Annotated in this window: 51 protein-coding genes and 1 pseudogene; 23 read left to right on the top strand and 29 right to left on the bottom strand. The window is 72.0% G+C overall.

All coding sequences use genetic code 11. From position 1 onward, the window contains the following. Positions 1–140: 140 nt before the first annotated feature. From ACIHIX_RS31810 to ACIHIX_RS31795, 4 genes are all read left to right on the top strand, one after another. Positions 141–1,247 carry a serine hydrolase domain-containing protein gene (locus tag ACIHIX_RS31810; RefSeq protein WP_399962207.1) on the top strand — a complete coding sequence of 369 codons (1,107 nt, stop codon included), beginning with the start codon at positions 141–143 and terminating at the stop codon, positions 1,245–1,247. A 109-nt stretch (positions 1,248–1,356) separates the two neighbouring features. Beyond that, complete coding sequence (locus ACIHIX_RS31805; protein WP_399962205.1) at positions 1,357–3,855, top strand: SpoIIE family protein phosphatase; 2,499 nt, start codon at positions 1,357–1,359, stop codon at positions 3,853–3,855. 129 nt (positions 3,856–3,984) lie between these two features. Next, on the top strand, positions 3,985–6,660 hold the full coding sequence (locus tag ACIHIX_RS31800; protein WP_399962203.1) for a SpoIIE family protein phosphatase: 2,676 nt from the start codon (positions 3,985–3,987) through the stop codon (positions 6,658–6,660). A gap of 131 nt (positions 6,661–6,791) precedes the next feature. Then, positions 6,792–7,601, top strand: a complete 810-nt coding sequence (locus ACIHIX_RS31795; RefSeq protein WP_399962201.1) for a chitosanase — start codon at positions 6,792–6,794, stop codon at positions 7,599–7,601. Positions 7,602–7,619: 18 nt separating this feature from the next. Here the strand turns inward: ACIHIX_RS31795 and ACIHIX_RS31790 are convergent, their stop codons facing one another. Beyond that, positions 7,620–8,543 (bottom strand): CU044_5270 family protein, encoded by a 924-nt coding sequence (locus ACIHIX_RS31790; RefSeq protein ID WP_399962199.1) that lies wholly within the window; start codon positions 8,541–8,543, stop codon positions 7,620–7,622. Beyond that, positions 8,536–9,189, bottom strand: coding sequence for an RNA polymerase sigma factor (locus ACIHIX_RS31785; protein ID WP_399962197.1), 654 nt, complete (start codon positions 9,187–9,189; stop codon positions 8,536–8,538). The genes ACIHIX_RS31790 and ACIHIX_RS31785 overlap by 8 nt, the downstream gene beginning before the upstream one ends. Positions 9,190–9,403: 214 nt before the next feature. Between ACIHIX_RS31785 and ACIHIX_RS31780 the strand changes: the two genes are divergently transcribed. After that, positions 9,404–10,768: an FAD-dependent oxidoreductase gene (locus tag ACIHIX_RS31780; RefSeq protein ID WP_399962195.1), complete on the top strand. Its 1,365-nt coding sequence runs from the start codon at positions 9,404–9,406 to the stop codon at positions 10,766–10,768. A gap of 61 nt (positions 10,769–10,829) precedes the next feature. Here ACIHIX_RS31780 and ACIHIX_RS31775 read toward each other — a convergent pair whose 3' ends face one another. Continuing rightward, complete coding sequence (locus tag ACIHIX_RS31775; protein ID WP_399962193.1) at positions 10,830–11,831, bottom strand: zinc-dependent alcohol dehydrogenase family protein; 1,002 nt, start codon at positions 11,829–11,831, stop codon at positions 10,830–10,832. A 78-nt stretch (positions 11,832–11,909) separates the two neighbouring features. Continuing rightward, the gene (locus tag ACIHIX_RS31770; RefSeq protein ID WP_399962191.1) at positions 11,910–12,542 is read right to left on the bottom strand and encodes a GNAT family N-acetyltransferase; all 633 of its coding nucleotides are present in this window, start codon (positions 12,540–12,542) and stop codon (positions 11,910–11,912) included. A gap of 91 nt (positions 12,543–12,633) precedes the next feature. Between ACIHIX_RS31770 and ACIHIX_RS31765 the strand changes: the two genes are divergently transcribed. Continuing rightward, positions 12,634–13,599, top strand: coding sequence for a DUF1152 domain-containing protein (locus ACIHIX_RS31765; protein ID WP_399962189.1), 966 nt, complete (start codon positions 12,634–12,636; stop codon positions 13,597–13,599). Between the two features lie 95 nt (positions 13,600–13,694). Then, positions 13,695–14,101, top strand: a pseudogene (locus ACIHIX_RS31760) (lamin tail domain-containing protein). A gap of 18 nt (positions 14,102–14,119) precedes the next feature. Here the strand turns inward: ACIHIX_RS31760 and ACIHIX_RS31755 are convergent. Further along, positions 14,120–15,121, bottom strand: a complete 1,002-nt coding sequence (locus tag ACIHIX_RS31755) for a hypothetical protein (RefSeq protein ID WP_399962187.1) — start codon at positions 15,119–15,121, stop codon at positions 14,120–14,122. After that, the gene (locus ACIHIX_RS31750; RefSeq protein ID WP_399962537.1) at positions 15,118–15,480 is read right to left on the bottom strand and encodes a PadR family transcriptional regulator; all 363 of its coding nucleotides are present in this window, start codon (positions 15,478–15,480) and stop codon (positions 15,118–15,120) included. The genes ACIHIX_RS31755 and ACIHIX_RS31750 overlap by 4 nt, the downstream gene beginning before the upstream one ends. Positions 15,481–15,661: 181 nt before the next feature. Between ACIHIX_RS31750 and ACIHIX_RS31745 the strand changes: the two genes are divergently transcribed. Together ACIHIX_RS31745 and ACIHIX_RS31740 are read left to right on the top strand one after the other, a co-directional pair. After that, positions 15,662–18,049 carry an ATP-binding cassette domain-containing protein gene (locus tag ACIHIX_RS31745; RefSeq protein ID WP_399962185.1) on the top strand — a complete coding sequence of 796 codons (2,388 nt, stop codon included), beginning with the start codon at positions 15,662–15,664 and terminating at the stop codon, positions 18,047–18,049. Between the two features lie 73 nt (positions 18,050–18,122). Further along, positions 18,123–18,476 carry an ArsR/SmtB family transcription factor gene (locus ACIHIX_RS31740; RefSeq protein ID WP_399962183.1) on the top strand — a complete coding sequence of 118 codons (354 nt, stop codon included), beginning with the start codon at positions 18,123–18,125 and terminating at the stop codon, positions 18,474–18,476. An 8-nt stretch (positions 18,477–18,484) separates the two neighbouring features. Here the strand turns inward: ACIHIX_RS31740 and ACIHIX_RS31735 are convergent, their stop codons facing one another. Further along, positions 18,485–19,150, bottom strand: coding sequence for an SDR family NAD(P)-dependent oxidoreductase (locus ACIHIX_RS31735; RefSeq protein ID WP_399962179.1), 666 nt, complete (start codon positions 19,148–19,150; stop codon positions 18,485–18,487). Between the two features lie 285 nt (positions 19,151–19,435). On the opposite strand from ACIHIX_RS31735, the gene ACIHIX_RS31730 reads away from it, so the two are divergent. Beyond that, positions 19,436–20,509 (top strand): hypothetical protein, encoded by a 1,074-nt coding sequence (locus tag ACIHIX_RS31730; protein ID WP_399962178.1) that lies wholly within the window; start codon positions 19,436–19,438, stop codon positions 20,507–20,509. On the opposite strand, the gene ACIHIX_RS31725 is transcribed toward ACIHIX_RS31730, so the two are convergent. Both ACIHIX_RS31725 and ACIHIX_RS31720 read right to left on the bottom strand, forming a co-directional pair. Then, a complete protein-coding gene (locus ACIHIX_RS31725) occupies positions 20,502–21,188 on the bottom strand; it encodes a maleylpyruvate isomerase N-terminal domain-containing protein (protein ID WP_399962176.1) in 687 nt (228 codons plus the stop codon). The two genes, ACIHIX_RS31730 and ACIHIX_RS31725, sit on opposite strands and share 8 nt — an antisense overlap. Before the next feature lie 50 nt (positions 21,189–21,238). Continuing rightward, complete coding sequence (locus tag ACIHIX_RS31720; protein WP_399962175.1) at positions 21,239–22,288, bottom strand: hypothetical protein; 1,050 nt, start codon at positions 22,286–22,288, stop codon at positions 21,239–21,241. A 275-nt stretch (positions 22,289–22,563) separates the two neighbouring features. Here ACIHIX_RS31720 and ACIHIX_RS31715 point away from each other — a divergent pair, with 275 nt between their 5' ends. The 3 genes from ACIHIX_RS31715 to tgmB all read left to right on the top strand — a co-directional run bounded on the left by ACIHIX_RS31715 (position 22,564) and on the right by tgmB (position 24,227). Continuing rightward, a complete protein-coding gene (locus ACIHIX_RS31715) occupies positions 22,564–22,851 on the top strand; it encodes a YkvA family protein (RefSeq protein WP_399962173.1) in 288 nt (95 codons plus the stop codon). Positions 22,852–23,041: 190 nt separating this feature from the next. Further along, the gene (tgmA, locus tag ACIHIX_RS31710) at positions 23,042–23,233 is read left to right on the top strand and encodes a putative ATP-grasp-modified RiPP (protein WP_329342691.1); all 192 of its coding nucleotides are present in this window, start codon (positions 23,042–23,044) and stop codon (positions 23,231–23,233) included. A 16-nt stretch (positions 23,234–23,249) separates the two neighbouring features. Continuing rightward, a complete protein-coding gene (tgmB, locus tag ACIHIX_RS31705; RefSeq protein WP_399962171.1) occupies positions 23,250–24,227 on the top strand; it encodes an ATP-grasp ribosomal peptide maturase in 978 nt (325 codons plus the stop codon). A 3-nt stretch (positions 24,228–24,230) separates the two neighbouring features. Here the strand turns inward: tgmB and ACIHIX_RS31700 are convergent, their stop codons facing one another. Together ACIHIX_RS31700 and ACIHIX_RS31695 are read right to left on the bottom strand one after the other, a co-directional pair. After that, positions 24,231–24,449, bottom strand: coding sequence for a hypothetical protein (locus ACIHIX_RS31700; protein ID WP_329342688.1), 219 nt, complete (start codon positions 24,447–24,449; stop codon positions 24,231–24,233). Between the two features lie 102 nt (positions 24,450–24,551). Then, positions 24,552–25,007, bottom strand: coding sequence for a hypothetical protein (locus ACIHIX_RS31695; RefSeq protein WP_399962169.1), 456 nt, complete (start codon positions 25,005–25,007; stop codon positions 24,552–24,554). Positions 25,008–25,186: 179 nt separating this feature from the next. Here ACIHIX_RS31695 and ACIHIX_RS31690 point away from each other — a divergent pair, with 179 nt between their 5' ends. Further along, positions 25,187–26,155 (top strand): GlxA family transcriptional regulator, encoded by a 969-nt coding sequence (locus tag ACIHIX_RS31690; RefSeq protein WP_399962167.1) that lies wholly within the window; start codon positions 25,187–25,189, stop codon positions 26,153–26,155. Between the two features lie 7 nt (positions 26,156–26,162). Here the strand turns inward: ACIHIX_RS31690 and ACIHIX_RS31685 are convergent, their stop codons facing one another. Then, positions 26,163–26,351: a DUF5133 domain-containing protein gene (locus ACIHIX_RS31685; protein WP_399962165.1), complete on the bottom strand. Its 189-nt coding sequence runs from the start codon at positions 26,349–26,351 to the stop codon at positions 26,163–26,165. A 236-nt stretch (positions 26,352–26,587) separates the two neighbouring features. Here ACIHIX_RS31685 and ACIHIX_RS31680 point away from each other — a divergent pair, with 236 nt between their 5' ends. After that, positions 26,588–26,932 carry a hypothetical protein gene (locus ACIHIX_RS31680; RefSeq protein ID WP_399962163.1) on the top strand — a complete coding sequence of 115 codons (345 nt, stop codon included), beginning with the start codon at positions 26,588–26,590 and terminating at the stop codon, positions 26,930–26,932. Positions 26,933–27,079: 147 nt separating this feature from the next. Here ACIHIX_RS31680 and ACIHIX_RS31675 read toward each other — a convergent pair whose 3' ends face one another. Both ACIHIX_RS31675 and ACIHIX_RS31670 read right to left on the bottom strand, forming a co-directional pair. Beyond that, the gene (locus ACIHIX_RS31675; protein ID WP_399962161.1) at positions 27,080–28,852 is read right to left on the bottom strand and encodes an ABC transporter ATP-binding protein; all 1,773 of its coding nucleotides are present in this window, start codon (positions 28,850–28,852) and stop codon (positions 27,080–27,082) included. A 95-nt stretch (positions 28,853–28,947) separates the two neighbouring features. Continuing rightward, positions 28,948–29,805, bottom strand: a complete 858-nt coding sequence (locus ACIHIX_RS31670; RefSeq protein ID WP_399962159.1) for an aldo/keto reductase — start codon at positions 29,803–29,805, stop codon at positions 28,948–28,950. Between the two features lie 207 nt (positions 29,806–30,012). Between ACIHIX_RS31670 and ACIHIX_RS31665 the strand changes: the two genes are divergently transcribed. Further along, on the top strand, positions 30,013–30,900 hold the full coding sequence (locus ACIHIX_RS31665; RefSeq protein ID WP_399962157.1) for a Gfo/Idh/MocA family protein: 888 nt from the start codon (positions 30,013–30,015) through the stop codon (positions 30,898–30,900). An 18-nt stretch (positions 30,901–30,918) separates the two neighbouring features. Here the strand turns inward: ACIHIX_RS31665 and ACIHIX_RS31660 are convergent, their stop codons facing one another. The 3 genes from ACIHIX_RS31660 to ACIHIX_RS31650 all read right to left on the bottom strand — a co-directional run bounded on the left by ACIHIX_RS31660 (position 30,919) and on the right by ACIHIX_RS31650 (position 33,368). Next, entirely contained in the window at positions 30,919–31,881 is a 963-nt protein-coding gene (locus tag ACIHIX_RS31660) for a phosphotransferase enzyme family protein (RefSeq protein ID WP_399962155.1), read from the bottom strand. Positions 31,882–32,120: 239 nt separating this feature from the next. Further along, positions 32,121–32,444 (bottom strand): hypothetical protein, encoded by a 324-nt coding sequence (locus ACIHIX_RS31655; protein WP_399962153.1) that lies wholly within the window; start codon positions 32,442–32,444, stop codon positions 32,121–32,123. 33 nt (positions 32,445–32,477) lie between these two features. Then, a complete protein-coding gene (locus ACIHIX_RS31650) occupies positions 32,478–33,368 on the bottom strand; it encodes a GNAT family N-acetyltransferase (RefSeq protein ID WP_399962151.1) in 891 nt (296 codons plus the stop codon). Between the two features lie 238 nt (positions 33,369–33,606). Between ACIHIX_RS31650 and ACIHIX_RS31645 the strand changes: the two genes are divergently transcribed. After that, the gene (locus tag ACIHIX_RS31645) at positions 33,607–34,683 is read left to right on the top strand and encodes a PP2C family protein-serine/threonine phosphatase (RefSeq protein WP_399962149.1); all 1,077 of its coding nucleotides are present in this window, start codon (positions 33,607–33,609) and stop codon (positions 34,681–34,683) included. Here the strand turns inward: ACIHIX_RS31645 and ACIHIX_RS31640 are convergent. Continuing rightward, positions 34,670–36,919, bottom strand: a complete 2,250-nt coding sequence (locus tag ACIHIX_RS31640; protein ID WP_399962148.1) for an MMPL family transporter — start codon at positions 36,917–36,919, stop codon at positions 34,670–34,672. The two genes, ACIHIX_RS31645 and ACIHIX_RS31640, sit on opposite strands and share 14 nt — an antisense overlap. A gap of 141 nt (positions 36,920–37,060) precedes the next feature. Between ACIHIX_RS31640 and ACIHIX_RS31635 the strand changes: the two genes are divergently transcribed. Continuing rightward, complete coding sequence (locus tag ACIHIX_RS31635; protein ID WP_399962146.1) at positions 37,061–37,267, top strand: hypothetical protein; 207 nt, start codon at positions 37,061–37,063, stop codon at positions 37,265–37,267. Positions 37,268–37,304: 37 nt separating this feature from the next. On the opposite strand, the gene ACIHIX_RS31630 is transcribed toward ACIHIX_RS31635, so the two are convergent. After that, positions 37,305–38,441: a sulfite oxidase gene (locus ACIHIX_RS31630; protein WP_399962144.1), complete on the bottom strand. Its 1,137-nt coding sequence runs from the start codon at positions 38,439–38,441 to the stop codon at positions 37,305–37,307. A gap of 136 nt (positions 38,442–38,577) precedes the next feature. Between ACIHIX_RS31630 and sthA the strand changes: the two genes are divergently transcribed. From sthA to ACIHIX_RS31615, 3 genes are all read left to right on the top strand, one after another. After that, on the top strand, positions 38,578–39,987 hold the full coding sequence (gene sthA / locus ACIHIX_RS31625) for a Si-specific NAD(P)(+) transhydrogenase (RefSeq protein ID WP_399962141.1): 1,410 nt from the start codon (positions 38,578–38,580) through the stop codon (positions 39,985–39,987). Between the two features lie 288 nt (positions 39,988–40,275). Continuing rightward, complete coding sequence (locus ACIHIX_RS31620) at positions 40,276–41,748, top strand: APC family permease (RefSeq protein ID WP_399962139.1); 1,473 nt, start codon at positions 40,276–40,278, stop codon at positions 41,746–41,748. 11 nt (positions 41,749–41,759) lie between these two features. After that, entirely contained in the window at positions 41,760–42,713 is a 954-nt protein-coding gene (locus ACIHIX_RS31615; RefSeq protein WP_399962137.1) for a hypothetical protein, read from the top strand. A gap of 6 nt (positions 42,714–42,719) precedes the next feature. On the opposite strand, the gene ACIHIX_RS31610 is transcribed toward ACIHIX_RS31615, so the two are convergent. The 5 genes from ACIHIX_RS31610 to ACIHIX_RS31590 all read right to left on the bottom strand — a co-directional run bounded on the left by ACIHIX_RS31610 (position 42,720) and on the right by ACIHIX_RS31590 (position 47,901). Then, entirely contained in the window at positions 42,720–43,859 is a 1,140-nt protein-coding gene (locus ACIHIX_RS31610; protein ID WP_399962135.1) for a HoxN/HupN/NixA family nickel/cobalt transporter, read from the bottom strand. A gap of 124 nt (positions 43,860–43,983) precedes the next feature. After that, complete coding sequence (gene prcB, locus ACIHIX_RS31605; RefSeq protein ID WP_399962133.1) at positions 43,984–44,838, bottom strand: proteasome subunit beta; 855 nt, start codon at positions 44,836–44,838, stop codon at positions 43,984–43,986. 75 nt (positions 44,839–44,913) lie between these two features. Further along, entirely contained in the window at positions 44,914–45,849 is a 936-nt protein-coding gene (locus ACIHIX_RS31600; RefSeq protein WP_399962132.1) for a YbhN family protein, read from the bottom strand. Further along, on the bottom strand, positions 45,846–47,318 hold the full coding sequence (locus tag ACIHIX_RS31595) for a hypothetical protein (RefSeq protein ID WP_399962130.1): 1,473 nt from the start codon (positions 47,316–47,318) through the stop codon (positions 45,846–45,848). Before ACIHIX_RS31595 ends, ACIHIX_RS31600 begins: the two co-directional genes overlap by 4 nt. 166 nt (positions 47,319–47,484) lie before the next feature. Beyond that, positions 47,485–47,901, bottom strand: coding sequence for a YybH family protein (locus tag ACIHIX_RS31590; protein WP_399962128.1), 417 nt, complete (start codon positions 47,899–47,901; stop codon positions 47,485–47,487). Positions 47,902–47,960: 59 nt separating this feature from the next. Between ACIHIX_RS31590 and ACIHIX_RS31585 the strand changes: the two genes are divergently transcribed. Continuing rightward, the gene (locus tag ACIHIX_RS31585) at positions 47,961–48,632 is read left to right on the top strand and encodes a nucleoside/nucleotide kinase family protein (RefSeq protein ID WP_399962127.1); all 672 of its coding nucleotides are present in this window, start codon (positions 47,961–47,963) and stop codon (positions 48,630–48,632) included. A 24-nt stretch (positions 48,633–48,656) separates the two neighbouring features. Here the strand turns inward: ACIHIX_RS31585 and ACIHIX_RS31580 are convergent, their stop codons facing one another. Next, a complete protein-coding gene (locus ACIHIX_RS31580) occupies positions 48,657–49,025 on the bottom strand; it encodes a winged helix-turn-helix transcriptional regulator (RefSeq protein ID WP_399962125.1) in 369 nt (122 codons plus the stop codon). A 103-nt stretch (positions 49,026–49,128) separates the two neighbouring features. Here ACIHIX_RS31580 and ACIHIX_RS31575 point away from each other — a divergent pair, with 103 nt between their 5' ends. Continuing rightward, a complete protein-coding gene (locus ACIHIX_RS31575) occupies positions 49,129–49,974 on the top strand; it encodes an NAD(P)H-binding protein (RefSeq protein WP_399962123.1) in 846 nt (281 codons plus the stop codon). Positions 49,975–49,977: 3 nt separating this feature from the next. On the opposite strand, the gene ACIHIX_RS31570 is transcribed toward ACIHIX_RS31575, so the two are convergent. From ACIHIX_RS31570 to ACIHIX_RS31555, 4 genes are read right to left on the bottom strand one after another with little or no spacing between them, the layout of a single operon-like run. Then, entirely contained in the window at positions 49,978–51,810 is a 1,833-nt protein-coding gene (locus ACIHIX_RS31570; RefSeq protein ID WP_399962122.1) for a hypothetical protein, read from the bottom strand. A 5-nt stretch (positions 51,811–51,815) separates the two neighbouring features. Continuing rightward, positions 51,816–53,537, bottom strand: a complete 1,722-nt coding sequence (locus ACIHIX_RS31565) for a hypothetical protein (RefSeq protein ID WP_399962120.1) — start codon at positions 53,535–53,537, stop codon at positions 51,816–51,818. Positions 53,538–53,539: 2 nt separating this feature from the next. Further along, positions 53,540–54,442, bottom strand: coding sequence for a carbohydrate ABC transporter permease (locus ACIHIX_RS31560; RefSeq protein ID WP_399962118.1), 903 nt, complete (start codon positions 54,440–54,442; stop codon positions 53,540–53,542). Further along, the gene (locus ACIHIX_RS31555) at positions 54,439–55,350 is read right to left on the bottom strand and encodes a carbohydrate ABC transporter permease (RefSeq protein WP_399962117.1); all 912 of its coding nucleotides are present in this window, start codon (positions 55,348–55,350) and stop codon (positions 54,439–54,441) included. The genes ACIHIX_RS31560 and ACIHIX_RS31555 overlap by 4 nt, the downstream gene beginning before the upstream one ends. Between the last annotated feature and the right edge of the window lie 202 nt (positions 55,351–55,552).

Genomic DNA, 55,552 nt, shown 5'->3' with positions numbered 1-55,552 from the left:
TGCCGCCTCACTGCCGATATCGCCTCACTTCCCACGATATGAGCCACGGCCGCCGTTTCCCCGCCGACCGCTCGCTCCGCCCCGCCTTCGCCCGGAAATTCGGTTGCCCGCGGCCCCTCGTCCGGCGCTAGATTCCGCCCATGGCAGACATCCAGGGCTCGTACGACGATCTGTTCACGGCCGTGCCCAATGCGCTGGCCGCTTTCCTCGACGAGGGGGACACCGGCGGCTCGGCCGCGGTCTTCGTGGACGGCGAGGCCGTGCTGGACGTGTGGGGCGGATACGCGGACGCCGCCCGGACCAGGCCCTGGGAGCGCGACACGGTCGTGAACGTCTTCTCGGTGACCAAGACGATGACGGCCCTCGCCGCCCTGGTCCTGGTGGACCGGGACGAGCTCGACCTGGACGCGCCCGTGGCCCGGTACTGGCCGGAGTTCGCCGCCGCGGGCAAGGACAAGGTGCTCGTACGGCATCTGCTGTCGCACACCGCGGGCCTGCCCGACTACGACGGCCCCCTCGCCGAGATCTACGACTGGCCCGCCGTCACCGCCCGGCTCGCGGCGCTGGCCCCGCAGTGGGAGCCGGGAACCGCGGCCGGCTACCACTCCCTCACCCAGGGCTTCCTGGTGGGCGAGGTGGTCCGCCGGATCACGGGCCGCACCCTGGGCACGTTCTTCGCCGAGGAGGTGGCCGGGCCCCTCGGCGCCGACTTCCGGATCGGTCTGGGCCCGCGGGACGACCACCGCGTGGCGCTCGCCGTCCCGCCGCCGTCGCACGACGAGGACTACACGGCGAGCGCCCCGAACGCGGACCCGAAGCCCGCCACCGCGACCGCGCTGCGGGTCCGGGACGCCAACAGCCTGGCCTGGCGCCGGGCCGAGATCCCGGCGGCGAACGGCTACGGCAACGCCCGGTCCGTCGCCCTCGTGCAGTCGGCGATGGCGTGCGGGGGCACGGTCGGCGGGGTGCGGCTGCTGTCCCCTGCGGGGTGCGCACGGGCGTGGGAGGAGCAGTTCGACGGCGCGGACCGCACCCTCGGCATGCCGATGCGCTGGGGCCTGGGCTACGGCCTGTTCGGCACGACGTACGGCTGGGGCGGGTGGGGCGGCTCCCTCGTCATGGTCGATCCCGAGGCCCGGCTGGCGGTGGCGTACGTGACCCACCAGATGCGGGAGCCCGCGGACGACCAGCGGGGCCTGGAGATCGTGTCGGCGGCCTACGAGGGGCTCCAGGGGCTGCGCGCCTGACACCGCGTGCCACTCTCGTCCCTGGTCGCCGTCCGGGTGCGCCGCACGCCTTCCGTGGCGCATTCTTGCTGTGTCGCCCGAGCGGCGGCACAGCGACGAGGCAGGGCCGATGACTGGGAGCGGCGAGGACACGCACCGGACGCCGGGACCGCTGGCCGCACTGCTGATCGACGCCTCGACGGAGGCGATCGGCGCGGCCGGGGGACACGCCGGCGGTATCTACCTGCGCTCGCACACCCCGGGGATGCTGCGGCTGGCCGTGGTCGCCGGACTGCCGGGGCCGCTGTTCCGGCCCTGGTGGCGGCTGCACGCCGACCGGCCGTTCCCCGTCGCCGACGCCTACCGGCTCGGGGTGCACGTGGTGCTGCCGAACGCCACGGAGACGATGCGCCGCTATCCGCAGTTCGCGGCGGGGCTGCCGTTCCAGTTCGGTTCGCTGTACGTGCCGGTCGTGGGCGCGTCGTCGACGTACGGCGTGCTGACCGTGCTGCGGCCCGCGGCGGCCGACGCGACCGAGGTGCTGACCGCGCGGGAGCGGCTGACGCGGGTCGCCGAGGAACTGGCCGCCCACCTGGATGGCCACCCGGGACCGGTCGCCTGGGACGGCGAGCCCCTGTGCGTGCGGCCGCCGGCCGTGCACCCGTCCGTGGGGCGGCTCGGCCGGTTCGCCTGGGACCCGGCGACCGGCGTGGTCACCGCCGACGCGCCGCTGCACGCCCTGCTGGGGGTGGCGCCGACGGAGTTCGCCGGCACCGTCCGGGCACTCGCGGACGCGGTCTCCCCCGTGGACGCGGAGCGGGTGCTGGCCGCGCTCCAGGAGACCGCCGCGAACCGGCCGCCTCCGTCGCTGCCACTGTATGTGCGGGCCCCGGACGGCGGACTGCGGCTGATGGAGTTCTGGACCCCGGACGCCTCGGCCGCCGGGTCCGGCGCACGGCACGTACGCGGGTTCGTCCTCGACCCCGGCCCCTCGGCGGCGGGCGACGCCGCCGCCGACCTGCTGCCGGAGGGTGTGTTCTGCCTGGACCGGCTCGGGCTCGTCGCCTACGCCAATCCGCGCGCCGCCCAGCTGCTGCACCAGCCGCGCGACCTGCTCCTCGGGCGCCCGCTGTGGGACAGCGTGCCGTGGCTGAGCCAGCCCGACTTCGAGGACCATCTGCGCGGTGCCCTGCTCTCCCCCGCCCCGGTGCATCTGCATGTGCGGCGGCCTCCCGACCCCGCGCAGGAATCCTTCGAGGGCGACTGGCTGGCGCTGTCGGTCTATCCCGGCCCGGACGTGCTGACCTGCACCGTCCAGCCGAGCAGCCGGATGTCCGACGCGACCGCGGCAGAGGCGGCGGCCGCCGGCGGGGGTGAGGGCGGTACGTCCGGCGCGTCCTCGCTGGCCCCGCTGTACCGGCCGATCGTCCTCGCCATCGCCCTGACCGAGGCCGTCACCGCCCGCCAGGTCTCCGCCGTGGTCATGCGGGAGCTCCTCCCGGCGTTCGGCGGCCGGCGGCTCGCCCTCTACCTCCTCCAGGACCGGCATCTCTTCCTGGCCTGGGAGTCCGGCTTCCCGCCGGGGTTCCTCGCCCCGTTCGACGGCGTGGGCCTCGACGCGCAGCTGCCCGGCGTCGAGACGCTCACCACCGGCCGGCCGCTCTTCTTCGACTCCATGGAGCAGCTCTCGGCGGCCTACCCCGGCATCGCGCTGGACGCCACGGAGGGCGCGCGCGCCTTCCTGCCGCTGATCGCCTCGGGGCGCCCGGTCGGCTCCTGCATCCTCGGCTTCGACCGGCCGCACAGCTTCAGCGGCGAGGAGCGCTCGGTGCTGACCGCGCTCGCCGGGCTGATCGCGCACGCCATGGAGAAGGCCCAGCGCTACGAGAGCGAGGCCGCGCTCGCCCGCGGGCTCCAGCAGGCGCTGCTGCCCCGGCGGCTGACGGACCATCCGCTGGTGGAGACCGCCGGGCGCTATCTGCCGGGCACCCAGGGCATGGAGGTGGGCGGCGACTGGTACGACGTCGTCGAGTCCGGGGACGGCCTGGCCCTGGTGATCGGGGATGTCCAGGGACACGGTGTGCAGGCCGCCGCGACCATGGGGCAACTGCGCAGCGCGGTCCGGGCGTTCGCGCTCGGCGACCGGCCGCCGGACGAGGTCATGAGCGGGACGAACCATCTGCTCATCGACCTCGATCCCGGTCAGTTCGCCAGTTGCTGCTACATCCGGCTCGACCCGGCCACCGGGCTCGCCCGCGCGGCCAGGGCCGGCCATCCCCCACCCCTGCTGCGCAACCCCGACGGCTCCACCCGCGTCCTCGACCTGCCCGGCGGTGTCGTCCTCGGCGTCGACGCCGGGGCCCGCTACCCGGTCACCGAGTTGCAGGTGGAGCCCGGCGCCGTCCTCGCGCTCTACACCGACGGTCTCGTCGAGCGGCCCGGTGTCGACATCGACGACGGCATCAGCGCCCTGCGGCTGGCCCTGACCCGGGCCGGGAACCCCTCGACCCGCCTCGCGGACCTGGCCGACCGTCTCACCACGGCGGCCCGGCACACCGCGGAGCGGCCGGACGACATCGCCCTGCTGCTGGCGACGCGGCGACCGGAGCGACGGCGGCGGCAGCGATGAGCCGCCGTCACCGGCCTGCCACACACGGGGCGCCGGGAAGTGCGAGGGCCATGCCGAGGTGTCGTGCAGGACGTGTCACGGTGCGTGACGCCTCTCGCCTCCTGGGGCCGTGCAGTGTAGACATGGCACATGGCCCGACTCTCGCAGCGTGACGCAGGCCGGTCGCGGCGCGGGCGGGCGGAGGCGCGGTCGGCGCTGGGCGGACGCAGTGTCGCCTGGCAGGTGTTCGTGCTCCAGGTCGTGATCGTGCTGCTGCTGGTCGTGGCCGCGGTGGTGGCCCTGGTGCTCCAGGTACGGCACGACAGCACGACCGAGGCCCGCAACCGCTCGGTCGCCGTCGCCGAGGCCTTCGCCAACGCGCCGGGCACCCGCGAGGCCCTGGACGACCCCGATCCGACCGCGGTGCTCCAGCCCCGGGCCGAGGCCGCGCGCAAGGCGACCGGCGTGGACTTCATCGTCGTGCTCAACACCGACGGCATCCGCTACACGCACCCCAAACCGGACCGCATCGGGAAGAAGTTCGTCGGCAATCTCGAGCCCGCGCTGGCCGGGCAGGTGGTGATCGAGCAGATCAACGGGACCATCGGGCAGCTGGTGCAGGCGATCGTGCCGATCAAGGACCCGGACGGGAAGGTCGTCGGCGCGGTGTCGGCCGGCATCACCACGGCACACGTGGGCGGGACGGCGGACCAGCAGCTGCCGCTGCTGATCGCGATGGCGGCCGGCGGTCTCGCGGTGGCCACGGCGGGCACGGCACTGGTCAGCAAACGGTTGCAGCGCCAGACGCACGGCCTGGGGCCGCACGAGATGACCCGCATGTACGAACACCACGACGCGGTGCTGCACGCCGTGCGCGAGGGTGTGCTCATCGCGGACGGGGAGGGCAGGCTCCTGCTCGCCAACGACGAGGCGCAGCGGCTGCTGCATCTGCCGGCGGACGCCGAGGGGCGGCTCGTCCTCGACCTGGGTCTGCCGCCGGACACGGCCGATCTGCTGGCCTCCGGGCGGGTCGCGACGGACGAGGTGCACCTGGTCGGCGACCGGCTGCTGGCGGTCAACCAGCGCGCCACCGAGCTGGAGGGCGGCCCGGCGGGCACGGTGGCGACCCTGCGCGACTCCACTGAGCTGCGGGCCCTGTCGGGCCGGGCGGAGACGGCGCGGGAGCGGCTGAACATGCTCTACGACGCCGGGGTGGGCATCGGCACCAGCCTGGACGTGACGCGGACCGCCGAGGAGCTGGCGGAGCTGGTCGTGCCGCGGTTCGCGGACTTCGCCACCGTGGACCTGTTCGACGCGGTACTCGGCGGCGGGCAACCGGAGGCGGGGACCGAACTGCGGCGCACGGCGTTCAGCGGGATCCGCAAGGACGCGCCGCTGTATCCGGTGGGCGAGCGGATGCGGCTGGTGGCGTCGGCCCCGCAGGCCCGCGCCCTGCGTTCCGGTCAGGCGGTCCTGGAGGCCCGGCTGGCCGAGTCGCCGGGGTGGCGGGCCCAGGATCTGGAACGTACCGCGCAGGTCCTGGAGTTCGGCATCCACTCGCTGATCACCGTGCCGCTGCGGGCCGGGGCCCTGGTCCTCGGCGTGGTCAACTTCTGGCGTTCGCAGAAGCCGGAGCCCTTCGACACCGACGAACTCGCCCTGGCGGAGGAGCTGGTGACCCGGGCGGCGGTCTCCATCGACAACGCCCGCCGCTACACCCGCGAGCACACTATGGCGGTCACACTCCAGCGCAGCCTGCTGCCGCGCAACCTGCCCGAGCAGAACGCCCTGGACATCGCCTACCGCTATCTGCCCGCGCAGGCGGGCGTCGGCGGCGACTGGTTCGACGTACTGCCCCTGTCCGGCGCCCGGGTGGCCCTGGTGGTCGGCGACGTCGTCGGTCACGGTCTGTACGCGGCGGCGACGATGGGGCGGCTGCGCACCGCGGTCCACAACTTCTCCGCCCTCGACCTGCCGCCCGACGAACTGCTGGCGCTGCTGGACGAGTTGGTCGGTCGCATCGACCAGGACGAGACCCAGGAGGGCGCCAGCGCCCCCGTCACCGGCGCGACCTGTCTGTACGCCGTCTACGACCCCGTGTCCGGGCGCTGCACGGTCGCCCGCGCCGGACATCCGCCGCCCGCGCTGATCCGCCCCGACGGCAGTGTGGAGTTCCCGGACGTGCCCGCCGGTCCGCCGCTGGGTCTTGGCGGCCTGCCGTTCGAGACCGCCGACCTCGAACTCGCCGAGGGCAGCAGGCTGGTGCTCTACACGGACGGACTGGTCGAGGACCGGGAGCGGGACATCGACGTGGGTCTGGAGCTGCTGGCCGCCGCCCTGGAGCGGGCCGGCGATTCGCCCGAGGAGACCTGCCAGGTCGTGCTCGACTCCAAGCTCACGGCCCGCCCCAGCGACGACATCGCCCTGATCGTGGCCCGCACCCGCGCGCTCGACCCCGGCCGGGTGGCCGAGTGGCAGGTGCCGTCCGAGGCGGCGGAGGTCGGGCGGGTACGGGCCGAGGTCACCCGGCGGTTGACCCAATGGGGCCTGGAGGAGCTGGAGTTCACCACCGAGCTGATCCTGAGCGAGCTCGTGACGAACGCGATCCGCTACGGCGGTGAGCCCATCCGCGTCCGGGTGCTGTACGACCGCACCCTGATCTGCGAGGTCTTCGACAGCAGCAGCACGTCGCCGCATCTGCGCTACGCGGCGATGACGGACGAGGGCGGTCGTGGACTGTTCCTGGTCGCCCAGCTCGCCGAGCGCTGGGGTACGCGGTACACGCCCGAGGGCAAGGTCATCTGGGCGGAGCAGCCGCTGCCGTAACCGGCCGCGTTGTTCATAGGTACGAACCTTTGACGCGATGGGTGTTCCTTGCGCCCCAACTCTGATAGTAAACCTTCCTATCAGTTCACGTACGGCCAACTCGCCACCCCCCACCTCCACTTGGAGCCGCCGTGAAACACCTGTCCCGTCGCGCCCTGCTCGGTCTGATCGGCGCGTCCGCGGTCACCGTCCCCCTGCGCACCTCCGAGGCGACCGCGGCCTGCGCCACCGCGGTCGGACTCGACGACCCGGCGAAGAAGGAGATCGCCATGCAGCTGGTGTCGAGCGCGGAGAACTCCTCGCTCGACTGGAAGGCGCAGTACAAGTACATCGAGGACATCGGCGACGGCCGCGGCTACACCGCGGGCATCATCGGCTTCTGCTCCGGCACCGGCGACATGCTCGACCTCGTCGAGCTGTACACCGACCGCAAGCCCGGCAACGTCCTCGCCCGTTACCTCCCGGCGCTGCGCCAGGTCGACGGCAGCGACTCGCACGCCGGCCTGGACCCGAACTTCCCCGGGGACTGGCGCCGGGCCGCGCAGGACGCGGAGTTCAGGCGGGCCCAGGACGACGAGCGCGACCGCGTGTACTTCAACCCGGCCGTGCGGCAGGGCAAGACCGACGGGCTGCGCGTGCTCGGGCAGTTCGCGTACTACGACGCCATCGTCATGCACGGCGACGGCGGCGACCCGACCAGCTTCCGCAACATCCGGGGGCGGGCGCTGAACCGGGCCCGGCCGCCGGCCCAGGGCGGCGACGAGGTCACCTACCTCAACGCCTTCCTGGACGCCCGGGTGTGGGCCATGAAGCAGGAGGAGGCCCACAGCGACACCAGCCGCGTCGACACGGCCCAGCGGGTGTTCCTGCGCAAGGGCAACCTGAACCTCGACCCGCCGCTGGACTGGAAGGTGTACGGCGACAGTTACCACATCGGCTGACCGGCGGCAGGAGGCTGTCTACGGGCGTTGTCCGACGCGATCGACAACGCCCGTCGCCTCCCTGGCGCGCAGCTCGTGAAAGCGGTCGTGCAGCTTCATCCGGCCGTCCACCATCTCCCCGGTGCCGCCGTCCACGTTCAGCCCGAGGTAGGCGTAGGTCTTCGTGTCGAAGAGGAACGCGAAGTCGAACTCCGGGTAGGAGACCGCGATCCCCTGACGGCCGAGCGCGTCGACGACCCCGCGGTCGATCCGGATGCCGGGAATCCGCGCGACCGCCTCGAAGGAGGCGGCCTCAAGTCCGGGCGGCATGACGCGCGGCACCACGAAGAACTGGATGGCGTTCACGAACGCCGTCCGGTCGTCCCCCTCCTGGCCCATCCGCAACCGTTCGAGAAGGTCGTCCGGGTCCGTCGGCCACTTCGCCAGGGCGGCGTACTCGGTCGGCGGCCACATCACCTCGTGCTCGCCCAGCGGGGGGTCGTTGTGGATCCTGCCGTACTCCTGGCGCCTGGAGGGCTTGGAGCCGTCCACGGAGGTCCAGCTCTCGTCCGTCCAGGTCTTCGTCCGCCCGTCCTTCACGTAGGTCCGGCTGATGTACGTCCTGGTGTACAGGTACTGGTCGTCGCGCGGGACCGGCGTCCCCGCGCCGTCGGCCCGTGTCCGCGCCGCGGCCCGGTGCAACAGTTCCGCCGCGCTCAGCGTGGCCATCCGCGGGCTGTCGGCGTCCCGTTCGCGCCTGGTGGCGACTACCACCCCGCCGGCGACCGCCGCGGCGGCCGTTCCGGCGACGGCGACGCGCAGCATCAGCCGCCGCGGCAGTGCGCCAGGGCGGCCCTCCTGGACGACGGCGCGCCGCAGCCGGGCGCGGGCGGCGAAGCGGGCCTCGTCGGTGAGCGGGGCCACGTCGGCCTCCAGTTCACGTACGGCGGTGAGGTCATCCACGTCCGGTCTCCTCTGTCTCCTCGTGCAGGGCTGTGGGATCCGACCCGCCCAGTGCCGCGCGCAGCCTGGTCCGCGCACGGTGCAGCCGGGAGCGCACGGTGCCCACGGGGATGCCGAGCGCCTCCGCCGCCTCCGCGTAGTCGAGGTCGCCCCAGGCGATCACCAGCAGTACGTCGCGGTGCCGGGCGGGCAGCTTCGCCAGCGCGCCCGCCAGTTCGGCGCGCGCCCGCTCGGCGCTCACTCGCGCCGCCACCCGGTCCGCGAGCGCCTCACCGTCGTCACCGCTCCCTGTCGCGGCGACCCGTGAGAGCGCTCTGAGCCGCCGCGCCTCGGCACGCCGGTGCTGACCGACGAGGTTGGAGACGATCCCGTACAACCACGGGCGGGCGTGCGGGCGCGTCAGGTCGTAGCGGCGGCGCTGCTGGAACGCGACGACGAAGGTCTCGGCCATGAGGTCGTCGGCGGCCTCGGTGCCGAGCCGCCGGGCGACGTACCGGTGGATGTCGTCGGCGTACCGGTGGAAGAGGAGCTCGAAGGCGTCGGGCTCCACCCAGGACCGCTCGACGACCGAGGCGTCGGACGGGACGTCGTCGTGGCGGGCGACGGCGGGGCGGTCTCCGACGCACGGATCGCCGGTGGATTTCATGCGGTTCCCTCGAAGTCACGGGCATGGTCGACCACTGTTGGCCGATCCCCGCGATCGGGTTCCCGATGGCTCGTGAGAAGGTGCTCGCGCGGCCCGCGCCCGCTCATAAAGTAGCCTTATGAGCCCATAGATCGGACCCGCGTACCGGGTTAGGCTTGCCTTAGCTTAGGCTTCCCGTCGAGATCGCTTGTCGCCTCTCGAAGGGAACCTGATCATGCCCCGCCCCCTGCGGGTAGCCATCGTCGGCGCCGGCCCGGCCGGCATCTACGCCGCCGACGCTCTGCTCAAGTCCGACGTGGCCACCGAGCCCGGTGTGTCCATCGACATCTTCGAGCGGATGCCCGCCCCGTTCGGGCTGATCCGGTACGGCGTCGCTCCCGACCACCCCCGCATCAAGGGCATCGTCAAGGCCCTCCACCAGGTCCTCGACAAGCCGCAGGTGCGCCTCTTCGGCAACGTGGACTACGGCACCGACGTCCACCTGGACGACCTGCGCGCCTTCTACGACGGTGTGATCTTCTCGACCGGCGCGATGGCCGACCGCGAGCTGCGCATACCGGGCGTCGAGCTCGACGGCTCCTACGGCGCCGCCGACTTCGCGTCCTGGTACGACGGCCACCCCGACGTGCCGCGCACCTGGCCGCTGGAGGCGGAGAAGGTCGCCGTCCTGGGCGTGGGCAACGTGGCCCTGGACATCTCCCGCATCCTCGCCAAGACGGCGGACGAGCTGCTGCCGACCGAGATCCCGCCGAACGTCTACGAGGGCCTGAAGGCCAACAAGGCCGTCGAGATCCACGTCTTCGGCCGCCGCGGCCCGGCGCAGGCGAAGTTCAGCCCGATGGAGCTGCGCGAGCTGGACCACTCCCCCAACATCGAGGTCATCGTCAACCCTGAGGACATCGACTACGACGAGGGCTCGATCGCCGAGCGCCGGGGCAACAAGCAGGTCGACATGGTCGCCAAGACCCTGGAGAACTGGGCGATCCGCGACATCGGCGAGCGCCCGCACAAGCTGTTCCTGCACTTCTTCGAGTCGCCGACCGAGATCCTCGGCGAGGACGGCAAGGTCGTCGGCCTGCGCACCGAGCGCACCGAGCTGGACGGCACCGGAAACGTCAAGGGCACCGGCCAGTTCACCGACTGGGACGTCGACGCGGTCTACCGCGCGGTCGGTTACCTCTCCGACAAGCTGCCCAAGCTGCCCTGGGACATCGACTCGGGCACCGTCCCGGACGCCGGCGGCCGGGTCCTCCAGGAGGGCGGCGAGCACCTGACGTCCACGTACGTCACCGGCTGGATCCGGCGCGGCCCGGTGGGTCTCATCGGCCACACCAAGGGCGACGCCAACGAGACGGTCGCCAACCTGCTGGACGACTACGCGAACGACCGTCTCCAGACGCCGGCTTCGCCCGCTCCCGAGGCCGTGGAGGAGTTCCTCGCCGAGCGCGAGATCCGCTTCACCACCTGGGAGGGCTGGTACAAGCTGGACGCCGCCGAGCAGGCGCTGGGTGCGCCGGAGGGCCGTGAGCGCGTGAAGATCGTCGAGCGCGAGGACATGCTCAAGGCGAGCGGCGCGTAGGCGAGTTGCCGTAGGCAGCGCGAAGGGGCCGGGGGTCGCACTCCCCGGCCCCTTCGCGCGTTCAGTGGTGCTCCACGGTGACGACGATCTTCCCGACCTGTGCGCCCGCCTCCAGGTAGCGGTGCGCCTCGGCGATGTCCGCCAGGGCGAAGGTCCGGTCGACGACCGGGGCGAAGACTCCCGTGCGCAGTCCGGACGCGACGAACGCCTCGGCGCGGCGCAGGCGTTCGGGGTCGCGGGTCGTCTCGTGGAGCGTGTAGGTGCGCATGTTGAGCGCGGGCATGCCCAGCTCGAAGCCCGGATACGGGGTCGGTTGCCCGCTCAGCGCCCCGTACAGCAGCAGTGTGCCGCCGGGGGCGACCGCCCGGGCCAGGTCGACCACTCCGGGTCCCGCGACGGCGTCGAAGACGAACTCGGCGCCCCGCCCGGCCGTGCGGCCGAGGATCCGCTCGGCGACGTCCTCCTCCTGCGTCACGATCACGTCGGCGGCGCCCGCCTTCCGCAGCGCCTCGACCTTGGCGCGGGTGCGCGTGGTGGCGACGGGGACGGCGCCGACGCTGCGGGCGACCTGGATCGCGGCGAGGCCGACGCTGCTGGAGGCGGCGGTCAGGACGACCGTGTCCCCGGCACGCATCCCGGCGACCTCGACGAGCGCGCCGTAGGCCGTCACGTACGGCATCCACACGGCCGCGCCCGCCACGGCGTCGAGCCCTTCGGGGCGATGGAGCACAGCCCGGGCGGGCACGACGGCGCGCTCGGCGTAGACGCCGTACTCGTTCATCGAGAACGCGGGCACCACGCTGACCGGTTGCCCGGCCGCGAACCCCGTCACCCCGGCGCCGACGGCCTCCACGACACCCGCGGCCTCGGTACCGAGCCGGGCGGGGAACTCCTTGACGGCTTCGATGTACTGACCGCCGCGGAACAGGACCTCGGCCCGGTTGAGGCCGATCGCGTCCACACGGACGAGCAGTTCGCCCGGCCCCGGTTCACCCACCGGCACGTCCTCCAGCCGCAGCACCTCGGGTCCGCCGACCTCATGGAATCGCACGGTCCTGGCCATCTCGTCTCCCCACTTCCGATCCGGCGTCCGGATTTCGATGACTGTCGAACTTCGACAGTCATCGTAGTACGCCGGGACCTAGAGCCGCTCGCGTTCCCCCGTCGTACGCCCGAGGCAAGCGATCGATCCCGGATCCGGTACCGGGATCTCACGGAAGCCGAGGCGGTCGTAGAAGGCGCGGGCGGGGACGTTGGCCGTCGCCATCACCAGGTGGACGGCCGGGACCCCGCGCTCGGCGAGGGCACGCAGCAAGGTCCGCATCAACTCCCGGCCGTAGCCGCGCCCCTGCCACTCGGGGAGCAGGTCGATGTGCAAGTGGGCGGGATACGGGGCGAGTTCGGGGACGATCATCCGCTCGGGGTCGTGCAGGAGTCGGATCATCAGCTCGTCCGGACCGCCGGGGGCGGCACTGCCCTCCGGGTAGCGGTCGGCGACGAGCGGGAGCCACTTGGTGCGGAACTCGGAGACGAAGCGGGGGGTGTCGGCGACGCCGAGGATGTATCCGACGGCCCGCCCTCGGCCGTCGTCGAGCACGAAGGCGAGGTCGGGCTCCAACACGGCGTACGGCTGCGCGAAGATCACCGGGAGGATGCCGGGGTCCGCGTAGACCGGCCTGGCGTCCAGGCCGTTGTGCGCGGTGCGGATGCAGATGTCGTCGAGGGCGGCCCGGTCGTCGGGGTGGTAGCGGCGGATCGCGGGTGGCGAAGTCATCGCAGCATCCTGACCGGTTGGGAGCGCTCCCACAAGCCTGCCGCCCCAACGCGCGCGGCCTGAGCGAAAGATCGCCTGTTAGCGTCCTGCGGTGTTCTCTCTCCAAGAGCCCGCCTTCTTCACCCGTCTGCGCGGCGCGCGGCGGATACTCGTCGCCGGCGCGGGCGGCGGTTTCGACGTCTACGCCGGCCTCCCCCTGGCCCTCGCCCTCCAGGCCGCCGGGAAGGAAGTGCACCTGGCCAACCTGTCGTTCGCGGACCTCTACGGCCTGGATCTGGATGTGTGGCTGGACCAGGACGTCGCCGCCGTCCGCCCCGACACCGCCGCCCGCGGCGACTACTTCCCCGAACGCACCCTCGCCCGCTGGCTGGACCGGCAGGGCCTGCCCTCGACGGTGTACGCCTTCCCGCTCACCGGGGTGCGTCCGCTGCGGGCCGCCTATCGCACGCTCCTCGACCACCTGGGTCCGGTGGACGCGATCGTGCTGGTGGACGGTGGGACCGACATCCTTCTGCGCGGCGACGAGCACGGACTCGGCACCCCCGAGGAGGACATGGCGAGCCTGGCGGCGGTGGCCGGGCTGGACGACGTACCCGAACGGCTCGTGGCCTGCCTGGGGTTCGGGGTGGACGCCCATCACGGGGTGAACCACTCCCTGGTCCTGGAGAACGTGGCCGCGCTGGATCGCGAGGGCGGTTACCTGGGCGCGTTCTCGCTGCCCCGCGAGAGCCGGGAGGGCGCCCTGTACCTGGACGCGGTGGCCCACGCCCAGGAGTGCACCCCGGACCATCCGAGCATCGTCAACGGCTCCGTCGCCGCGGCCGTGCGCGGCGATTTCGGGGACGTGCGCTTCACCGAACGCACCCGCGACAGCGAGCTGTTCATCAACCCGCTGATGGCCCTGTACTTCTGCGTGGACGCCGTCGCCCTCGCCGGCCGCAACCTCTACCTCGACCGGCTCGAGAACACCGCGCTGATGCGTCAGATCCACTCCGTCATCGCGGAGTTCCGCGACGCGCTGCCCCGGCAGCGGCCTCCGCGCGCCTACCCGCACTGACGTGGTCGCATTTCGGGAACCGGGGGGTGATCGCACAAGAAGGTTGTATACGCTCCAGGTTCTTCTTCACTGAACCTTCACAGGGGGGCTTTGTCATGCGTATCCGCCTTGCCACCACCACGGCCGCCGCGGCCGCGGCCGCCGGCACGCTCATAGCGCTCACCGCCGTGCCCGCGCAGGCCGCCGAGTACACGTCCGCGCTGAAGATCCGCGGGGTCCAGTACGACGCGCCCGGGAGCGACTCCACGCGGCCGGGAACTACTTCGAGTTCACCGCGAACCACTACCTCCAGCCCGGCGACTACGTGAAGCTGCGCGGCGGCAACGGCAGCGACTCGGACGCGAAGAACGTCGCCTACCGCGACAACTGCAACTTCATGTGGAACAACGACAAGGACACGATCTACCTGTTCAAGCCCGCCGGCAGCCGGGCCGACGTCCACTCGTACACCAAGAGCGGGTCGGACCCGGACCGCGACGGTTACGTCAAGTTCCACAGCTGAGCGCGCGGCGCGGCCCCGTCAGCGGGGGGCGAGGTCGCGCCTGGCCACCACTCCCAGCGCCACGACGAGGAGGGTGAGCGCGCCCGCCTGGGCGAGCGCGCCGGCGACGTAGACGGCGGGCAGCGGGAGGCCGAGCCACAGGATCAGCGACGCCGTCCGGACCGCGAGGACCAGCAGGCCCAGCGATGCGAGGGCCAGAGCACCGCTTCCGGCACCGGTTTCCGCGCGCCGGGTGCGCAGCAGCAGCCAGCCGAGGGCCGCGAGGACGAAGCAGGTCGCGGGCGCCCACGCGAGGTCGGCCATGGTGGGCAGGAGCGCGACGGAGCCGCCGGTGACCACACAGCAGGCGAGGAACGCGAGGCCGGGAGTGCCGACGGGCAGTACGGCGGGCGGAGCGTCGCGGTGGTACGCGGCGCACAGGGCGAGGGCCGGCAGCCAGGCGAACAGCGCGTTGGCGGTGACGAAGTAGGGCGCGGACAGCGGCCATTCGGTCACCAGCGGCTCGATCAGCGGCCACAGCGAGGGCAGCGCGGCCAGCAGCACGGCGGCGCGGGCCAGGCGCCGGCGGTCATGGACGAGGGCGAAGAACCCGACCGTCCACAGCAGCGGCAGCACCCATCCGGCGATCGCGACGACGGTCGGCAGCGGGCCGCTGCCGGTGAAGCCGGTCAGGAAGACGTCCCATTCACGGGGGCCTCGGGTGGCCGACCAGGTGACCCGCAGGACCTCGTCGGAGACGATCGCCGCCGCCTGGAGCAGAACGGCGTACAGCGCGAAGTTCCGGGCGGCCGAACCGAGCAGGGCGTAGCGCCGGGGGGCGCCTGCGGTGGCCAGCCGGCTGCGCACGGCGAGGGCGGCGATGCTCGCCACCTCGCCGAGGGTGGGCCTGCTCTGGTCCTGGGTCTCCTGGTCGACGTCCCAGAGGTAGACCTCGACCATCTCCTCCTCCCGGTCCCGGCGGTAGTAGGCGGGGAGCAGGCGCAGCACGGTGCGGTAGCGCGCTTCGAGCAGGGTCGTCATGCGAGTCCTCCGGCGAGTCCGGGTCCGGTGACGGGTGGGGTGCCGCCGGCCTTGCGGCCCTCGGCGATGCGCTGCTTGGCGGCGTTGGCACCCGCGGCCATCCGCTCCGCCTCGGCGGCGAGGGCCCGCATGCCCTCGTCGGTGAGGCGGTAGTAGCGCCGGAGCCGGCCCTGCTGCACCTCTTCGCGGTCCAGCACGATCAGTCCGTCCGCGGTGAGCCGGTCCAGCACGCCGTACAGCGTGCCGACCCGCAGTTGCACCGCGCCGTCGGACAGCTCCTCGACCTCGCGCAGGATGCCGTAGCCGTGTCGCGGCTCGTCGGCCAGGGCGGTCAGGACGAAGAACGCCGCCTGTGTCATGTTCCTCGATGCCATGGAACTGAATATATCGGCTTCCGATATATTCAGCGAGCCGAACACGCGCTTCCGTCCGGGCGGTCAGGAATGGAGAAGCGCCGGCCCGGCGTCCGGATCTAGCCTGAGAGCCATGCCGCCTCGGCTCCGCCGAGCGCCCCGGTCCGACGGAGGAGAGACGACACACATGGCCAGGAAGACGGATCCGCAGGCCGCCGCGCCGCACCTCGCCGACAGCCACGATCTGATCCGCGTGCACGGGGCGCGCGAGAACAACCTCAAGGACGTCAGCATCGAGATCCCGAAGCGCCGGCTGACGGTGTTCACCGGGGTGTCCGGATCCGGCAAGAGCTCGCTCGTCTTCGACACCATCGCCGCCGAGTCGCAGCGTCTGATCAACGAGACCTACAGCGCCTTCGTGCAGGGGTTCATGCCCACGCTCGCGCGGCCCGAGGTGGACGTCCTCGACGGTCTGACGACCGCGATCAGCGTCGACCAGAGCCGGATGGGCGCCGACCCCCGCTCCACCGTCGGCACCGCCACCGACGCCAACGCCATGCTGCGCATCCTGTTCAGCCGGCTCGGCACTCCGCACATCGGCCCGCCGAGCGCGTACTCCTTCAACGTCGCCTCGGTCTCGGCGCAGGGCGGCCTCACCGTCGACCGGGGCAGCGAGAAGACCAGGACCGAGAAGGTCACCTTCAACCGCACCGGCGGCATGTGCGTCCGCTGCGAGGGCCGCGGCACGGTCACCGACATCGACCTCGCCCAGCTCTTCGACGACGCCAAGTCGCTGAACGAGGACCCGTTCACCATCCCCACCTACACCGGGGACGGCTGGGTGGTGCGGGTCATCAGGGAGTCCGGCTTCTTCGACGCGGACAAGCCGATCCGCAAGTACACGAAGAAGGAGCGGCACGACTTCCTGTACCGCGAGCCCGTCAAGGTGAAGATCAACGGCGTCAACCTCACCTACGAGGGACTGATCCCCAAGCTCCAGAAGTCGATGCTGTCCAAGGACCCCGAGGCGATGCAGCCGCACATCCGGGCCTTCGTGGAGCGCGCGGTCACCTTCGCCCGCTGTCCCGACTGCGACGGCACCCGGCTCACCGAGGGCGCCCGCTCCTCGAAGATCGAGGGGATCAGCATCGCCGACGCCTGCGCGATGGAGATCAGGGACCTGGCCGACTGGGCGCGCGGACTCAAGGAGCCGTCGGTGGCCCCGCTGCTCACCGCGCTCCAGCACACCCTTGACTCGTTCGTCGAGATCGGCCTCGGCTATCTCGCCCTGGACCGGCCCGCCGGCACCCTGTCGGGCGGCGAGGCGCAGCGCGTGAAGATGATCCGCCACCTCGGCTCCTCGCTCACCGACGTCACCTACGTCTTCGACGAGCCGACCGCGGGCCTGCACCCGCATGACATCCAGCGGATGAACGACCTGCTGCTGCGCCTGCGCGACAAGGGCAACACCGTGCTCGTCGTGGAGCACAAGCCGGAGATGATCGCGATCGCCGACCATGTCGTGGACCTCGGCCCCGGCGCCGGTGTCGCCGGCGGCGCCGTCTGTTACGAGGGCACCCTGGAGGGCCTGCGGGCCTCCGGCACCATCACCGGCCGGCATCTCGACGACCGGGCCACCGTCAAGGAGAGCGTGCGCGGGCCCTCGGGCGCGCTGGAGATCCGGGGCGCGACGGCCAACAACCTCAAGGGCGTCGACGTCGACGTCCCGCTCGGGGTGCTCACCGTCATCACCGGTGTCGCCGGCTCCGGCAAGAGCTCGCTGGTGCACGGCTCGGTGCCGCTCGACGCGGGCGTGGTGTCGGTGGACCAGAGCCCGATCAAGGGCTCGCGGCGCAGCAACCCGGCCACCTACACCGGGCTGCTCGAACCGATCCGCAAGGCCTTCGCCAAGGCCAACGGCGTCAAGCCGGCCCTGTTCAGCGCCAACTCCGAGGGTGCCTGCCCCACCTGCAACGGCGCGGGCGTCGTCTACACCGACCTCGGGATGATGGCCGGTGTCTCCACCACCTGCGAGGACTGCGACGGCAAGCGGTTCGACGCGTCGGTCCTGGAGTACCGGCTCGGCGGCCGGGACATCAGCGAGGTGCTCGGGATGTCGGTCACGGACGCGGAGGAGTTCTTCGGCGCCGGCGAGGCGCACACCCCGGCCGCGCACAGGATCCTGGAGCGGCTCGTCGACGTCGGCCTCGGCTATCTGACCATCGGCCAGCCGCTGACCACGCTGTCCGGCGGTGAGCGCCAGCGCCTGAAGCTCGCCACGCACATGGGCGACAAGGGCGGCGTTTACGTCCTCGACGAGCCGACGACCGGTCTGCACCTCGCCGACGTGGAGCAACTCCTCGGTCTGCTGGACCGGTTGGTGGACGCCGGCAAGTCCGTCATCGTCGTCGAGCACCACCAGGCGGTCATGGCCCACGCCGACTGGATCATCGACCTCGGTCCCGGCGCCGGTCACGACGGCGGGCGCGTGGTCTTCGAGGGCACCCCGGCCGACCTGGTCGCGGCCCGCTCCACGCTCACCGGCGAGCACCTCGCGGACTACGTCGGCGCCTGACCCGGAGCACCGCCGGGCCCTCGGGGCGACCGCCGTACCATGGCGGCACCGCAGTCGCCCCGAGGGAGTCCCCATGGCCCGCCCCCGCACCGCCCCACGGACGGTGGAGCACCCCGCCGTGGCGGAGGTGTCGCTCCAGCAGGTGCTGGAGGCGCTGGTGGACCCGGTTCGGCGGGCCGTGGTCTCCCAACTCGCGGGCGCCGGTACGGAGCTGAGCTGCGGCACGTTCGACGTGGCGGTGTCCAGGTCGACGCTGACGCACCACTTCAACGTGTTGCGGGAGGCCGGTCTGATCCGGCAGTACTACGTCGGCACCACCAAGATGAACGCGCTGCGGGCACAGGAGATGCAGGAGCGCTTTCCCGGGCTGCTGTCGGCCCTGGTGGACGCCTCGGCCCGGGAGACCCGGCACACCGCCACCCGGTGAGGACGGGCTCAGGAGTCCAGGTCGTCGGCGAAGTGCCGGAACCCGTGCCGGTCCTGATGGAGTTGCCACAGGGTGTCCGCCAGCACCTCCGGGTCCTTGCGGCGGTGCCCGGGGACGATCGCGCCGGGAATGACCAGCTGGGCGACATGGATGCCCTCGCCCGCGAGGCTGTCGTGCAGCAGATGGCCGTACGCGCTCTGCGCGGCGAACGCGATCGACGTACCGGCGCGGTCGGGGTGGGGGACGACGGCGGTGCCGCCGTTGACGAACAGGATGGTGCCGCGGCCGAGTTCACGCATGCCGGGCAGGACCTGCTGGACGGCGGTGACGGGGCCGTAGACGGAGAACTCGACCGGCCCGGTGAGATCGGCGTGGGTGGTCTCCAGGACCGGTCGCATGAAGTCCGCCTGCGGGACCGGGCTGTACTGGAGGACCTCGATCGGGCCCAGTGCCGCCCGCGCCTCGTCGAGGGCGGCCGCCAGGGTCTTCGGGTCGCGTACGTCGGCGGTGAAGGCGCGGGCGGTGACGCCCTGGCCGGTCAGGCCGGCCGCGAGGGCGCCGGTGCGCTCGGGGGTGCGGGCGACGAGGGCGACGTCGAAACCCTCGCGGCCGAAGCGATGGGCCACGGCGGCGCCCAGTCCGGGGCCGGCCCCGATGATGGCGATGGTGGTCATGGGACCCATCCTTCCCCCGCGGGGGCCGAAGCGCGCCGTACACCCCTCCCCCGAACAGGACCCGCCCCGATGCGGATGGTGGGCGAGCCCTGTTCGTGCAGGTCATTGTGGTGGACCCGGCCGACGCGCGACACGGGTGAAGGACGCCCACCCGACGTACGTTCCGCACACCCCGGGTGATCCGTGCCGCCGGGCGCGTGTCTCGCCTGTCGACCCCGCCCGATCCCCCTCCGCCCGCGACGACGATACTGGGAGACGCACGCGCCCCCGCCCCCAGATGGACTCATGCCGATCTCCTCCACCGCCCCGTCGCCCACCTCGACCCCCTCCACCGTGTGGCAGGCCCGTGGCCGCCATGTCGACTCCGCCGCGGCGGACGTCCTGCGCGCCTCCCATCTGCGCCGGCTCAAGGAGGAAGGCGTCGTCGACGACTTCCAGGAGCTGCCCGAGGAACGGGTCTTCGAGGCCCGCTGGCGGGTCGAGGGCGAGGTGACCGTGCGGGCCCGGCTGTCCCTCACCGACGAGGAGTGGGTGCTGGTCGCGGAGGCGGAACGGGCGTGGAACCCGGCCTGGCCCTCCCCCGTCGGCAAGTTCTGGCCGCTCGGTCCGGAGGCGGAGTGGGACCACGACACGGTCGTCGGTCTGCGCCTGCGGCACGTGAACCGGCTCCCCGAGGACGACCAGGAGATGCGGCGCCTGCTCAAGAGCTGTGCGCGCGAGTCCTGGGCGGTCCATGTCGTCGTCCATGAGGCCATGACCCCGGACGAGCGGGGCCTGCGCCCGCTGGCCGGGCTGCTGCCGCCGGGCCTGGAGCACCGCGTCGTGGAGCATCGCGCCGCGCCCCATCAGCTGCGGGCCGTCAACTGGGCGCTGAAGGCCCTCGACGTGCAGGTGCCGCGCGGCGGTGCCGTCGTGCTGCCCCCGCTGCCCGACGGTCACGAGGCCGATGAGTTCGCCGTCCGCAGCGTCTTCCTCGACGGGACGCCGCCCACGGAGCTGATCGACGTCCTGACCCGGTTCGCCGCGCTGCCGAGGCAGTTGCCCGGCGACGCCGAGAGCGCGGTGAGCGCCCTGCGCGAGCGGTGGGGGCTGCTGACCGTCGAGGAGGAGCTCGCCCGGCAACGTGAGCTCGTCGCGATGTACGCGGACGCGCTCGACGCCATGACCAAGTCCCGGGATCTGTACCGGGAGGCCGCCGAGCGGGCCAACGAGGCGCTGGCCGCCTACCGCGCGGCGGGCGTCCCCGAGCCGCCCGCCGCCACCGCCGAGCAGCAGTCCGCCTCCCCGCTTCAGCAGCTGACCCGCACCTTCGAACGCCTCAAGCGCAAGCCCTCGAAGGACGGCGACGGCGTCAGCTGAACAGCGGGACGCGCTCCGCGTCGGCCCCCAGCGACCGGCGTTCGGCCTCCGTGAGGGGCACCCGCCCGGTGGCCGCGCGGGCGTAGTGCTCGTCGCTCCACGCCAGGGGGACGGGGCGGCCGAGGAGCCCGTCGAGGGTGGCGCGTACCGCGGCCAGGCCCGCGGGTGACGGTCCCGGAGTGTCGGGGAGCTCCACGACGAGGTCGAGGTGGTGGATCGCGGCCTCGACGGCCAGGGTCGTCATGAGGTCCCCGGCGGTCAGAACATGGCCCTGGGTGGCGACGAGGCGGTCGGGTGACGTCGTGGCGGCGGCCGTGACCGTCGCCGCCGCGGTCTCCAGGTACAGCTCGCGCAGTTGGCCGAAGTCCAGGAACATGCTGGCGCCCACCCGGATCCAGCGCCGTCCGTTGGCCGCGCCGACGGGGTCGGGCCGCCAGTCCCGCCAGTAGGTGACGGCGTCGCGATCGGCCGGGCCGGCGGCCGGCGTGTGCAGGGCGACCAGGGCGCGCTGGCAGTCGGCGACGCAGTGCAGGATCAGATCCCGCACCGCCCATCCCGTGCACCCGGTGGACCGCCACGATTCCTCGTCCCCCAGGGGACGCACGACGTCCGCGAAGGCCGTGTAGGCGGCGCGCAGCACGTCGGCCGGTGGCGTGGTGTCGGCTGGTGCGATGGTCATGGCGCCAGCGTAGGCGCCATGACCATGACGGTGAGCGGGCGTACGGATCGTCAGTTCGCCGTGCGCTGCGCCTCCGTCAGCAGGCGTTCGGTCCTCTTCGGGACAGCGGGCGGGGTGGCCAGCCGTACGACCAGGGCGGTCAGCGCGGCGAGGGCGGCGCACACGGCGGCGAGTCCGGCGGCCCAGGCCGGGACGAGGGTGAGGTCGAGCGTCCGGGAGAGCCTGCCCGCGTCGAAGCGGGCCGCGTACAGCTGGGCCGCGGCCAGGGCCGCCGGCAGCAGGACCGCGCCGGTGAGCACCGGGGCCGAGGGGCGCATCGTCACGAGCAGTCCGAGGAGCAGGCACAGCCCGGCGAGGGCGAGGACGAGACCGTAGGGGCGCAGGGAGGCGCCGTCCCGGTGGAGCGGGAAGTACGCGACGGCACAGAGGAACAGGGCCACGGCGGCCAGCCGTGCGGGCCACAGGGGCGGGGCGCCGCGAAGGCGCGGCCGTGCGGTGCGCGGCACCGGCGGCTCGTCGGCCGCCCCGGTGTCGGCCGTCTCCGGCGGTCCGTAGGGTTCCGTCACGTCGGCGGGGTGCGGTGGGTGGGCTCCGCCGCGTTCCTCGCCCAGGCGGCCGATCAGTTCGACGAGTTCCTCGACGGGCCGGCCGGTGGCGGCGGCCCGGACCGCTTCCCGGCCGCAGTGGGGTTCCAGCGGGGCCTGTTGGAGGAGGGCCATCAGCCGGGTCACCTCCTCGACGGGGCGGGACTCGGCCGCGGCGCGGATCGTCTCGTCGGCTCCGGAGGTGTCCCGGGGCGGCCGGGTCAGCAGGACCACGAGCCGGGTGACGTCGTCCACGGAGCGGTGCACGCCGACCGCGCGCAGGGCGTCGGCCGTGGCCCGCGCGTACTGCGGGGACTGCTCCAGCAGGGTGATGAGCTGGGCCACCTCCTCCAGCGGGCGGTCGGCCACGGCGGCGCGTACGAGGCCGTCGACCGGATCGCCGTACGCCGCAACGCTCCCGTCCCCTCGCTCCCCGGCCGGTGTGAAGGGGCTGATCGGCTGGGTGGGGGATATGGCGGGGTCGTTCGGCTGGGGTGTGGACGGGCGACTGGTCATGCGCGGCTCTCCAAAGGAGTGGGATGCGGCCGCCGCTACTGCGCCCCCGAGGCGCGAAACGCAACATTACGGTGACCATTAGTAGGGGTCCGCGGCTGCCTGTGCCACTCGGATGCGCCACGGGTATGACGGCCGCCCGACGCCCACGCCTCCGTACTCCCACTGGTGTTCGATGACAACGGTTCGGATCCGGTCGGCCATACCCGCGGCCGGAGCGGGAATCCGTGAAGACGTGTACACAACCCGATGCCGTGCACCCGATATGAGGAGGGCTCGTGGACACGACCTCCACCGTGGTCGTCGCCGCGGCGGTGCTCGCGGCGGTTCTGCTGGCCGTGGCCGTGGCGGTCTTCGCGCGACTGCTGCGCGCCCGGCGGGACTTGAGGCGCGCGGGGTTGCCGACCGGTCCGCGCTGGGTGTTCTGGGGCGCCCTCGCCTACTTCCTGCTGCCGACCGATCTGCTGGTCGACCCGGTCTATCTGGACGACATCGGCGTGCTGTTGCTCGCTCTGCGCAGCATGCGCGCGTATGCGGAGCGTGACCGTTTCGGCGATACCACCTGATCACACGCCCCGAGCACCTCACCCGCCTCCCCCGTCCCCGAACCCCCAACGGCCTCTGGTGACACAGAGTAAGGAAACCAATCACTCGTTCGATTCGTATAAGTCTCAGGAGGCCGACGGCAGTCGGCTCCCCGAGCGACGGTGCAAGTGACCATCGCTGGTTCGGCGCAGGACCCACGAGGGAGAGACGATGCAACCGTTCGCGCTCAACTACGCCCGTCCGGCAGCACAGTCGGAGGCCACCGCTCCGTATGTGTACGACTCCGGGCGGCAGTTGAACGTGCTTTCGGACGGGCGGATAGCCGCCCACGACCTGGCGTTGCTGAGAGAGTTGGGCACGACGACCTCCACAGCCGGTTCGAAGACGCACTTCGACGACTGAACACGGACCGGCGCACATGACTGTGTTGATCCTGACCTGTGAAGAGGACGTGACGGCCGACATGGTGGTCGTCCAACTCCACGCGACCGGGGTGCCGGTGGTCCGGCTGGACCCCGCCGACCTGACCGGGAACGTGGCGCTGTCCGGGGAGTACGTGCACGGCTCCTTCCGGGGCCATCTGTCCTCGGGGGGCCGGCTGGTGAGCATCGGCGGGCTGCGGTCCGTGTGGGTGCGCAGGCCGGGCACGGCGGCGACCCGGGCGGCCGAGCCGTCCGACTGGCTGACGGAGGAGTCCTCACAGGCCCTCTACGGCATGCTGCGCAGCTCGGGGGCGCGGTGGATGAACCATCCCGACGCGGCCCGCCGGGCCCGGCACAAGCCCTGGCAGCTACGGCTGGCCCAGCGCTCCGGGCTGCCCGTTCCCGCCACGCTGATCACGACGTTCCCGCAGGCCGCCCGCGAGTTCGCCGAGCGGTACCCGGATCTGGTGGTCAAGCCGGTGTCGGGGGCGCATCCGCAGGACCCGCCGAGGGCGGTGCCGACCAGCAGGGTGGCGCCGGACGCGGACTTCGGCGCCGTGGCGTTCGGTCCGACGCTGCTCCAGCGCCGGATAGCCAAGCGGGCGGACATCCGGCTCACGGTGGTGGGCGAGCGGATGCTGGCCGCGCGCAAGCCGACGGCGGCGGACGAGAGCGAGGTGGACGTCCGCTTCGCCTCCCCGGACCGTCCGTGGCGCGCCACGGATGTCCCGCCGCGGGTCGCCGACGCGGTGCGCGCCTATCTGAAGGGCGCCGAACTGGCCTATGGCGCCTTCGATTTCGCCGAGGACGCCGACGGGACGTGGTGGTTCCTGGAGTGCAACCAGTCGGGTCAGTTCGGCTTCGTGGAGGTGGAGACGGGTCAGCCGATCGCGCGCACCATCGCCGAGTGGCTGGCCCGTCCGGCGCCCGACGAGGGGGCGCGGGTCAACGGCGTGAACACCGCGCTGACCTGATCGTCACAGCTGGCCGGGGCCGGGCATGAGCGCGTTGCGCTGCCATCCCGGGGGCGGGGGCGGTGAGGGCAGTTCGCCGAGGTGGGCGCGGCTCATGGACTGGAGGGGCTGCATGACGAACTCCAGTTCCCTGCTGACTCGCTCGGCCTCCCTGCGAACCTGAGTGGGTATGTCGCCGCGCTCCGCGATGAGTCGGTCATAGATGGGGGAATCCTGGAACACCCGTCAACGTGCCTTTCGTGTCACGGCCCATAGGTATGGGCACGGCTGTCGAGTCTAGGCGCCCGTGCACACTGCGGGGTGAATTCCACCGTTCGGCTTGACTCAGGCGCCCGTCGTGGAGCCGGGCCGGATGATCATGAGGACCGTGACGGTGGCCCACAGGAGATTGAAGACGCCGGTGAACATGGCGAGTTGGACCGTGCCGGCCCGCTCGACGGAGCGGCCCGCGTCGAGTTCCTCCAGGAGTTCCTCCTGCCGGGGCAGGACGAAGGCGACGAGGACTCCGGCCGCCGCGGCGGTCAGCGCCATGGACGTGATCAGCCAGCCGCTGCCCAGCACGCCCATCGCGGCGGCGGTGGCGAAGCCGAGGAGGGGCACGGCGAGGCCGAGAGCGGCGTAGACGCGGCAGATGCGGTGCAGCAGGGCGACGGTGCCCGCGCCCACCGGGTTCCCGTTCGCCCGGCGCACCGCGGGCGGGAACATGCTGGCCGCGACGGTGACGGGGCCGACGGCGACGATGGCGGCGAGGACATGCAGGGACAGCAGGAGCTTGGTCATCGAGGTGAGGTCCAGGGTCGGTCGAGCAGGGTCGACGGCCCACGTTAGGGATCTTCGTGTGCGGTGCACAGGGGCTGGAACGACAGGTACCAACGGATTCCCGCCAGAGCGCCCCACCAGTGTTTTCCGCCTTGACCCGGGGTGACAGGGCTGGCAGGAACCTGCCTATCGTGGCTCTCATGCACAGTGTGGCGATCCTGGCTCTCGATCTGGTGGTGCCGTTCGACATGGCGGCGCCGATGCAGGTCTTCGACTGGACGCGGCTGCCCGACGGCCGAAGCCCCTACCGGGTCCGGCTCTGCGCCCGGACTTCGGAGGTACGGGCCGACGGGGGCTTCTCGCTCCGCGTGGAGCGCGGCCTGGAGGCGCTGGCGGACGCGGACACGATCATCGTGCCCGGCTGCTCCCCCGAGGCGGGGCCGACCCCCGCTCCCGTCCTCGACGCCCTGCGGCAGGCGGCCGAGGCCGGCACCCGGATCGCCTCGGTGTGCGCGGGCGCGTTCGTCCTCGCGGAGGCCGGGCTGCTGGACGGGCTGCGCGCCACCACCCACTGGGTGGCCGCGGGCGAACTGGCCCGCCGCTTCCCCCGGGTGCGGGTGGAGCCGGACGTGCTCTACGTCGACAACGGGCGGATCCTCACCTCGGCGGGTGCGGCCGCGGGCCTCGACCTGTGTCTGCACATGATCCGGCGCGACTTCGGGTCGGCCGTGGCCGCCGACGCCGCGCGGATGTCCGTCATGCCCCTCGAACGGGAGGGCGGGCAGGCCCAGTTCATCGTGCACGACCATCCGCCCGTGCCGTGCGGCTCGACCCTCGAACCGGTCCTGGAGTGGATCGAGGACCACCTGGCCCAGGAGATCACCCTGGGCGCGATGGCGACCCGGTCCGGGATGAGCGAACGCACCTTCAGCCGCCGGTTCCGCGAGCAGACCGGCACCACACCGCTGCAGTGGCTGCTGCGGGCGCGGGTGCGGCGCGCCCAGTACCTGCTGGAGAACAGCGACCATCCGATCGAACGCATCGCCCGGCAGGCCGGATTCGGTTCGCCGGCCGCGTTCCGCGAACGGTTCAGGCGCGTGGCCGGAACCAGCCCGCAGGCCTACCGCGCGGCGTTCCACGGGGCGCCGCAGATCCCGGCGCCCCGCTGAACCCGGGCTACAACAAGGCGTCCGCCTTGTCGAGGGCGTCGTGGACGGCGGTGGCGCCCATCAGGACGCACAGGGTGTAGCTCACGTCCTCCAGCTCCCTCGCGACCATGACGTCCCCTCGCTCCGCGTGGGCGATCCGGAGTGACGCGTACCGCGTGAGCAGCTTCCTGACGACCTTAGGGTCCGGCACGAGCACGAAAGGCCCCTCTCTCCACGATCCGTTGGGCGGGAACCGGCGGCGAAGCGGTCATATCTCCCGCCCCCCGGCCCGCAATTGACGGAATCCTGGCTGTCCCTGCCCGAGTACCGCTCGATTCCGGCCTGCGGGAGACCCACAGGAGTGACGTTCCGGCGAGCCTGGAACCGACCCGCTTCCCCACGGGCCGTCGGCAGTTGAACAGGGCGCAGACCCTCGCACGAACGGTGTACGCCATGAACTGCCTCACCCGCCTGCTCTGCGCGCTCTACGTCGCCACGAGCGCCGGACTCTCCTGGACCGCGGTCCTGCAGTACCGGCACGGCCCCACCTGGGCCGTGTACCTCTGCGCCGCCGCGAGCCTCGTCCCGGTCATCGCCGTCGTCCGCGAGGCCGAATGGCACGAGCTCACGAAGGCCGGCCACGCCGGTTCGGTGACCGGGCTCGACCTCGCCGAGGCCGCCGACGACGTCGTACAGGCCGAACTCGACGCCGCGTGCTGCGAACGCTGGTGGACGAGCTGCGGCACCGACCACGACACGCGCTGCCCGCACCGCGTCCCGCGCAGCAGCGCGGCCTGAGACCGGGACGGCACCACCGCACAGCCGCGGAAGCGCGGTCCGAGGCGGCGCACCGCCACCGCCCGCAGACCGTTTCCCTCCGCCGCCCGTCGGTCGAGGCCCCGCTCCGCGTCAGCGGGACCTCGACCCGGCCTCGACCGACGGGCCTCAGGCCACCTGCCCGCTGTGCAGCGCCGTGTACGCGCCGCCCCTGCGCAGCAGTTCCTCGTGTGTACCGATCTCCTGGATACGGCCCTCGCCCATCACGACGATCCGGTCCGCGCCCCGCACCGTGGACAGCCGGTGGGCCACCACGAAAGTGGTGCGCCCGTGCAGGAGCCGGGCCAGGGCCTCCTGGACGAGCGCCTCCGAGCGGGTGTCCAGCGCCGAGGTGGCCTCGTCGAGGACGAGGACCCGGGGGTCCCGGATCAGGGCGCGGGCGATGGCGAGCCGCTGTCGCTGACCGCCGGACAGCCGGGCCCCGCGCTCGCCGACGACCGTGTCCAGGCCCTGCGGCAGCCGGTCCACGAACTCCAGCGCGTTGGCGTCGCGCAGCGCGGCGCGCACGGTCTCCTCGTCGGCCTCGTCCTCCATGCCGTAGGCGACGTTCTCCCGGATCGTGCCGTCGAACAGGATCGACTCCTGCGGCACCACCGACACGAACCGCCGGTAGGTGCGCAGGTCCAGGTCGTTCATGTCGGTGCCGTCGAGCAGCAGCCGGCCCGAGGTCGGGCGGATGAAGCCGATGACGAGGTTGAGGACGGTGGACTTGCCCGCCCCTGAGGCACCCACGAGGGCGACGGTCTCGCCGGGCCGCACCGAGAGGGTGAAGTCGTGCACGGCGGGCCGCTCGCCCTCCCCGTAGGTGTGGCCGACCCGCTCGAAGGCGACGGCCCCGCGGACCTCGCCGACCTCGGACTTGCCCGCGTTGTCCTCCAGTTCGGGCGCCTGGAGGACCTCGCCCACCGACCGCACCGACTCCAGCCCCTTGGTGATGACCGGCGCGAGACCGGCCAACGTGGTCGTGGAGTTGGTGAGGGTGGTGAGGAACGCGCTGAGCATCACCACGTCGCCGGCGGTGACACCCCAGACGTCGTAGTACGACACCAGCGCCGCGCCCGCGAGGACGAGCACGCCGACGACGTTGAGCACCACCCAGGCCAGCGAGCCGAAGCGGCCGTTGACGAGGTCGAGGCGGTTGCCCGAGGTGAGCAGCCGGTGCAGGGTGCCGTCCATGCGGCGCAGCGCCTTGCGCTCCAGGCCGTGGGCGCGGGTCACGGGGATCAGCCGGGTCATCTCGGTCACCCGCGACGACAGGGTCTCGACCTCGTGCCGGAAGTGCTCGTTGTGGGTGCGCAGCCGGGCCCTGAGGCGGGCCACGACGAGGGCCGCGGCGGGAACGACGACGAGGAACACCGGCAGGAACTCCGGGGTGCGGATGCCGATGATGACCAGGCCGCCGATGAGCACCGTGCCCGCCCCGAGGCCGGTCTCCGCGGTCTGCTGGACCATCTGCTCGACGGTCTCCACGTCCCGTACGACCTTGGCCTGGAGCACTCCCGCGCTCACCCGGGAGTGGTAGCCGATGGAGAGCTGCTGCATGCGGGTGCACAGGGCGGAGCGCAGCGAGGTGCCCATGCGGCGCACGCTGCCGTACAGGAGACGGACGTAGAGGACGTGCAGGGGGTAGTTGACCAGCAGGATGAAGAGGATGATCCCGGTGCTGATCCAGAGGTCGGTGATCGGGCCGTGCTGGACGACGGTGTCGATGATGGACGCGGTGATCAGCGGGAGCAGCCAGATGGGGCTGTGCTTGACCGTGAAGACGGCGACCGCCGCGGCGAGGCGGCGACGGTCGGCGCGGAACAGATAGGCGAGGGTGCGGATCGGGTGCTCGCCCCGGTAGCGGTGGTCGAGCGGTCTCTCCAACGGCGAGGCCATTGGCGGTGGTCCTTCCCAGGGTTCGGGTGGTCGGGCGAGCACTCCATCAGGGCCCGCCCGGCTGGGCAAGCGCTTTCTGCCCGGGCTTCCCGGGGCTACACCTGGTCGAGCGTGTCGATCTCCTCGGCGCTCAGGACGAGTTCGGCCGCGGCGAGGGAGTCAAGGATGGTCTCCGGCCGGCTGGACCCCGGGATCGGTACGACGACCGGCGACTTGGCGAGCATCCAGGCCAGGCACACCCGCTGCGGGCTCACTCCGTGCGCCTCGGAGATCCGGGCGAACGGCGCGTAGGCGGAGCCGAGTTCACCGGCCCGGGAGATGCCGCCGAGAGGGCTCCAGGGCAGGAAGGCGACACCGAGTTCGTCGCACAGCTCCAGCTCCGGCTCGCTGGAGCGGAAGGCCGGGGAGAACTGGTTCTGCACGGACACCAGGCGCCCCCCGAGGATCTCGTTCGCCTGCCGGATCTGCTCCGGGTTCGCGTTGGAGATCCCCGCCATCCGGATCTTGCCCTCGTCCAGCAACTCCCGTACGGCACCGACGGAGTCGGCGTACGGCACGCGGGGGTCGGGACGGTGGAACTGGTAGAGCCCGATGGCCTCGACGCCGAGCCGGCGCAGCGACGCCTCACAGGCCTGCTTCAGATGGCGCGGGCTGCCGTCGAGGGTCCAACTGCCGTCGCCGGGGCGCAGATGGCCGCCCTTGGTGGCGACGAGGACGTCCGCGCCCCGGTCGTGGGAGGCGAGGGCCTTGGCGATCAGGGTCTCGTTGTGGCCGACCTCGTCGGCGCCCAGGTGGTAGGCGTCCGCGGTGTCGATGAGCGTCACGCCCGCGTCGAGGGCGGCGTGCAGGGTGGCGAGGGAGCGGTCCTCGTCCGGGCGCCCCTCGATGGACATGGGCATTCCGCCCAGGCCGATGGCGCTGACCTCGACGTCACCGATGCGTCGCGTGTGCATGGGATCGTGACCTCTTTCCTGCCGAAGTGGCTCCGGCTGCCTGCCGGACACTCGTCTCAGCCTGAACGGGGCCTGGCCGACAGGTCCAATAGAAGAAAGCGAACGGATTCAGCACCGCGGGGACTGAATTGCCGGGTGTGTCGACCGGACCTCAGGTCGATGTGGCACGCTCGCCCTCGACCAGCAAGAACGGCGAGAGGCGGCGGCATGCGCATCGGACTGCTCGGTACCGGCCCGTGGGCCGAGGGGGCGCACGCGCCCGCCCTGAGCGAGCACACGGAACTGGACTTCGCCGGGGTGTGGGGTCGCCGCCCGGAGGCCGCGAAGGAGTTGGCGGGCCGGTTCGGCACCCGGGCCTACGACGACGTCGACGCGCTGTTCGCCGACGTGGACGCCGTCGCGATCGCGCTGCCGCCCCAGGTGCAGGCCGCTCTGGCGGTGCGGGCCGCGCGGGCGGGCTGCCATCTGCTGCTGGACAAGCCGCTCGCGCCGACCGTCGAGCAGGGCCGGGCCGTGGTGGAGGCGGCACGGGACGCGGGGGTCGCCTCGGTCGTCTTCTTCACGACGCGTTTCCAGAGCGTGACCGAGGCGTGGATCATCGAACAGGCCGCGGTGGACGGCTGGTTCACCGCGCGGGCGGAGTGGCTGGGCGCGGTGTTCACCACGGACAGCCCGTTCGGGGCGTCGCCGTGGCGGCGGGAGAAGGGCGCGCTGTGGGACGTGGGTCCGCACGCCCTGTCGGTGCTGCTGCCGGTCCTCGGCGACGTTCAGCGGGTGGCGGCGGCCGCGCACGGCCCGGCGGACACCGTGCATCTCGTCCTGGAGCACACCGGCGGCGCGTCGAGCACCCTCACCCTGAGCCTGACGGCTCCCCCCGCCGCCGCGGGCGCGGCCGTCGAGCTGCGCGGCGAGGCCGGGGCGGTGCTCCTGCCGCGTAGCCCGGAAGGCGCTGTCCCCGCCCTCGTCCGCGCCGCGGACGCCCTCCTGGACGCGGCCCGCACCGGCCGACCGCACCCGTGCGACGCGGCGTTCGGACTGCGCGTCACCGAGATCCTCGCCACGGCCGAGACACTCCTGAGCGCCGACCGCGACTGAGGCTCGGGCTGCTGATGCTCAGGCCGCGACGGTCTCCGCGAGGCGGGTCACGGCGGCCACGTCCGGCAGGGTCGCCAGGGTGTCGACGACCTTGCCGCTCGCGAACTCCCGTTGCGCGGCGGTCACTTTCGGGTCGATGGCGCACTCGGCCTGGACGTACACGAAGTTCAGGTCCGTGGCGAAGAGCATCGAGAAGGAGTCGAGGCCGGTGATCCCGGCGGGGCCGTCGGCGTCCCGGTAGGCCCGGGTGAGCCGGCGGGCGGCGTCGGCGGAGAAGGCGTTGCCACCCGCCCACCTGTACAGGACGCGGGCGAGTTCGCGGTCCGCCGCGACGGGCCCCGCGTTGTCCCAGTCGATGAGGGTCGGTCCGGCCGGGCCGACGAGGACGTTCTGGGGCTGGAGGTCCAGGTGGGACGTCACCACACCTTCCGGCCCCGACGGGCCGACGTGCCGCGCCAGTTCCGGCATCCGCGTGTCCAGGAACCGGCCCAGCGCGTCCGACCACGGCACCCCGGCCCGGCGCGCATCCTTGGACAGCCTGGTCCAGTCGGCCTCCTGGGGGCACTCCTCGTACCAGGCGTCCGGAGTCTCGGTCGTCCCCTCGCCGGCCCGGTGCAGGATCGCCAGCGTCCGCCCGCACCAGCTCAGGATCTCCGGATCGGCGGGATCCGCCTCGCCGCCGCCGACCCAGTCGTACACCTTGACGTAGGACCCGTCGAGTCGCGTGACATGGGCGCCCGCGCGGTTGGCCATCAGCCGGGGCGCGCAGATCCCCAACTCCTCGGCGGCGTCCCGCAGCGCGGCCTCCCGCCGCACCTGTTCCTCGTCGCAGCCGAAGAGCAGTTCCTTCACCGCCCACGCGGAGCCGCCACCCGACAGCTTCCAGATCTGTCCCAGCGCGCCGCGGGCGACGGGGGACATCGTCCACGGCCCGGCGCCGAGTGCGTAGTGGTAGGCGACGGCGTCGGCTGTTCGCTGCACAGGGGATCCTCTCCACGACCGGCGTCGACGGTAAAAGATCCCAGGCACGACGGCTAGGGCCTGTCCGGCGGATCATGCCGCAGACGCGGGGCTTGGGACGCCCACCTGCGGCGTTGTCGTCGGTTGCCGACGCTCCGCGTCGCCGCCCTCCTCCGCCTTGCAGCTGGACGCCCCAAGCCCCGCTCACCGGCGTCAATGAGGCGCCGCGCTTCCCTGCGACCCGATCCGCCGGACAGGCCCTAGGCGTCGAACGGTTTGTCGCTCCACCGGAACCAGGCCCGGTCGCCCTCGATGTGCAGCAGGAACTCGGGGACCGGGCCGTCCGGCGAGACCAGCGACACACGTCGCCGGATCTCGTCGTGGACCCGCTCCCACTCCGCCCAGTGACCGTCCTCGTCCCGTTCGGCCAGGACGAGTTCCCGCGCGAACAGTTCTCGTACGGCGTCGTAGCCGGGCCCCGCCGTGAAGCGGCCCGAGAGCCAGGGGAAGTCGGCGTCGTCGATGAGGATCTCCCCCACCGGCTCGCCGCCGCCTACGTGCCAGACCTGGCCCTCGAACCCCACTACGCCTCCGTCACCCGGTGCCGATGGTCCCGCTCACCTTGTCAGATGGAAGTTGATCCGCTCCCGGGTCACCGGGTAACCGGCCTTCGCGAAGTGCGCGGCCATGGGGAAGTTGCCCTGGTCGGTGGCCGCGACGATGTACTCGGCGCCGTGCTCGACCAGGTGGTGGGTGCACTCGGTCAACAGGTCGTAGGCGTAGCCGTGTCCGCGCTGTTCCGGTACGACGCCGATGAAGGCGACGATCGGGGCCTGGTGGTTGCGGGCGGGGATGTGGATGCCGGCCAGTTCGCCGTCCGGTGTGCGGGCGACCTGCCACCACTCGCGCGGGGAGGGGCACCAGCGGAAGAAGTCGAGTTCCTCCTGGGCGGCCCGGTCGAGGCCTCCTTCCTCGGCGGCCTTCGCGCCGTGCGCGTCGAGGGTGACGGAGTGGATGCGGCGCAGGGCGTCGAAGAAGACCGCGTCGTCGGGCTCGGGGCCGTAGACGAGGCGGCCGGGGCGCTCGGGCAGGCCGCATTCGGGCGTCCAGCGGTACTGGAAGCGCTCGACGAGGAGCTCGTACCCGGCAGCTCGCGCGGCGTCGAAGCGGGCCTCGACCTCCGGGCGCAGGGCCGGGTCCTCGCGCCAGCCGGGCGGCAGGCTGAAGTCGAGGTCGACGCGCCAGGGCGCCGTGCGCAGCAGTTCCGCCGCCGCCTCCGTCTCGCCCTCGGCCATGTCGAGACGGTCGACACAGAGGGGCTCGGTGTCGTCGGGGCCGCCCCACCAGGCGGCGCGGGCGACGATCCGGCCGTCGCGCAGGGCGACGCGCTGCCAGTCGGGGCGGTGCCGGGTCAGCGGGTGCGCGGCGCGCACACCGAGCGGGTCGGGCAGGGCGTCGAAGTCGTGAGCGGTGCTCTCGTCGAGCGGGCGGATGACCAGACCGGTCATGGATTCCTCCGGGATGCAAGCTGCGTGGAGCGCTCCCGGGAAGTCAGGCACGCACGCCCGGGGCAACGGGAAGGGAGCGCTGGATAGGGGTGAACTGCACGGCACTCGCCTCCTTCCGTCGGTCCTGGGGCGTGACAGGGACACGATAGGAGACCCGTCGGCCGAAGGTCCAGCGAATTGATGGGGTGAGCACTGCCCTCGGCGTGCGCCCCACCCCTGGGCGGTGGACCGTGGAGGCGTGGCCAAGGAGTGGGAGCCGGAGCGGCGGACGTGGCTGGGCGGGGCGCCGCCGCCCGGGTGGGTGCGGGTGCTGCCCGCCGCGCTGCTGGGCGGGGTGTGCGCGGCGACCCTGGTGAGCCCGGAGCCGTTGGACATCGGCTTCCTGCTGGGCGCCATCCCGCCGCTGGCCGTGCTCTCGTACGGCCCCGGGGCGACTGCCGTGCTCGGCGCCCTCGTGGTGACCGTGCTGGTCGTCCCGGCGTTCCGGCTCGACGACCCCGGCAGCGCCGACCTGCTCACCGTCGCCTTCGTCTCGGCGCTGAGCGTGGTCGTGTCGTACGTGCGCAGCCGCCGGGACGCCCAGCTGGTCACCGAGCGGGCGGTCGCCGAGGCCGCGCAGCGGGCCGTCGTTCCGCCGTTGCCCGAGCGGGTCGGGCCGGTGCGGTGCGTGGGGCTGTACCGGGCGGCGCAGCGCGGGACGCTGGTCGGCGGCGACTTCTTCGACGTACGGCAGGGGCCGCACGGTGTGCGGGCGGTGATGGGGGACGTGCAGGGGCACGGCCTGGCGGCCGTCGCCACGGTCGCCTCGCTGCTGGGCGCGTTCCGGGAGGCGGTGCTGGACGAGCCGGACCCGGAGTCGGTGGCGGCGCGGCTCGACCGCCGGCTGGTGGTGGACTCGGCGGACGTGCCGCACGCCGAGCTGTTCGCGACCGCCGTGCTGCTGGACTTCGCCGCCGACGCCCGTACTGTGCGGATCGTGGTGTGCGGGCATCCGGCGCCGGTGCTGCTGCGCGCGGGGCGGCCCGTGGAGCTGGAGGTGGCGGCCGGTGCGCCGCTGGGGCTGGGGCTCGTCGAGGCCGGGGTTCCGACCGGGCTCACGGTGCCGTTGCGGGGCGGTGACCGGCTGTTCCTGGCGTCCGACGGGGTCAGCGAGGCCCGAGGAGCGGGCGGGGCGTTCTATCCGCTCACCGAGCGGCTCACCGGCTTCACGGACCTCGAACCGGCGGTCCTGGTGGAGCGGGTGTGGCGTGACCTGCTCGGCCACTGCGGAACCGCCGTCGACGACGTGACGATGCTCGTCCTCAGTCCTGCATGACTCTCGGACGCTCGGCCACCGCCTCCTGGTCCCCCTCGGCGTCGATGTGCGGCAGGATCCGGTCCAGCCACCGCGGTGTCCACCAGGCGTGCCGGCCGAGCAGGGTCATCACGGCGGGCACCATCAGCAGCCGCACCACGGTCGCGTCGATCAACACGCTCACCGCGAGGCCCAGTCCGAGCATCTTGACCACGATGTTGTCGCTGACGATGAACGCGGCGAACACACTCACCATGATCAGTGCGGCGCAGGTGATGACCCGCGCGGTGATCTCCAGCGCGTGGGCGACCGACGCCTTGGCGTCCCCGGTGCGCAGCCAGGCCTCGTGGACGCGGGACAGCAGGAAGATCTCGTAGTCCATGCTCAGCCCGAAGATGATCGCGAACATCATCATCGGCACATAGCTCTCGATGGGCACCTTGCCCGAGACACCGAGCGCGGGCCCGCCCCAGCCCCACTGGAAGACGGCGACGACGACCCCGTACGAGGCGGCGATCGACAGCACGTTGAGGACGGCCGCCTTCACGGCGACGAACAGGCCCCGGAAGACGGCGAGGATGATGAGGAAGGCCAGGGCGACCACCACGCCGATGATCAGCGGCAGCCGGCTGGCCACGATGTCGCGGAAGTCGACCTGCGCGGCCGTGGTCCCGGTGACATAGCCCTGGGCGTCGGTGCCGGAGACCGCGGCGGGCAGGGTGTCGTCCACCAGGCGGTTCGTCAGGTCCGTGGTGTCGGCGCTCTGCGGGGACTGTTTCGAGTAGACGGTGCCGATCAGGACGTCGCCGTCCTTGGTGGTGGTCAGCGGAGTGACGAAGGCCGCGCCGGACACCCCGTCAAGGGTCTTCGGGACCTGTGTGGCGAGCGTGGAGCGCTGCGAGGACGACGCGGCGGTCTGATCGATGACGACGGTGAGCGGGCCGTTGGAGCCGGGTCCGAACGCGTCCGTCATCAGGTCGTAGGCGCGCCGGTCGGTGAAGGAGGTGGGGTCGGCGCCGTCGCCGATGTGGCCGAGCTGGATGGAGAAGACCGGGATGGCGAGGACGACCACCGTCACCACGCCCGCGGCGAGATAGCGCAGGGGGTGGTGTTCGACGCGCTGGGCGTAGCGGTGCCAGGTGCCCTGCGGGGTCTCCCCCGGGGCGGCGTCGGTCTCGGCGACGGGGCGGCGCACCCGGTAGCGGTCGATGCGGGTCCCGATGAGGCCGAACAGGGCGGGCACCAGGGTGAGCGCGCCGAGCACGGCGGTCACGACCGTCACGGCCGCGGCCAGGCCGAGTTTGCTGATGAAGGTCACGCCGGACGCGGACAGACCGCCGAGCGCGACGATGACCGTGCAGCCGGAGACGAGGACGGCCCGGCCGCTGGTGGCGTTGGCGCGCCCCGCGGAGACCACCGGGTCGGCGCCGTCCATGAGGTTCTGCCGGTGCCGGGTGGTCTGGAACAGGGCGTAGTCGATGCCGACGCCCAGACCGATCATCGTGGCCAGGGTGGGCGAGACGGTGGCGAAGGTGAACGCGGCGGCGAGCAGTCCCAGACAGGCCAGCCCGCCGAGGACGCTGAGCAGGGCGGTCACCAGGGGCAGGCCCGCGGCGATCACACTGCCGAAGCCGATCAGCAGGACGACGATCGCGACCGCGAAGCCGATCAGTTCGCTCACCCGGTCGTCGGCGGCGGGTCGCGCCAGTTCGCCGAGCGGTCCGCCGTACTCGACATCGGCGCCGGCCGCCCGCAGCGGCTGCACCGAGCTGTCCACGCCGTGCAGGTAGTCGTCGCCGAGCGTCGAGGGCTGGACGTCGAAGCGGACGGTGACGTACGCCGTCTTCGCGTCCTTGGACAGCGGTCCGACCGGCGAGGTGGAGGCGGTCAGGGGGTTCTGGACGGCCAGGACGTGCGGCAGCTTCTGGAGGTCGCCGACCGTCGTGGACATCTGGGAGTCCAGCGAGGTCAGGGCCTTCTGCCCGTCGTGCACGACGATCTGGCTGCTGTAGCCGCCGGCCGCCGGATCATGCTTCTTCAGGACGTCCAGACCCTGCTGGGACTGCACGTCCGGCAGGGAGAAGTTGTCCTCGTACTCGCCCCCGACGGACCGGTTGAGGATCTGGAGGGCGACGATGGCGACCAGCCAGGCCACGAGGACGACGACGAAATGGCGGGAGCACCACTGCCCCAGCCGCCGCAGTCCCCCGGTGGCGGCGGGCCCCCCGTCCCCTGGCGTGCTGCGGGTGGGTGACATGGCATCGACCTTTGCTCGCTACCCCCATTAGACGCCCACCCGATCCGGTCGGCACCCCGGGCCCGGTCTCTCCGGATGCACACGGCGCCCGCCGGGTTAATGGTGATATCGGACCCGATGACGACCCGAGGAGCACCCATCATGCCGACGTCACAGCCCGGCGCGTCCGGGCCCGCCGAGGACCGCGCCACCCCCGACGAGCTGCTCCACACCCGGACCGGCACCGAGGTGTCGCCCGAGGACGTGGTCCTCGCCGCCGGCCGGGACCTGACCCCGCGCAACCTGGAATGGGCCAGGCGCAAGCTGGAGGCGGAGGGGCCCGCCGCGCTGGAGAAGCTGCTGCCGTAGACGTAAGGCGTTCTGGGCCCGGCACGCGTCGGGCCCTTCACTCCCCCGTGCCCGCCTCCTCGTCGACGCAGAGCACCGGCACCTGCTGGACGAGGTTGACGGCGAAGCCGCCCCGGTTCCAGGGCTGTTCCAGGGGCTGGGTGTGGCCGTCGGCGTCGGTGGCCCGCACGCTCAGCGTGTGCGCGCCGGGTGTCGCCGTCCAGGTGGTGTGCCATCGGCGCCACGCCCAGCGATGTCCGCCGTCGGGCGCCAGTTCGGCCTCGCGCCAGGTCCGCCCGGCGTCGGTGCTGACCTCGACCCGGGTCACGGGCGCCCGTCCCGACCAGGCGCGCCCCTCCAGCGGGACCGGGCCGGGCCTGACCACCCGGGTCCGGGACATGAAGTCCGGGAAGCCCGGTGGGACCAGCAGGGCGCGCGGCACGATCCGGGTCACGGGCTCGCCCGCGTCGCCGGGGTCCTGGCGCAGCCGGTAGGCGACGGACTGCTGGAAACCCGTGAACTCCGTGGCGACGACGGTCACCTCGCGCAGCCACTTCACCTGCGCCATGCCGTACCAGCCGGGCACGACCAGCCGCAGCGGGCGGCCGTGCTGCGGCGGCAGCGGGACGCCGTTCATCGCGTACGCCACCAGCACCTCCGGCTCGGTGCCGGTGGCGGCCCCGATCGGCAGGGCGCGCCGGTAGTCCTGCTCGACGCCCCGCTCCACGCCATGGTCCGCGCCGGTGAACACCACGTCCACGGCGCCGGGTTCGACTCCCGCCCGCTCCAGCAGCAGCCGCAGCGGTACGCCGGTCCAGTCGGCGGTGCCGACCGCCTCGACGAGCCAGGGCTGGCTCACCGGGCGGGGCGACAGCAGGGCCCGGCCGTTGCCCGCGCACTCCAGCGTCACCCGGGTGGTGACCTGGGGGAACGCCCGCAGATCGGCCGGGGTGAGGCGGAGCGGGCTACGGACCAGGCCGCCGACGGTGAGCGTCCAATCGGTGTCGTCGGGGACGTACGGGATGTCGTAGTGCGTCAGTACGTAGTGCAGGCCCGGCGGGGTGACGTCGTAACGCAGGGCTTCCAGGGGCAGACCGTGGTTGCGGGTGGCGAGGGCCAGCTCGTCGCGGCCGATGCCCTCGTCGAGGGCGGCCAGCCGGGCGGGGGCGCTCGCGTCGCCGATTCGATGACCCATGACGGCATTGTCACGCCGAGGGCCGACTTCGGCACCCGCTCGGCACCTGCTCGACCGCGGCGGTCCAACTGATCATCGGCGTCGGTGAGTTGCCCGGTCTTCCGCAGCGCACCCTCGGGCTGTCAGACTCCGGAGGGTGCCTGACTTCGACTTCGACCTGCTCGTCATCGGATCCGGTCCGGGTGGCCAGAAGGCCGCCATCGCCGCGGCCAAGCTGGGCCGCCGGGCGGCCATCATCGACCGCCCCGACATGGTCGGCGGGGTCTCCATCCACACCGGCACCATCCCCTCCAAGACCCTGCGCGAGGCGGTGCTGTACCTCACCGGTCTGACCCAGCGCGATCTGTACGGGCAGAGCTACCGGCTGAAGGAGGACATCACCGTCTCCGATCTGACCGCGCGCACCCAGCACGTGGTCAGCCGTGAGGTGGACGTCATCCGCAGCCAGCTGTCCCGCAACCACATCCCCCTCTACGCCGGAACCGGCCATTTCGTCGACCCCCACACCGTCGCCCTGCGCGAGGTGACCGGTCATGAACGGCTGCTGAGCGCCGAGCACGTCGTCATCGCCACCGGCACCCGGCCGGCCCGCCCGGACAGTGTCGAGTTCGACGGGCGCACCATCATGGACTCCGACAACGTCCTCGCCCTGGAGCATGTTCCGCGCTCGATGGTCATCGTCGGCGCCGGGGTCATCGGCATGGAGTACGCGTCCATGTTCGCCGCGCTCGGCAGCAAGGTCACCGTGGTGGAGAGGCGGGCCGGGATGCTCGACCTGTGCGACGTCGAGGTGATCGAGTCGCTCAAGTACCACCTGCGGGACCTGGCCGTGACCTTCCGGTTCGGGGAGACGGTGGCCGCGGTGGAGCGGCATCCGCGGGGCACGCTGACCGTCCTGGAGAGCGGCAAGAAGATCCCCGCCGACGCCGTGATGTACTCGGCGGGCCGCCAGGGCCTCACCGACGACCTCGACCTCGACAAGGCGGGCCTGTCGGCGGACCGGCGCGGGCGGATCACGGTCGACGAGTTCTACCGCACCGAGGTGCCGCACATCTACGCCGTGGGAGATGTCATCGGCTTCCCGGCGCTGGCCGCCACCTCGATGGAACAGGGGCGCTCGGCCGCGTACCACGCGTTCGGGGAGCCGGTCGGGCGGATGCACCACCTCCAGCCCATCGGTATCTACACCATCCCCGAGATCAGCTTCGTGGGCCGGACCGAGGACCAACTCACCGAGGAGAGCGTCCCGTTCGAGGTCGGTATCTCCCGTTATCGGGAGCTGGCCCGCGGACAGATCATCGGCGACTCGCACGGCATGCTGAAGCTGCTGGTGTCCCCCGAGGACCGCACCCTGCTCGGTGTGCACTGCTTCGGGACCGGCGCCACCGAGCTCATCCACATCGGCCAGTCCGTGATGGGCTGCGGTGGCACGGTCGACTATCTCGTCGACGCGGTGTTCAACTACCCGACGCTCGCGGAGTCCTACAAGGTCGCCGCCCTCGACGCCACCAACAAGCTCCGCCAGATCGACCGCATCGGCGACTGAGCCACCCCCCCGACTCCGCCCGGGCAACGCCCCTGACCTGCGGCGGAGTTGGAAACGGGAGATTGCCCTCCGCCCAATCTTGAAAGGCCGACGGGTAGGGCTATCATCACTCGCACACACGGTGTGACCGTCTGCCGACGCAATGCTGAACGGTGTCTGCCGCCCCCCTTTGTGCCGCCCCTTGCCCGAGGCCATCCCTCGTCGTGGGAGGCGGGTTCCACCCCCCACCCCCCAACGCCGTCGGGGCCTGGTCGTCCCTGCGTCGTGCACGACGGAAAGCAGCAAGTCATGAGCAACAACAGGGGCAGAGGGCTGCAGGCCAACGCCCTCGGAACCTTCGACACGGTGGTGATGGCCGTCGCGGGCAGCGCCCCGGCGTACTCGATCGCCGCCACCACCGCCGTCCTCGTCGGCGCGGTGGGCCTGGCCAGCCCGGCCGCCCTGCTGTACTGCGCGATCCCCATGCTGGGCATCGCCCTCGCGTTCAGCTATCTCGGCCGCATCGACGTGAACGCGGGCGCCAGCTACTCCTGGGTGGGCCGCACGCTCCACCCGTTCCTCGGCTTCCTCAGCGGCTGGGCCCTGGTGGTGTCGGCGACCATCTTCATGGTGGCCGGTTCGCTGCCCGCCGGGTCGATGACACTGGCCCTGTTCGACGAGGAACTCGCCGAGAACACGGCGCTGTCGACGCTGGTCGGCGCGGCCTGGTTCGTGGCGATGCTGCTGGTGGTGCTCGGCGGCGCCCGGCTCACCGTCCGCGCCCAGTTGCTCATGTCCGGCATCGAACTCGCCATACTCGCCCTGTTCGCGGTGCTCGCCCTCCTCCACGCGGACAACGCCCGCGCCTTCGACTGGTCCTGGCTCGGCTTCGGCCAGTTCGACGGCGTCTCGGGCTTCGCGTCGGGGGCGCTCATCGCGGCGTTCTACTACTGGGGTTGGGACGTCACCAGCAACCTCTCCGAGGAGACCCGCAACAGCCGTCGTACGACCGGACTCGCGGGCCTGATCGGGGTGGGCATCGTCTTCCTGCTCTTCGAGGCGTTCACCATCGCGGTGAACGTGGTGCTGTCCTCGCGGCAGATCGAGGAGAACGACGCCAACGTGCTGGCGGTGCTGGGTGAGGAGATCTGGCCGGGCTGGGGCGGCAAGCTGCTCGTCGTCGCGGTCATGCTGTCCACGATCGCGACGCTGGAGACCACGCTGATCCAGGTCACGCGTTCGCTGTTCGCGATGGGCCGCGACCGTACGATGCCGTCGGCGCTCGGCAAGGTGCACCGCCGGTGGAACACTCCGTGGGTGGCCATCAGCGTGGTCGGAGTGGTGGCGCTGGTGATGCTGATCGCCTCCAACCTGCTGGGCACCGTGGGCGACATCCTCTCCGACGCGATCTCGGCGATCGGCCTCCAGATCGCCGTGTACTACGGACTCGCGGGCCTCGCGGTGGTCGTCGCCTACCGCAAGATGCTGCTGAAGTCGGCGGCCAACTTCCTGCTCGGGGGCCTGTGGCCACTGCTCGGCGCCGTGTTCATGTTCTGGATCTTCGTCGAGTCGCTGAGCGAGCTGAGCGCCGCCGCGATCACCATCGGCATCGGCGGTCTGGCCGTCGGAGTCCTGCCGATGCTCTGGTACTGGCGACAGGGCAGCGACTACTACCGCCCCGCCAAACTGGACGCCACGCACACCGTGGAGGCGGACTACGTCCCCGACGGCGTCGTGGTCGCGCAGTCCCGTGTCCACCAGGGTCTCCCGACCGACTTCTGAGGGAGCCCGCCATGGCGCGAGACCGCTTCTCCCTCGACTTCGATCCCGACTGCGGTGACACGGCCCTCACCGACGCCCGCCACGACATCGTCATCGGCCGCTGGCAGGGGCTGCGGGAACTGCTGCGCGCGACCGGCCCCGAGTGGCTCAGCCGCGGCCACCGCGTCCGGCTGCTCGCACAGGCCTGCGCGGGCAGTTCTACGGCCGAGTCATGGCTGGCCGCCGAGCCGCACAGCGCAGACGCGCTGGTGCTGCGGGCGGCGACGGAGACCGCGAGGGCCTTCAACGTGGCGATCGCCGCGGGCCGCGGCGTGCCGATCGACCAGCACCGCATCGACACCGCCGTGCTGTCCTGCCTCCAGGCCGCCGACGCGTATCCGGACGATCCCACGCCCTGGATCTCCCTCATCTCCGTCGCCCGGCTGTACCCGTCGGGGGTCCGCAGACAGGAACTGGCGCGCTGGTGGGACGAGTTGCACCGACGTGACCCGTACAGCGTGGAGGGCCATCTCCAGATACTCCACTACTACTCCTCCCGCTGGCACGGCACGCACGGCCTGATGTACGACTTCGCCCGCGACGCGGCCGGGGTGGCGCCGCCGGGATGCGCGCTGCCGGTGCTGGTCCAGTACGCCCGCGTCGAGGAGTACCGCTACGCCCTGGACGCGGCCAAGGGGCGCCAGTCGGCGGTCGGCCTCGCCGAGCACTGGACCCACGACGGCGCCGTCAGCGACGTACGCCGCACCTGGCAACGCTGGTTCGCCGACCGCCCCGGCACCACGATCGCCCCCGGCGAACTGCGCGACCTCAACTACCTGACCCACGCGGCCTGTCACGCGGGCCTGACGGACATCGCGGGCACGCTGCTGCGCGTGCAGGGCCCGCGCGCCACACCAACGCCCTGGTCGTACACGGGAGATCCGGAGAAGCAGATCCTGAAGTGGCGCAAGGACCTTCGGGCGTGAGCGGGGTCAGTCCGCGAGGTCCCTCGTCCACTTCTCCTCGATTCGCCCCACCTTCCACACCACCAGGGCGACAGCCCAGGTCAACACGAACAGGGCTACGACCGCGAAGCCGAGGGTGTTGAGGTCGAGGCCGGAGATCCAGGTCCAGAACGGGCCGTGCAGGTCGAGCTTCTCGGCGAGCAGGCCGAGGAGTTCGACCGTGCCGATCAGAAGGGCCACGGCGACCGACAGACCGGTGATGGTGAGGTTGTAGTAGACCTTGCGGACCGGCTTGGAGAACGCCCAGTCGTAGGCGAAGTTCATGAACGTGCCGTCGATCGTGTCCAGGAGGGACATGCCGGCGGCGAAGAGGACGGGCAGGCACAGGATCGCGTACCAGGGCAGGCCGGACGCCGCGCCCGAGCCCGCCAGGACGAGCAGCGCGACCTCGGTGGCGGTGTCGAAGCCCAGGCCGAAGAGGAGGCCGAGGGGGTACATCTGCCAGGGCTTGGTGATCGACCCCATGACCCGGCCCAGGAGGCGGTTCATGAAGCCGCGGTTGTCGAGGTGCTCCTCAAGGGTGGCCTCGTCGAAGGTTCCCGCGCGCATCCGGCGGAACACCTTCCAGATCCCGGCCAGGATCACCAGGTTGATGCCGGCGATGACGTACAGGAAGGTCCCGGAGACCGTCGTACCGATGAGACCGGTGATGTCGTGGAGCGAGGAGCCGTCGTCTCGGACCGGACCCGCGAGGGCCTTCACGCCCAGGGAGAGCAGGAACGTCAGGCCGAAGACGACGCTGGAGTGGCCGAGCGAGAACCAGAATCCCACCGACAGGGGCCGCTGCCCCTCCCCCATCAGCTTGCGGGTGGTGTTGTCGATCGCCGCGATGTGGTCGGCGTCGAAGGCGTGCCGCATGCCGAGCGTGTACGCGGTGACGCCGATGCCGACGCCGAAGGACTTCGTACCGACGCTGTAATGCTCGGGCGCGACGAGGGCGACCAGGGTGAACCAGCCGATGAGGTGCAGGGCGAGGACGAACCCGGCCATCCCCCCGACCCTGATCCACTCCTCACGCGTCATGGAGCCGCGGACGCGCTGCCAGAGCCCGGCGTTTCCCGAGGCCGAGGCGGGGAGGGGCGGAGCGGAGTCAGGGGCGACCGGCATCGGGAGGATCTTTCGTTCGGCGAAGCGGCCGCTGCAGGCAGCCTTGTGCCATCCTCCGGTAACTGCAACTCATGTGCAGTAAAGGCCGTGGCAGATCTTCCCCACGGGAGGGGAAAGCGGGAGCTCAGGGCGTCGCGTGGGGGCCGTCCGGGCGGGTGCGGCGCTGCCCCACCGTCTCGCGGCTCAGCTCCTCCGTCTCCTGTTCCGGCAGCCGCTCGAAGCCGTCGCCGGTGATGACCGAGACGATCGGGAAGATCCGGCGGTTGATGTCCGGTCCGCCGGTCGCTGAGTCGTCGTCCGCCGCGTCGTACAGCGCCTGGAGGGCGGCGAGGGCGGCATCGCGCCGGGACATGCCCCGGTGGAACAGCTTCTTCAACGCGCCCCGGGCATAGGGCGATCCGGATCCCTCGGCATGGAAGTCGCGCTTCTCGTACAGGCCGCCGGCGACGTCGAAGCTGAAGATGCGGCCCCGCTCGCCCTCGGGCGCCGTGTCGTCGTACCCGGTGAGCAGTGGCACGACCGCGAGACCCTGCATGGCCTGGCCGAGGTTCTGCCGGATCATGCCGGCCAGCCGCCGTGCCTTGGCGTTGAGGGTCATCGGGATGCCCTCGATCTTCTCGAAGTGTGTGAGCTCGACCTGGTACAGCTTCACCATGTCGAGCGCGAGACCGACGGTGCCCGCGAAGGCGACGGCGGTGTAGTCGTCGGCGGGGTGCACCTTCTCCAGGTCGCGCTGGGCGATGAGGTTGCCCATCGTGGCCCTGCGGTCACCGGCGATCAGCACGCCGTCGCGGTAGGCGAGGGCCAGCACGGTCGTGCCGTGCGGGAAGCGGTCGGGGGCGGCGCGCACACCGTCGGGGAAGGGCCGGCGCGTGGGCAGCAGGGCCGGGCGGTGGACGGTCAGGAAATCGGTGAAGGACGAGGTCCCGGGAGTGAAGAACTCCTCCCCCAGACGCCCTCCTTGCTCACTCGCCGTCATCGCGTTCCCCCTGCTCGTCTCCGGGCCGGCACACATGTCCTACCTGAACTGCGCGGAGCGGAAACACGGTCCGGGTCAGAGGGACTTGCGGCGCACGAGGACGGCCAGGACCATCAGCCCCGGGAGCAGGGGCAGCCACACCGTCAGCAGGCGGTAGCCGAGGACGGCGGAGGCGGCGGCCGTGCCCGGGGCGCCGCTCGCGGTGAGGGCGAAGGCGAGGGCCGCGTCGAGGGAGCCGAGGCCGCCGGGCGTGGGCAGCAGGGCGGCGGCGCTGCTGGCGGCGACGTACAGGAGCGCCACCCGGGCCGGGGGCAGGGAGAGCGCGACGGCCTGGGCGACGGCGATCAGGACGAGGGCGTGCAGCGCGGCGAAGGCCAGTTGGCCGCCCCAGAGCGCCGCCGCGCGGGGCGGGTTGGCGTGCACGGCCCTGATGTCCGCGAGGACGACGGCGAGGACACGCCGGCACCGGGGCACGGCCAGGAGGACGGCGACGCCCACGACGGCGGCGCACCCGACGGCCAGGACGACGAGGTTCGGCCGCGGCACCCGCAGGACGCCGGGGCAGGCCACCGCGAGGGCGACGATCAGCACGGCCCGGACCGCCGCGGCGGCGGTGCCCTTGACCGCGAGGGCGCTCGCGGCACGCCCCGCGGGCAGTCCGCAGCGCATGAGGAAACGCAGGTTCACCGCGCCTGCACCGAGCCCGGCGGGCAGCAGGTGGTTGGCGGCACCGGCGGCGAACTGCGCGGCCACCAGGCGCCCCTGGGGCAACCGCGCTACGACCGCGCCCTGTTGGGCCAGCGCGGCGCACGCCCAGGTCGCGACGGCCGCCGCACCGCCGACCAGCAGCCACCCCTGGTCGGCGACGGTGAGTCCCACGGCCCCGCGCTCCAGCACCGGCCAGTGCCGCCGGGCCAGACAGCCCGCACCCACCAGCACGGCGAGGGTCACCGCGGTGTGCCAGTAGACGCGTCTTCGCGAGGGGCCGATGACGACCGGTTCGGACGTCATCGGCCACCGACCGCCGGCCCCGGCGGCGCCAGCCGCACCAGCACCCCGCCCGCCCGGTACGGCGTCCAGTCCCGCGCGTACCGGGCCGTGCCGCCCTCCGGCGGGGTGAGGAAGGCGACCGGGACACGGCGGGCCGTGTCGCGGATCTCGGCCGCGGTGGAGTTGGCGTTGTGGCCGCCGGTCGCCGCCGAGGAGCAGCCGGTGTAATAGGCGACCGGGATGGCTTCGTGGCCGGTGAGCAGACAGGGCGGGCGGACACCCAGGCGGTGCAGTTCGGCGGCGGTCCGCTCCCAGCCCTGCCGGGCGGCGGTGGCGTTGGAGACCGTGCGGTCCAGGACGTTCAGCTGGACGGCCAGATGTCCGGCGAGGCCGAGTGCGAGCAGGGTGGCCGCCACGGGCCGCCAGGCGCCGTTCGGGCGTGTGGCCAGGTGGAGCAGCGCGTCGGCGACCGGGAGGGCGAGCAGCGCGTAGGCGGGCAGCAGGAAGCGCGGTGCGGCGTATCCGATCATGAACAGGTACGGGACGGCCGCCGTGACGGCGCAGGCGAGCGGTACCAGCGTGCGCTCGGCTCGGCCGGCGCGGACGGCGACGGCGACACCGACCGCGGCGAGCACCGGAAGGACGTACCACCATGCGGTGATCAGCGGGTTCGGCATCGATCCGGTGCACGGCCGGCACAGCGCACGCCCCACCAGACTGCGCATCTGGTCGTCGACGGCCATGTTCCAGCCGAGCCCGCCCTGGATGCCCGAGGCCTCGTGGAGCCGCTCGCCCAGGCCGCCGAACGCGACGTACGCCTCGACGACCCACTCCACGGCACCGAGCACGAGCCCCGCGAGGAGCGCGGTCAGCAGGCGCCACCGCCGGGCGGCCACCATGAGCACGAGCAGCGGCACGGTCACCCAGACCGCGTCGGTGGGCCGCATCCACGCCATCAGGGCGGCGCCCGCCAGGAGCCCCCGGACATGGCCCTTGAGGTAACTGCCCACGGCGATCAGGGCGCCGATGGCGACCCAGTAGTTGGGCATGGCCTGCGGGCCGTAGAAGAGGGTCACCCACAGGGAGGCGAACAGCGCCCCCGCACCGGCCAGGACGCGCACCCGAAACAGCCCGCGCCACACGCACAGAGCGAGGTAGAGGCCGAGGCCCGAGAGCACGGCGAGGTAGACGCGCAGCAGTTCCGTGGACGTCGACCAGGACGCGACGGGCGCCACCAGCAGGGAGACCCCGCGGGCCCGCGGTGCGCTGAAGAAGGCGGGCGGAGCACCGGAGCCGACCTGGCTGACGTACACCGCCTCGTCCCAGCCGAGGCCCATCCCCGGCCGTACGAGCAGCAACTGCGCGAGTACGAAGACTCCCGCGACGGCGGCGAGAAGTGCGTCCCCCCGCCAGTTCCGGGACATGACGGGCACGATCGCCCTGTCACTCCGTCGTGCTTCGGCGAGCAGGGCATTCATGCCGTGCGCCATCGTCCACCCCTTACCCCGTCACTGCCATGGAGGTGCTCAGCCCTGGTCAGGGGCCGCGAAAACCGCGAAACAGGGACAAATTAACCCGCAGCCGTGCCGTACGCAGCGCGATGTTCGCCCAGTTGTATGACGATCGGTCATATCGGCTGGTTCCGGATGGGGCGGGTCAGTCGTGAGGGAACGAGTGATGCTCGTGCGCCACGAGCCAGCGGCCGTCCTCCTTGCGCAGACCGAACGTCAGCCGTAGCCGCAGGTCGGGGTGTTCGGCGAGCTCCTCGGGGGTGGCGCAGCGCAGCAGCGCGTGGGCGTAGGCGACGTCGGAACCCGCGGTGACGTCGAGGGACTCGATGTCGAAGCAGGCGCCCTGCGCCTGCCAGGCGAAGAACGGCGGCCAGGCGGCGCTGTAGGCGGCGAGCCCGTGGATGCCGTGGTGGGGCGGCGGTACGTCGTACATGACGATGTCCTCGGCATGGTCGGCGACGACGCCGTCGAGGTCGCCGCGGTGGACGGCGTCGGCCCACTTCGTGATCAGGGCCCGGATCTGTGCGTCGTCGTCGGTCACGGTGGCGGCTCCTTCCTGCATCCCCTCCCCGCGTTCTCCTTCGTCGGGCGGCCGGGTGGCCGGGTGGCACACTCTCCAGTGTGCCGCTGACATTCGACGACCTGCTTCTTCGTGCCCGTTCCCTGGTCCAGGGCGGGCGGCGCGCGCTTCTCGGTGTCGCGGGCAGTCCCGGCGCGGGCAAGACGACGCTCACCGAGACGCTGGTGCGGGAGCTGAACGCGGGTGGGGAGCCGTGGGTGGCGCATGTCCCGATGGACGGCTTCCATCTCGCCGACGTCGAACTGGACCGGCTCGGCCTGCGGGACCGCAAGGGCGCGCCGCCCACCTTCGACGCGGCGGGCTATGCAGCGCTGCTGCGTCGGTTGCGCGGCGAGGAGGACGGGGACGACATCGTGTACGCGCCCGGCTTCGAGCGGGTGCTGGAGCAGCCGATCGCGGGGGCGGTCCCGGTGCCGCCGTCGGCCCGGCTGGTGGTGACCGAGGGGAACTACCTGCTGCTGGGCACGGGCGCCTGGACGCGGGTGCGGGAGCAGCTGGACGAGGTGTGGTTCTGCGAGCTGGCCGAGGCGGAGCGGATCCGGCGCCTGGTGGCCCGGCACGAGGAGTTCGGCAAGGGGCACGAGGCGGCCGTGGCCTGGGTGACGCGCACGGATCAGCGCAACGCCGAACTGGTCGCGGCGACCCGGGACCGGGCCGATCTGATCGTGCCGGTCGCCGCGCTCGACGCCCCGGGGCGGCAGGCGGCGTCGTAGGCGCGCGGATCCGCCGGTGCCGCGTCAGGCCTCGTCGTAGGTCTGCCTGGCCTTCTCGACCTCGCCGAGGTGATCGGCCGACCAGTCGGCGAGATGCGCGAAGAGCGGGGCGAGGCTACGGCCGAGTTCGCTGATCTCGTACTCGACGCGCGGCGGCACCTCGGGGTGGTACGTCCGTACGACCAGGCCGTCCCGCTCCAGCTGGCGCAGCCGCTGCGTCAGCACCTTCGGCGTGATCCTGGCGATGCGCCGCTCCAGTTCCACGAACCGCTGCCGGCCGTGCGCGTGCAGGCTCCACAGGATCGGGGTGGTCCAGCGGCTGAACACGATGTCCACCACCGGGGCTATGGGGCAGGCGAGTTCGGGTTCCGTGGTGGTGTCCGTGACCTGCATCCGCGTTCCTCCGGGGTAGTCACTTTCCTCTAGGTACCTACTATATCCACGGTGTTAGCGTCCCTTCATCGGCAACAAGGCCGGTTTCACAAGGGAGTTGCTCATGATCGTGGTGACGGGGGCGACGGGGAACGTCGGCCGGGAGCTCGTCCGGACGCTGGCCGCGTCGGGGGCCCGGGTGACGGCGACGTCCCGGCGGATCGCCGAGGGGGACGTCCCGGACGGCGTGCTGCCGCGGCGGGCGGAGTTGACGGATCCCGACAGCCTCAAGCCCGTGTTCGACGGCGCGGAGGCACTGTTCCTGCACGACGGCGGTCCGGTCGCGCATCTGCTCGATGTTCCGCGGCTGCTGGAGGTGGCTGCGGCGGGCGGAGTGCGGCGGGTCGTGCTGCTGTCCTCGCTGGGTGTGGTGACCAGGCCGGAGTCGGCCTCGCACGGTGGCACGGGCCGCGCCATCGAGGAGGCCGTACGGCGCTCGGGGCTGGAATGGACGCTGTTGCGACCGGGCGGCTTCCACTCCAACGCGTTCCAGTGGGTGGAGTCGGTCCGTGAACAGCGCACCGTGGCCGCGCCGTTCGGGGACGTCGGTCTGCCCACGGTCGACCCGGCCGACATCGCGGCGGTGGCCGCGGTGGCCCTGCGTGAGGACGGACACGCTGGGCAGGCCTACGAGTTGACCGGACCCACCTTGGTGACGCCCCGTCAGCAGGCCGTGGCCCTCGGGGTGGCGGTGGGTGAGCCGGTGCGGTTCGTCGAGCTGGGCCGGGACGAGGCGCGGGCGCGGCTGCTGCGGTTCATGCCCGAGCCGGTGGCCGACACCACCCTCGCCGTCCTCGGCACACCCACCCCGGCCGAGCAGCGGGTCAGCCCCGATGTCGAGCGGGTCAGCGGCCGGGCGCCGGGCACGTTCGGGGAGTGGGCGCGCCGGAACGCCGCCGCGTTCCGGTAGGACTCACGCGCGCAGGGTCAACTCCGGCTCGCCGTGGGCGTCTCCGGCCGGATCGCCGATGACGGCGGTGAAGGCCTCGGTGCGGACGGTCAGGCCCTCGGTGCCGTGCTCGAACGCGGGCGTGAACGCGCCGCCGGGCCCGTAGCGCACGGCGAAGACGTGCAGGTCCGCGGGCGCGTCCGGCGCCGGCTCCGCCTCCAGGGCCGTGGACGACACCAGGTGCAGCCAGCCCTCGTCGGGGTTGCCGTAGCCGCGGGGGTCGGCGGCGAGCGCGAACGCCGCCTGCTCCTGGGTCTGCTCCGAGCGGGCGTCGAAGTGCTCGATGCCCTGCGACTCGGGGTGTGTCAGCCGCAGCGCACCGGCGGCGACGACCTCGGCGGCGTCGGCGGTACGGCGAACGCGGTCGCCCTCGTCCGTGGCGTACGGCATGCCGGCGAGCAGATAGGGAGCCCCGGGGAGCCGCTCCACCGCGACCGTCGTCCACAGGGTCGTGCCGTCGGTGACGTACAGGGACCGCACATGCCGCAGGACGTGATCGCGGCCGACGGCCGGCTTGGTGACCAGCTTGGCCGTGAGGCCGCCGGTGCGCAGATCGCGGACGCGGACCTCGCCCATGGGGCGGCACAGCAGGAAGCCGTCGACCACCGGGCCGAAGCCGTGCTGGCGGTTCACGGCCGCGGGCAGATAGTAGGTGCCCGCGGCCTCGACCACCGCCGGGGTCATCCGGCCGTCGAAGGCCACGGAGACCGTCCCGGCGCGCAGTTGGTGCCGGGCGACCGCCGTGGACGCCTCCCGGTGCCAGCGCGTCGTGTCCTGGATCTGCCACACCAGCATCCACGCGAAGTGGCCGTCGACGCCGCCGTCCTCCTTGACCGCGTGCCGCGCCCAGCGGCTGTCGGCCCGGTAGCGGCCGAGGTCGGCGCCGATGCGGGCGCCGAAGTACCTGAGGCCCAGGACCGATTCGAAGGCGGAGTGCTGCTCGCTGTAGCGCGGGCCGCCGTTGTCGAAGCCGCCGTTCGTCAGCCGGGCGTCGACGTAGCGGGCCAGCGCCTCGCCGTCCTCGGCGAAGATCTCCGCGCCGCTGACCCGGTGGGCCTGGGCGAGGAAGGACAGGGAGATCGGACCGTAGTTGTTGTCGTAGGCCCCGCCGTGCTCGGGCGGCAGGAGCGCGCCGCGGTCGGCGACGCGGTGGGCGCGGATCTTCTCGACGTACAGCTCGATGGCCCGGGCGCTGACCGACTCCCCTCGCTCCGGGGGGAGATGGCGGGCGAGCATCAGGCCGCCGACGACGCAGCCGATCGCCTGGTTGCCCGCTTCCTGCGGGTTGAAGAAGGTCGCCTCGGTGAGCCAGCGCCAGTATCCGTGGGCCACGTCGAGGAGTTCGGCGCGCTGCGCGTCCTCGACCAGACCGTCGGCCGCGTCGAGCACGTTCACCGCCTGGAGCAGCGCCCACACCGTGCTCGGCCAGTCGCCGATGGGGTGCGCACCGGCCGCGAGGGTGTAACGGGCGTACGGCAGCCCGGAGTTGCGCACGCTGAGGTTCGGGTAGCCGGGGTTGTCGTCGGTGTACACCCGCTCGCGCAGATGGAAGGCGAGGCTGCGACGGACGGCCTCGGGCAGCCGGTCGTCCTTGGTGCGCTGCCAGGCGAAGGCGAGCAGGGAGGTGATGCCGAGCGAGGTGTCGCCGATGTCGTCGACGCAGTCGGGGTGTTCGAGGTTGCCCTCGGGGGTGAGACGCGCGAGGGCCTGCTCGGTCACGTCGGACAGGACGGCGTCGTACGCCTCGGGGGTGTCCGGCAGGTCGTGCAGCGGGCCGAGCTGGCGAGGGAGGTACACGGAGATCAGTCCTTCGTGCCGGAGACGGCCTTGGCGCGCAGTGCGAGGGTCAGGGTGTGCGGGCCGAGCCCGCCGAGGTAGACGCGGTTGCCGGTCGTGGCGTCGGTGCCGCCGACCACGGTGTGGTCCTGCCCCGGGTCGTAGCGCAGTATCTCGCTCCGGTCAGGACCGGCGAGCGGTTCGCCCGCCTCGACGGCGGCCTCGACGCGGATCTCGTCGTCGCCGACGCGGTAGGTCAGCGGCTCGGTCGTCAGGCACCAGCGTCCGTCGTCGAGCGGTACGGCGCCCTGCGGCTCGCCGCCCGGCCGGAAGGTCAGTTCGAGGGCCCAGGGCACCGGGGGGCCGCTGATGTCGATCCGCAGGTCGGCGCCGTCGTCCCGCAGGTCGACCTCGACCCGGGTCGTGTGGGAGACCTCGTCCTGAGGGCGGTCCGGGAAGGCCATCGCGGCGGAGAAGCGGCCCTCGTCCACCAGGCGGTAGGCGCCGTCGTCGCGCCTGTGGTCCTTCGGGAGCGGCTGGTAGTAGGCGGCGGTGAGGGTCTGGGTGAGCCGGTACCGGTGGTCGGCCGGCCGTTCCATGTCGGCGGCGCGGAACGGGCCCAGGTCGAAGAACACGCGCGAGAGGCGGACCGCGTCGAGGACGGCGGCACCGGCGAACAGGCGCAGGAAGGTGGGGTTGCAGGCGAGGCCCGAGCGGATGCGCCGGTGCTCGGGCACGTCGGAGCCGCCGTACACCACGGTGTGCGCGGTGGCCGAGGCGTGTACGGCCAGACGTGCGGTGGGGAGGTATCGGTCGCGCGGGAGCTCCTGCGCGTCCGGGGCCGGCAGGACGCGGCACAGATCCGGGGTGAGGAAGGTCTGGGCGAGCAGGTCGGAATCCTCGATGCCGTCGGCGGCCGCCAGGCGGGCCGCGCGGGCGAAGTCGCCCCGGCCGGTACGGATCGCGAGCAGCCGGTAGTGCGGCAGGTAGGGCCACAGCGCGAACGACAGCCGCTGGTCCTGGCGGCGCGAGTGGACGGTCTCCACCGTGCCGTCCGGCCTGATCAGGTCCAGGGTCGCGGTGAGGTTGCGTGCGACCGCGTCCAGCAGGTCGCCGCGGCCGAGCACCTCCGCCAGCAACAGCAGCGCCGGGTTGGTCACGATGGAGGCGTAGACGGCGCTGCGTTCCGAGTACAGGCCCTCCGTGTCGATGTCGACGCCCTCGGCGAGCCACTCCTCGGCGCGGGCGCGCAGCCGGTCGTCGGGGAACGACCGGTGCAGCCGGGCGAGCGCCGCGCTCAGCTCCCAGCGGTGGTTCGGGGTGTGCACGCCACCGGTCAGGAGGCTTTCGGCGGCGGCGCCGGCGATCTCGGCGAGCGCGGCCGTCACTTCGTCCAGTTCCGGTCCCGCGTCGGCGGCGAGGACGTGGGCGTCGCACACGTCGTTGACGGTGAACGCGGAGTCCGGCGGGGACTGCACGTTGTCGCCGCCGGCGAAGAGGCCGGAGGGCGTCTGCACGGCCCGTAGGGCGCGCAGGTGGGTCAGTGCGGCGGCGACGGCCTGTCCGCTGCCGTGCAGTGCCGAGTCCGGGGAACGGTATGCCGCGATCAGGGTCTTCACCCGGCGCGCCAGACCACGGTGCGGCACGCCGACGGGTTCCGCGTCCGGGTCGGCCGACAGGGGGGCGACCGACCGGTCGGCCGCGCGGGCCGCTTCACGGACGAACTCGTGGTCGAGCGGGTCGGGCAAGGTCAGTCCTTCAGGCCGGCGTTGATGTCGGCGTTCATGACGTACTTCTGGAACACCAGGAAGACGACGATCAGCGGGATCATGGAGATGACCGAACCGCCCAGCAGCACCGACCAGTTGATGTTCTGCGCACCGACGAGGCTCTGGATGCCGATCTGCACGGTGAACTTGTCGGGGTCGTTCAGCATCAGCAGCGGCCAGATGTAGTCGTTCCACCGCCACTGGAACGACAGGATGGCGAGCGTCAGCGCGATGGGCCGGGACAGCGGCACCATGATCCTCAGGAAGATCGACAGCTCCTTCGCGCCGTCGATACGGGCGGCCTCGATGAGCTCGTCGGGGACCGTCAGGAAGAACTGGCGGAACATGAAGCAGCCGGTCGCGGTGAGCAGGGCCGGGAGGATGATGCCGGAGAGCGAGTTGTAGAAGCCGAGGTCTCGGACCACCAGGAACAGCGGGGCGAGCATGACCTCGGCCGGCAGCATCGTGGTGGCCAGGATGCAGACGAAGAAGGCCTTGAGCCATTTGTTGTCGTACTTGGCCAGCGCGTACCCGGTGCAGCAGCTGACTCCCACCGTGAGGATCGTCGCGATCACACACACGAGGGTCGTGTTGATGAAGTACTGGGCGAAGTTGGCGCTTGCCCACGCTTCCTTGTAACCCGACACGGTGGGGTTGTCCGGGAACACCGTCAGCGGAAGGGAGAACAGGTCCCCCGCCGGCTTGAAGGAGCTGAGGACGAACCACAGCACCGGGATTCCGTAGAGGGCTGCCATGAACCACAGCAGAGTCGTCGGGGCAATCGCACGCCGAAGCCCGCCGGTCGCCGAGCCGCGGGACTTCTTCTTGGAGACGGCCCGTACGGAGTCGGCGTCGACCTTGCGCGGCATGTCTGTGGTTGTCATCGGTTCTCCACCCGCCGGTTGACCATCATCTGGATGGCCGCGACGGCCATCAGGATGAGCATGAGCACGAACGACGCGGCGCTCGCGTAGCCGATCTGGCCGGACTTGAAGCCGGTCTGGTAGATGTACTGGACCAGCAGGTTGTTCGACGTTCCGGGTCCGCCGTTGTTGAGGGAGGCGAACACGGCGTACTCCTTCATCGCGTGGATCGTGTTGAGCAGGATGACGATGAAGGAGGTGGGCGCGATGCTCGGCAGGGTGATGCTGAAGAACTGGCGCCACGGACCGGCGCCGTCGAGCGCCGCCGCCTCGTAGTACGACGTCGGTACGTTCTTGATCGCCGCGATGAACAGCAGCATGGAGAAGCCCGTCCAGGCCCATGACGCCGCCACCGCGACCACGATCAGTGACAGGTCCGCGTTCGACTGCCAGGGAACGGCGCTTCCGCCGACCTTCTCGATGAGGTAGTTGACCAGTCCGAAGTTCTCGCCGAACAGCCATCGCCACAGGACACCCACGATGATGGGCGACAGCAGCCACGGGATGAAGAAGAAGACGCGGGCCACCGAGGCGCCCTTGGCGTGCTTGCTCACCAGCAGGTTGGCGATGAGCAGCGACAGCACGAAGTTCAGTGGCACGAAGAGCACGGTGTACAGCAGCGTGCGGATCAACGCGTCGTAGAACGTGGAGTCCCCGGCCAGGTTCTGGTAGTTGTCCAGTCCGATGAACTGGAACGCCCCCACGCCTGTGTAGTTCGTGAAGGAGTAGACCAGCCCGATCACCGCCGGCCAGACGAAGAACAGCGCGAACAGCACGACATTGGCCGCGATGAGGACGAGCGGCGCGACGGTGTACTTGCTGCGGCTCCTGGGCGGGCTCACGGACACGTCCGAGGCGCGTTTTGTCATCTTCCTGACTCCGTGCTGGTGGATGGGATTGCGGTGGGCTCACACCATGAGCCCGGCATCACATGGGTGGCCGGCGGCCGGGGGGGGGGGGGGGGGGGCCCCCCCCCCCCCCCCCCCCCCCCCCCCCCCCCCCCCCCCCCCCCCCCGGGCCGGGCCCCAGTTTTGCCCGGGCGGGGGGGGCGACACACGAACCCGTTGGAGC

The sequence above is a fragment of the Streptomyces sp. NPDC051913 genome (genome assembly GCF_044593635.1).
Taxonomy (GTDB): Bacteria; Actinomycetota; Actinomycetes; order Streptomycetales; family Streptomycetaceae; genus Streptomyces.
Note: the sequence above shows the minus strand (reverse complement) of the source record. Positions and strands in the feature narration are given on the sequence as shown.

Excerpts from the sequence above, each read along its gene's own strand:
- ACIHIX_RS31665 (WP_399962157.1), top strand. The coding sequence starts at position 30,013 with ATGCGCATCGGACTGCTCGGTACCGGCCCGTGGGCCGAGGGGGCGCAC.
- ACIHIX_RS31575 (WP_399962123.1), top strand. The coding sequence starts at position 49,129 with ATGATCGTGGTGACGGGGGCGACGGGGAACGTCGGCCGGGAGCTCGTC.
- ACIHIX_RS31725 (WP_399962176.1), bottom strand. The coding sequence starts at position 21,188 with ATGACCATCGCACCAGCCGACACCACGCCACCGGCCGACGTGCTGCGC.
- ACIHIX_RS31720 (WP_399962175.1), bottom strand. The coding sequence starts at position 22,288 with ATGACCAGTCGCCCGTCCACACCCCAGCCGAACGACCCCGCCATATCC.
- prcB (WP_399962133.1), bottom strand. The coding sequence starts at position 44,838 with ATGACGGCGAGTGAGCAAGGAGGGCGTCTGGGGGAGGAGTTCTTCACT.
- ACIHIX_RS31680 (WP_399962163.1), top strand. The coding sequence starts at position 26,588 with ATGAACTGCCTCACCCGCCTGCTCTGCGCGCTCTACGTCGCCACGAGC.
- tgmB (WP_399962171.1), top strand. The coding sequence starts at position 23,250 with ATGACTGTGTTGATCCTGACCTGTGAAGAGGACGTGACGGCCGACATG.
- ACIHIX_RS31775 (WP_399962193.1), bottom strand. The coding sequence starts at position 11,831 with ATGGCCAGGACCGTGCGATTCCATGAGGTCGGCGGACCCGAGGTGCTG.
- ACIHIX_RS31580 (WP_399962125.1), bottom strand. The coding sequence starts at position 49,025 with ATGCAGGTCACGGACACCACCACGGAACCCGAACTCGCCTGCCCCATA.
- ACIHIX_RS31740 (WP_399962183.1), top strand. The coding sequence starts at position 18,123 with ATGGCCCGCCCCCGCACCGCCCCACGGACGGTGGAGCACCCCGCCGTG.
- ACIHIX_RS31745 (WP_399962185.1), top strand. The coding sequence starts at position 15,662 with ATGGCCAGGAAGACGGATCCGCAGGCCGCCGCGCCGCACCTCGCCGAC.
- ACIHIX_RS31615 (WP_399962137.1), top strand. The coding sequence starts at position 41,760 with ATGGCGCGAGACCGCTTCTCCCTCGACTTCGATCCCGACTGCGGTGAC.
- ACIHIX_RS31780 (WP_399962195.1), top strand. The coding sequence starts at position 9,404 with ATGCCCCGCCCCCTGCGGGTAGCCATCGTCGGCGCCGGCCCGGCCGGC.
- ACIHIX_RS31555 (WP_399962117.1), bottom strand. The coding sequence starts at position 55,350 with ATGACAAAACGCGCCTCGGACGTGTCCGTGAGCCCGCCCAGGAGCCGC.
- ACIHIX_RS31675 (WP_399962161.1), bottom strand. The coding sequence starts at position 28,852 with ATGGCCTCGCCGTTGGAGAGACCGCTCGACCACCGCTACCGGGGCGAG.
- ACIHIX_RS31810 (WP_399962207.1), top strand. The coding sequence starts at position 141 with ATGGCAGACATCCAGGGCTCGTACGACGATCTGTTCACGGCCGTGCCC.
- ACIHIX_RS31640 (WP_399962148.1), bottom strand. The coding sequence starts at position 36,919 with ATGTCACCCACCCGCAGCACGCCAGGGGACGGGGGGCCCGCCGCCACC.
- ACIHIX_RS31595 (WP_399962130.1), bottom strand. The coding sequence starts at position 47,318 with ATGGCGCACGGCATGAATGCCCTGCTCGCCGAAGCACGACGGAGTGAC.
- ACIHIX_RS31630 (WP_399962144.1), bottom strand. The coding sequence starts at position 38,441 with ATGGGTCATCGAATCGGCGACGCGAGCGCCCCCGCCCGGCTGGCCGCC.
- ACIHIX_RS31770 (WP_399962191.1), bottom strand. The coding sequence starts at position 12,542 with ATGACTTCGCCACCCGCGATCCGCCGCTACCACCCCGACGACCGGGCC.
- ACIHIX_RS31670 (WP_399962159.1), bottom strand. The coding sequence starts at position 29,805 with ATGCACACGCGACGCATCGGTGACGTCGAGGTCAGCGCCATCGGCCTG.
- ACIHIX_RS31590 (WP_399962128.1), bottom strand. The coding sequence starts at position 47,901 with ATGCAGGAAGGAGCCGCCACCGTGACCGACGACGACGCACAGATCCGG.
- ACIHIX_RS31620 (WP_399962139.1), top strand. The coding sequence starts at position 40,276 with ATGAGCAACAACAGGGGCAGAGGGCTGCAGGCCAACGCCCTCGGAACC.
- ACIHIX_RS31690 (WP_399962167.1), top strand. The coding sequence starts at position 25,187 with ATGCACAGTGTGGCGATCCTGGCTCTCGATCTGGTGGTGCCGTTCGAC.
- ACIHIX_RS31610 (WP_399962135.1), bottom strand. The coding sequence starts at position 43,859 with ATGCCGGTCGCCCCTGACTCCGCTCCGCCCCTCCCCGCCTCGGCCTCG.
- ACIHIX_RS31750 (WP_399962537.1), bottom strand. The coding sequence starts at position 15,480 with ATGACACAGGCGGCGTTCTTCGTCCTGACCGCCCTGGCCGACGAGCCG.
- ACIHIX_RS31730 (WP_399962178.1), top strand. The coding sequence starts at position 19,436 with ATGCCGATCTCCTCCACCGCCCCGTCGCCCACCTCGACCCCCTCCACC.
- ACIHIX_RS31560 (WP_399962118.1), bottom strand. The coding sequence starts at position 54,442 with ATGACAACCACAGACATGCCGCGCAAGGTCGACGCCGACTCCGTACGG.
- ACIHIX_RS31785 (WP_399962197.1), bottom strand. The coding sequence starts at position 9,189 with ATGAAATCCACCGGCGATCCGTGCGTCGGAGACCGCCCCGCCGTCGCC.
- ACIHIX_RS31650 (WP_399962151.1), bottom strand. The coding sequence starts at position 33,368 with ATGACCGGTCTGGTCATCCGCCCGCTCGACGAGAGCACCGCTCACGAC.
- ACIHIX_RS31805 (WP_399962205.1), top strand. The coding sequence starts at position 1,357 with ATGACTGGGAGCGGCGAGGACACGCACCGGACGCCGGGACCGCTGGCC.
- tgmA (WP_329342691.1), top strand. The coding sequence starts at position 23,042 with ATGCAACCGTTCGCGCTCAACTACGCCCGTCCGGCAGCACAGTCGGAG.
- ACIHIX_RS31735 (WP_399962179.1), bottom strand. The coding sequence starts at position 19,150 with ATGACCACCATCGCCATCATCGGGGCCGGCCCCGGACTGGGCGCCGCC.
- ACIHIX_RS31600 (WP_399962132.1), bottom strand. The coding sequence starts at position 45,849 with ATGACGTCCGAACCGGTCGTCATCGGCCCCTCGCGAAGACGCGTCTAC.
- ACIHIX_RS31800 (WP_399962203.1), top strand. The coding sequence starts at position 3,985 with ATGGCCCGACTCTCGCAGCGTGACGCAGGCCGGTCGCGGCGCGGGCGG.
- ACIHIX_RS31635 (WP_399962146.1), top strand. The coding sequence starts at position 37,061 with ATGCCGACGTCACAGCCCGGCGCGTCCGGGCCCGCCGAGGACCGCGCC.
- ACIHIX_RS31695 (WP_399962169.1), bottom strand. The coding sequence starts at position 25,007 with ATGACCAAGCTCCTGCTGTCCCTGCATGTCCTCGCCGCCATCGTCGCC.
- ACIHIX_RS31755 (WP_399962187.1), bottom strand. The coding sequence starts at position 15,121 with ATGACGACCCTGCTCGAAGCGCGCTACCGCACCGTGCTGCGCCTGCTC.